Source organism: Elusimicrobiota bacterium (assembly GCA_028718185.1).
GTDB lineage: Bacteria > Elusimicrobiota > UBA8919 > UBA8919 > UBA8919 > JAQUMH01.
Window position 1 is genome coordinate 115,343 of record JAQUMH010000001.1, and the last position, 57,671, is coordinate 173,013.

General features: G+C 35.6%; 59 protein-coding genes and 1 tRNA gene (1 of these 60 cut by a window edge). 5 read left to right on the top strand and 55 right to left on the bottom strand.

Annotated features, from left to right (window positions below):
• Positions 1-52: 52 nt before the first annotated feature.
• The 18 genes from ispD to PHE88_00675 all read right to left on the bottom strand — a co-directional run bounded on the left by ispD (position 53) and on the right by PHE88_00675 (position 14,431).
• Positions 53-697, bottom strand: coding sequence for a 2-C-methyl-D-erythritol 4-phosphate cytidylyltransferase (gene ispD / locus PHE88_00590; GenBank protein MDD5686317.1), 645 nt, complete (start codon positions 695-697; stop codon positions 53-55).
• Positions 698-705: 8 nt separating this feature from the next.
• Positions 706-1,695 carry a PIN domain nuclease gene (locus PHE88_00595; GenBank protein ID MDD5686318.1) on the bottom strand — a complete coding sequence of 330 codons (990 nt, stop codon included), beginning with the start codon at positions 1,693-1,695 and terminating at the stop codon, positions 706-708.
• A 107-nt stretch (positions 1,696-1,802) separates the two neighbouring features.
• Positions 1,803-3,167, bottom strand: coding sequence for a DNA repair protein RadA (radA, locus tag PHE88_00600; protein MDD5686319.1), 1,365 nt, complete (start codon positions 3,165-3,167; stop codon positions 1,803-1,805).
• Positions 3,168-3,169: 2 nt separating this feature from the next.
• The gene (locus PHE88_00605) at positions 3,170-3,985 is read right to left on the bottom strand and encodes an MlaD family protein (GenBank protein ID MDD5686320.1); all 816 of its coding nucleotides are present in this window, start codon (positions 3,983-3,985) and stop codon (positions 3,170-3,172) included.
• Positions 3,986-3,988: 3 nt separating this feature from the next.
• Complete coding sequence (locus PHE88_00610; GenBank protein MDD5686321.1) at positions 3,989-4,747, bottom strand: ABC transporter ATP-binding protein; 759 nt, start codon at positions 4,745-4,747, stop codon at positions 3,989-3,991.
• Positions 4,748-4,802: 55 nt separating this feature from the next.
• Positions 4,803-5,600 (bottom strand): ABC transporter permease, encoded by a 798-nt coding sequence (locus PHE88_00615; GenBank protein MDD5686322.1) that lies wholly within the window; start codon positions 5,598-5,600, stop codon positions 4,803-4,805.
• Complete coding sequence (gene alr / locus PHE88_00620; protein MDD5686323.1) at positions 5,597-6,700, bottom strand: alanine racemase; 1,104 nt, start codon at positions 6,698-6,700, stop codon at positions 5,597-5,599. The genes PHE88_00615 and alr overlap by 4 nt, the downstream gene beginning before the upstream one ends.
• Before the next feature lie 61 nt (positions 6,701-6,761).
• Entirely contained in the window at positions 6,762-8,120 is a 1,359-nt protein-coding gene (dnaB, locus tag PHE88_00625) for a replicative DNA helicase (protein MDD5686324.1), read from the bottom strand.
• A complete protein-coding gene (gene rplI, locus PHE88_00630) occupies positions 8,120-8,569 on the bottom strand; it encodes a 50S ribosomal protein L9 (protein ID MDD5686325.1) in 450 nt (149 codons plus the stop codon). Before rplI ends, dnaB begins: the two co-directional genes overlap by 1 nt.
• Entirely contained in the window at positions 8,541-9,434 is an 894-nt protein-coding gene (locus PHE88_00635; protein ID MDD5686326.1) for a DUF2232 domain-containing protein, read from the bottom strand. Before PHE88_00635 ends, rplI begins: the two co-directional genes overlap by 29 nt.
• A gap of 39 nt (positions 9,435-9,473) precedes the next feature.
• Positions 9,474-9,749, bottom strand: coding sequence for a 30S ribosomal protein S18 (rpsR, locus tag PHE88_00640; GenBank protein MDD5686327.1), 276 nt, complete (start codon positions 9,747-9,749; stop codon positions 9,474-9,476).
• Between the two features lie 43 nt (positions 9,750-9,792).
• Entirely contained in the window at positions 9,793-10,260 is a 468-nt protein-coding gene (ssb, locus tag PHE88_00645) for a single-stranded DNA-binding protein (GenBank protein ID MDD5686328.1), read from the bottom strand.
• Positions 10,261-10,352: 92 nt separating this feature from the next.
• Complete coding sequence (gene rpsF, locus PHE88_00650) at positions 10,353-10,754, bottom strand: 30S ribosomal protein S6 (GenBank protein MDD5686329.1); 402 nt, start codon at positions 10,752-10,754, stop codon at positions 10,353-10,355.
• A gap of 158 nt (positions 10,755-10,912) precedes the next feature.
• The gene (locus PHE88_00655) at positions 10,913-11,197 is read right to left on the bottom strand and encodes a septum formation initiator family protein (GenBank protein ID MDD5686330.1); all 285 of its coding nucleotides are present in this window, start codon (positions 11,195-11,197) and stop codon (positions 10,913-10,915) included.
• On the bottom strand, positions 11,178-12,458 hold the full coding sequence (eno, locus tag PHE88_00660) for a phosphopyruvate hydratase (protein ID MDD5686331.1): 1,281 nt from the start codon (positions 12,456-12,458) through the stop codon (positions 11,178-11,180). Before eno ends, PHE88_00655 begins: the two co-directional genes overlap by 20 nt.
• Before the next feature lie 13 nt (positions 12,459-12,471).
• Entirely contained in the window at positions 12,472-13,092 is a 621-nt protein-coding gene (locus PHE88_00665; protein ID MDD5686332.1) for a DJ-1/PfpI family protein, read from the bottom strand.
• A 386-nt stretch (positions 13,093-13,478) separates the two neighbouring features.
• Positions 13,479-13,877: a PEGA domain-containing protein gene (locus tag PHE88_00670; protein ID MDD5686333.1), complete on the bottom strand. Its 399-nt coding sequence runs from the start codon at positions 13,875-13,877 to the stop codon at positions 13,479-13,481.
• A gap of 35 nt (positions 13,878-13,912) precedes the next feature.
• Positions 13,913-14,431: a hypothetical protein gene (locus PHE88_00675; GenBank protein ID MDD5686334.1), complete on the bottom strand. Its 519-nt coding sequence runs from the start codon at positions 14,429-14,431 to the stop codon at positions 13,913-13,915.
• Positions 14,432-15,000: 569 nt separating this feature from the next.
• On the opposite strand from PHE88_00675, the gene PHE88_00680 reads away from it, so the two are divergent.
• The 4 genes from PHE88_00680 (at position 15,001) to PHE88_00695 (ending at position 17,569) form a co-directional block, all read left to right on the top strand.
• On the top strand, positions 15,001-15,285 hold the full coding sequence (locus PHE88_00680; protein ID MDD5686335.1) for a helix-turn-helix domain-containing protein: 285 nt from the start codon (positions 15,001-15,003) through the stop codon (positions 15,283-15,285).
• 217 nt (positions 15,286-15,502) lie between these two features.
• Positions 15,503-15,658: a hypothetical protein gene (locus PHE88_00685; GenBank protein MDD5686336.1), complete on the top strand. Its 156-nt coding sequence runs from the start codon at positions 15,503-15,505 to the stop codon at positions 15,656-15,658.
• A 92-nt stretch (positions 15,659-15,750) separates the two neighbouring features.
• Positions 15,751-15,915 (top strand): hypothetical protein, encoded by a 165-nt coding sequence (locus PHE88_00690; GenBank protein MDD5686337.1) that lies wholly within the window; start codon positions 15,751-15,753, stop codon positions 15,913-15,915.
• A 64-nt stretch (positions 15,916-15,979) separates the two neighbouring features.
• Positions 15,980-17,569: a recombinase family protein gene (locus PHE88_00695; protein MDD5686338.1), complete on the top strand. Its 1,590-nt coding sequence runs from the start codon at positions 15,980-15,982 to the stop codon at positions 17,567-17,569.
• On the opposite strand, the gene PHE88_00700 is transcribed toward PHE88_00695, so the two are convergent.
• The 34 genes from PHE88_00700 to PHE88_00865 form a co-directional block, all read right to left on the bottom strand.
• Positions 17,558-17,628 (bottom strand) — tRNA-Gln (locus PHE88_00700). The genes PHE88_00695 and PHE88_00700 overlap by 12 nt on opposite strands.
• Before the next feature lie 108 nt (positions 17,629-17,736).
• Positions 17,737-18,027: a DUF1844 domain-containing protein gene (locus PHE88_00705; protein ID MDD5686339.1), complete on the bottom strand. Its 291-nt coding sequence runs from the start codon at positions 18,025-18,027 to the stop codon at positions 17,737-17,739.
• On the bottom strand, positions 18,020-19,438 hold the full coding sequence (gene gltX, locus PHE88_00710; protein ID MDD5686340.1) for a glutamate--tRNA ligase: 1,419 nt from the start codon (positions 19,436-19,438) through the stop codon (positions 18,020-18,022). The genes PHE88_00705 and gltX overlap by 8 nt, the downstream gene beginning before the upstream one ends.
• Positions 19,439-19,613: 175 nt before the next feature.
• The gene (gene hisG / locus PHE88_00715; GenBank protein MDD5686341.1) at positions 19,614-20,486 is read right to left on the bottom strand and encodes an ATP phosphoribosyltransferase; all 873 of its coding nucleotides are present in this window, start codon (positions 20,484-20,486) and stop codon (positions 19,614-19,616) included.
• 94 nt (positions 20,487-20,580) lie between these two features.
• Positions 20,581-20,910: a hypothetical protein gene (locus PHE88_00720; protein MDD5686342.1), complete on the bottom strand. Its 330-nt coding sequence runs from the start codon at positions 20,908-20,910 to the stop codon at positions 20,581-20,583.
• A 52-nt stretch (positions 20,911-20,962) separates the two neighbouring features.
• On the bottom strand, positions 20,963-22,012 hold the full coding sequence (locus PHE88_00725; protein ID MDD5686343.1) for an MraY family glycosyltransferase: 1,050 nt from the start codon (positions 22,010-22,012) through the stop codon (positions 20,963-20,965).
• Between the two features lie 2 nt (positions 22,013-22,014).
• The gene (locus PHE88_00730; GenBank protein ID MDD5686344.1) at positions 22,015-23,262 is read right to left on the bottom strand and encodes a serine hydroxymethyltransferase; all 1,248 of its coding nucleotides are present in this window, start codon (positions 23,260-23,262) and stop codon (positions 22,015-22,017) included.
• Between the two features lie 131 nt (positions 23,263-23,393).
• Positions 23,394-24,017: an L-threonylcarbamoyladenylate synthase gene (locus PHE88_00735; protein ID MDD5686345.1), complete on the bottom strand. Its 624-nt coding sequence runs from the start codon at positions 24,015-24,017 to the stop codon at positions 23,394-23,396.
• Positions 24,018-24,170: 153 nt separating this feature from the next.
• Positions 24,171-25,352 (bottom strand): bifunctional glutamate N-acetyltransferase/amino-acid acetyltransferase ArgJ, encoded by a 1,182-nt coding sequence (argJ, locus tag PHE88_00740; GenBank protein MDD5686346.1) that lies wholly within the window; start codon positions 25,350-25,352, stop codon positions 24,171-24,173.
• Positions 25,349-26,362 carry an N-acetyl-gamma-glutamyl-phosphate reductase gene (argC, locus tag PHE88_00745; GenBank protein MDD5686347.1) on the bottom strand — a complete coding sequence of 338 codons (1,014 nt, stop codon included), beginning with the start codon at positions 26,360-26,362 and terminating at the stop codon, positions 25,349-25,351. The genes argJ and argC overlap by 4 nt, the downstream gene beginning before the upstream one ends.
• Positions 26,359-27,051 (bottom strand): 16S rRNA (cytidine(1402)-2'-O)-methyltransferase, encoded by a 693-nt coding sequence (gene rsmI, locus PHE88_00750; protein MDD5686348.1) that lies wholly within the window; start codon positions 27,049-27,051, stop codon positions 26,359-26,361. The genes argC and rsmI overlap by 4 nt, the downstream gene beginning before the upstream one ends.
• A gap of 21 nt (positions 27,052-27,072) precedes the next feature.
• On the bottom strand, positions 27,073-28,326 hold the full coding sequence (locus tag PHE88_00755) for a GAF domain-containing protein (protein MDD5686349.1): 1,254 nt from the start codon (positions 28,324-28,326) through the stop codon (positions 27,073-27,075).
• A 20-nt stretch (positions 28,327-28,346) separates the two neighbouring features.
• Positions 28,347-28,928 (bottom strand): HAMP domain-containing protein, encoded by a 582-nt coding sequence (locus tag PHE88_00760; protein MDD5686350.1) that lies wholly within the window; start codon positions 28,926-28,928, stop codon positions 28,347-28,349.
• 333 nt (positions 28,929-29,261) lie between these two features.
• The gene (locus PHE88_00765; protein ID MDD5686351.1) at positions 29,262-29,636 is read right to left on the bottom strand and encodes a hypothetical protein; all 375 of its coding nucleotides are present in this window, start codon (positions 29,634-29,636) and stop codon (positions 29,262-29,264) included.
• Between the two features lie 57 nt (positions 29,637-29,693).
• On the bottom strand, positions 29,694-30,161 hold the full coding sequence (locus tag PHE88_00770) for a pilus assembly protein (GenBank protein MDD5686352.1): 468 nt from the start codon (positions 30,159-30,161) through the stop codon (positions 29,694-29,696).
• A 259-nt stretch (positions 30,162-30,420) separates the two neighbouring features.
• Positions 30,421-31,356 (bottom strand): pilus assembly protein TadG-related protein, encoded by a 936-nt coding sequence (locus PHE88_00775; GenBank protein MDD5686353.1) that lies wholly within the window; start codon positions 31,354-31,356, stop codon positions 30,421-30,423.
• A gap of 78 nt (positions 31,357-31,434) precedes the next feature.
• Positions 31,435-31,869: a pilus assembly protein gene (locus PHE88_00780; protein ID MDD5686354.1), complete on the bottom strand. Its 435-nt coding sequence runs from the start codon at positions 31,867-31,869 to the stop codon at positions 31,435-31,437.
• Positions 31,866-32,003 (bottom strand): hypothetical protein, encoded by a 138-nt coding sequence (locus PHE88_00785; protein MDD5686355.1) that lies wholly within the window; start codon positions 32,001-32,003, stop codon positions 31,866-31,868. Before PHE88_00785 ends, PHE88_00780 begins: the two co-directional genes overlap by 4 nt.
• Before the next feature lie 187 nt (positions 32,004-32,190).
• The gene (locus tag PHE88_00790) at positions 32,191-32,394 is read right to left on the bottom strand and encodes a hypothetical protein (protein ID MDD5686356.1); all 204 of its coding nucleotides are present in this window, start codon (positions 32,392-32,394) and stop codon (positions 32,191-32,193) included.
• A 45-nt stretch (positions 32,395-32,439) separates the two neighbouring features.
• On the bottom strand, positions 32,440-32,901 hold the full coding sequence (locus PHE88_00795; GenBank protein ID MDD5686357.1) for a transposase: 462 nt from the start codon (positions 32,899-32,901) through the stop codon (positions 32,440-32,442).
• Positions 32,902-33,123: 222 nt separating this feature from the next.
• Entirely contained in the window at positions 33,124-34,950 is a 1,827-nt protein-coding gene (locus tag PHE88_00800; GenBank protein MDD5686358.1) for a PorV/PorQ family protein, read from the bottom strand.
• Between the two features lie 71 nt (positions 34,951-35,021).
• Entirely contained in the window at positions 35,022-35,420 is a 399-nt protein-coding gene (locus PHE88_00805) for an endonuclease domain-containing protein (protein ID MDD5686359.1), read from the bottom strand.
• A 224-nt stretch (positions 35,421-35,644) separates the two neighbouring features.
• A complete protein-coding gene (locus PHE88_00810; protein MDD5686360.1) occupies positions 35,645-39,736 on the bottom strand; it encodes a fibronectin type III domain-containing protein in 4,092 nt (1,363 codons plus the stop codon).
• 344 nt (positions 39,737-40,080) lie between these two features.
• Positions 40,081-40,578 (bottom strand): ORF6N domain-containing protein, encoded by a 498-nt coding sequence (locus PHE88_00815; GenBank protein ID MDD5686361.1) that lies wholly within the window; start codon positions 40,576-40,578, stop codon positions 40,081-40,083.
• A 724-nt stretch (positions 40,579-41,302) separates the two neighbouring features.
• Positions 41,303-41,488, bottom strand: coding sequence for a hypothetical protein (locus PHE88_00820; protein MDD5686362.1), 186 nt, complete (start codon positions 41,486-41,488; stop codon positions 41,303-41,305).
• Positions 41,489-41,693: 205 nt separating this feature from the next.
• On the bottom strand, positions 41,694-41,837 hold the full coding sequence (locus PHE88_00825; GenBank protein MDD5686363.1) for a hypothetical protein: 144 nt from the start codon (positions 41,835-41,837) through the stop codon (positions 41,694-41,696).
• Positions 41,838-41,891: 54 nt separating this feature from the next.
• A complete protein-coding gene (locus PHE88_00830; GenBank protein ID MDD5686364.1) occupies positions 41,892-42,146 on the bottom strand; it encodes a hypothetical protein in 255 nt (84 codons plus the stop codon).
• A 411-nt stretch (positions 42,147-42,557) separates the two neighbouring features.
• Positions 42,558-44,003, bottom strand: a complete 1,446-nt coding sequence (locus PHE88_00835; GenBank protein ID MDD5686365.1) for a class I SAM-dependent DNA methyltransferase — start codon at positions 44,001-44,003, stop codon at positions 42,558-42,560.
• Positions 44,003-45,292, bottom strand: a complete 1,290-nt coding sequence (locus PHE88_00840) for a restriction endonuclease subunit S (GenBank protein MDD5686366.1) — start codon at positions 45,290-45,292, stop codon at positions 44,003-44,005. Before PHE88_00840 ends, PHE88_00835 begins: the two co-directional genes overlap by 1 nt.
• A gap of 2 nt (positions 45,293-45,294) precedes the next feature.
• Positions 45,295-47,571: a P-loop NTPase fold protein gene (locus PHE88_00845; protein MDD5686367.1), complete on the bottom strand. Its 2,277-nt coding sequence runs from the start codon at positions 47,569-47,571 to the stop codon at positions 45,295-45,297.
• A gap of 33 nt (positions 47,572-47,604) precedes the next feature.
• Positions 47,605-50,364, bottom strand: coding sequence for a type I restriction-modification enzyme R subunit C-terminal domain-containing protein (locus PHE88_00850; GenBank protein MDD5686368.1), 2,760 nt, complete (start codon positions 50,362-50,364; stop codon positions 47,605-47,607).
• A 295-nt stretch (positions 50,365-50,659) separates the two neighbouring features.
• Complete coding sequence (locus tag PHE88_00855; GenBank protein MDD5686369.1) at positions 50,660-51,511, bottom strand: BRO family protein; 852 nt, start codon at positions 51,509-51,511, stop codon at positions 50,660-50,662.
• Positions 51,512-51,694: 183 nt separating this feature from the next.
• Positions 51,695-53,524, bottom strand: coding sequence for a glutamine--fructose-6-phosphate transaminase (isomerizing) (glmS, locus tag PHE88_00860; GenBank protein MDD5686370.1), 1,830 nt, complete (start codon positions 53,522-53,524; stop codon positions 51,695-51,697).
• 92 nt (positions 53,525-53,616) lie between these two features.
• Positions 53,617-55,221 (bottom strand): FlgO family outer membrane protein, encoded by a 1,605-nt coding sequence (locus tag PHE88_00865; GenBank protein ID MDD5686371.1) that lies wholly within the window; start codon positions 55,219-55,221, stop codon positions 53,617-53,619.
• A gap of 45 nt (positions 55,222-55,266) precedes the next feature.
• Between PHE88_00865 and PHE88_00870 the strand changes: the two genes are divergently transcribed.
• Complete coding sequence (locus tag PHE88_00870) at positions 55,267-55,437, top strand: hypothetical protein (protein ID MDD5686372.1); 171 nt, start codon at positions 55,267-55,269, stop codon at positions 55,435-55,437.
• Positions 55,438-55,472: 35 nt separating this feature from the next.
• Here the strand turns inward: PHE88_00870 and PHE88_00875 are convergent, their stop codons facing one another.
• The 3 genes from PHE88_00875 to glmM all read right to left on the bottom strand — a co-directional run.
• Positions 55,473-56,195 (bottom strand): pyridoxine 5'-phosphate synthase, encoded by a 723-nt coding sequence (locus PHE88_00875; GenBank protein ID MDD5686373.1) that lies wholly within the window; start codon positions 56,193-56,195, stop codon positions 55,473-55,475.
• A 181-nt stretch (positions 56,196-56,376) separates the two neighbouring features.
• Positions 56,377-57,459, bottom strand: coding sequence for a uroporphyrinogen decarboxylase family protein (locus tag PHE88_00880; GenBank protein ID MDD5686374.1), 1,083 nt, complete (start codon positions 57,457-57,459; stop codon positions 56,377-56,379).
• A gap of 106 nt (positions 57,460-57,565) precedes the next feature.
• Positions 57,566-57,671, bottom strand: partial view of a phosphoglucosamine mutase gene (glmM, locus tag PHE88_00885; GenBank protein MDD5686375.1) — the 3' end only. It continues 1,226 nt past the right edge of the window; only the last 106 of its 1,332 coding nucleotides appear in the window; the start codon falls outside the window, past its right edge; it ends in the stop codon at positions 57,566-57,568.

A 57,671-nucleotide genomic window follows, 5' to 3' on the forward strand; every position in this document is an offset into this window, starting at 1 on the left:
TCTTTCAAGAGCAAATCTCAGAGCGAGTTGGTGCCGAGCGACTCAAGAAAATTTACTTGCGAGCGATATCTTGTTTGGTTGTTATCTTTATATTTTTATAGTCACCTGTTATAACTTTTACTTTTTTACCTAACTTTTCAACAAGTGCTGAATCATCAGTCGAAAAATATTTAGCTTCAAACGCCTTTTTATATGCTTTCATTATAAGCGAATATTTAAATGTTTGCGGTGTTTGGGCAAGAAAAATATTTTTTCTTTCAGGAGTAGAAATTACATATCCATTTTTGACAATTTTTACCGTATCTTTAACCGGAACAACCGCAACACAAGCACTGCTTTTTCTTGCTGTTGAAATACTGTCTTTAATGATTTTATCTGATATGAACGGACGGACCCCGTCATGAATAACAACAATATCCGTATCTGCCGAAAGTGCTGATAACCCGTTATACACAGAGTGCTGCCTTGTTGCTCCCCCTGCAATAATTTTAACACGGGTTGAAAAATTAAATTTTCGCTTTAAATCTTCTTTTGGCAAGACAACAACTATTTCTTTTATCTGTTGAATTTTTAAAAATATGGAGAGCGTTATTTCCAATACTTGTTTTTTGCCGTCTATCTGAAGCAGAACAAACTGTTTTTTTGAACCGAACCTCTTACCTCTTCCGGCTGCAACTATAACTGCGGCTATTCTCATAAAAATACTTATCTTTCCGCCTCTTCCTTGAAATTGGCAAAAATCATTCTCCCGGTTGATGTCTGCAAAACATTTGACACAACAACGTCAACTTTTTTACCAAGAAATCCCCGACCATTTTCAACAACAATCATAGTCCCGTCATCCAAATATGCAATTGCCTGTTTTTTTTCTTTTCCTTCCTTCATAAGGTAAATATTAAGTGTTTCACCCGGAAGCAGTACAGGCTTCACAACTCCCGCCAATTCATTAATATTCAACACCGCAACACCATGTACAGAAGCAACCTTATTAAGATTAAAATCGGTTGTGATAATTTTTGCTTTCAGGTCCTCGGCTAGTTTCAGCACTTTTGCATCTGTTTGTTTTATCTCAGGATAATCTTTTTCAAAAATCTTTACAACTACTTTTTGATTTTGCCGGATTTTACCAAGCAACTCAAGTCCCCGCCGCCCGCGCTGCCTCTTTATTGAATCTGCTGAATCCGCTAATGTTTGCAACTCTGAAACTATAAATTCAGGAACTACAATTATCCCTGAAATAAAATTTGTCTCTACAACATCTAAAATTCTCCCGTCAATAATTGCCGATGTGTCTAATATTTTTAAATCATCCTGCCTTTTTTTAGATGATAGATGTATATCCTTATCTAACAAAGAAAGCTCTTCTTTTTTTCTTATTGCAATTATAAAACCTAAATATGCAAGAATTATTTTTATAAAAATAGAATATGTTTTCATAAATGCATCTAATTTTACATCTTCCATCAAATAAACTGAATAATCTAGAAGTTTTGCAGTAATCAATCCAAGAATTGCACCGAGACAGCCCGCGACAATTGAGTCAAGCGGTATCATTTCAATAATAATTTCCACAAAAATAACAACTAATGCCGTACCAACTCCTATTAAAATTCCTTTTGCATCTTTTGAAATCTGGAACCAGCCGACAATAGGTCCTGCGATAATAATAAACGATCTAATTAACCAAATAAACATAAAACCCCCAAAAGCGTCATAGCGTCCTTAACATCATAGAGTCTGTTAAGTCAAATCTCCAATCCCACAATCCCACGACCCCACGACCCTCTGACTCTACGACGCTTTCAACTTTTAATTTTTTCTATTGCTTCAAATACTGTTTCAACAGGAATGATTTTCATTCCTGATTTTCCATCAATTCCTTTTGAGTTTACTTTCGGAATTATACACTTTTCAAACCCGAGCTTTTCAAATTCACTTAACCTCTGAGATATATGTGTTACAGCCCTTACTTCGCCTGTCAATCCCACTTCACCGACAATTCCTATCTTGACCGGTACGGTAAAATTTCCTGCCGCGGAAGCAATCGCACAAGCAACCGCTAAATCTGAAGACGGTTCTTTTGTCTTAATACCACCGACCACATTTACAAAAATATCCTGATTTGAAAGCCGAAGTCCTATACGTTTTTCTAAAACCGCAATAATAATTGTTACCCTGTTATAGTCAGGTCCGGAAAATTGCCTTCTTGGAACAGGAAGCGGAGTAGATGATACTAACGCCTGGACTTCTAATAAAATGGGGCGAACACCTTCAATAATGCAGGTTATTACGCTACCTGAAACATTTTTTGGTTTGTCACCGATGAATATTTCAGACGGATTTTTAACTTCTTTTAACCCATCTTCCTGCATTTCAAAAATTCCTATCTCATTTGTAGAACCGAACCTGTTTTTAAAACATCTCAAAATACGATATGTATGGTGTTGTTCAGAACTGAAATAAAGGACAGTATCAACAATATGCTCCAAAACCCTGGGACCTGCAAGTGTACCTTCCTTTGTAACATGCCCGCATATAAACGTTGTAATGGAAAGTGATTTACTTATATTTAAAAGCTCTGCTGTTGTCTCCCTTACCTGTGAAACACTGCCGGGAGCTGATTCAATATCATCACGATACATTGTCTGTATTGAATCAATAAAAACAAATTTTGGTTTGTTTTCTTTAATTTTTAAAACTATTTCAGAAAGCAATGTTTCTGACACTAAGAACAGATTACCATCTTTAATTTTTAGCCGGTTAGCCCGCAGCTTCAATTGTTCAATTGATTCCTCACCGGAAACATACAAGCAATTAAACTGCCTGGAAAGATGACCTGCTACCTGCAAAAGTAACGTTGATTTTCCTATACCGGGTTCCCCACCGACTAAAATCATTTGCCCGTCTACAACCCCGCCGCCAAGCAAATTATCAAACTCATTTATTGTCGTCTGATATCTATTCTTCAGACACAACGTATCTGATATTTCATCAATCTTTTTTACTTGCGATGAAAAACTTGTTATAGGTGTTCTGCCTCTGTTTGTCGGTACTTTATGTTCTTCAACAAAAGAATTCCATTTCTCGCAGTCTGGACATTTACCCAGCCACTTTGTGGATTGATACCCGCATTCCTGGCATATAAATTGAGTTGTTTCTTTTGCCATTTTCATTGTTCTTTTTTAGTTTCTTTTTCCAGATTCTTTTTAATTTCTTTTGCTTTTTTATCATCCACAATCCAACTGGAAGGAGCATCCTCCATTACTTTACTAAAAACCCGCATACTGGAAATAGTCTCCCTGAAATCTTTTTCAAGCTTCTTATCAGAAAAAAGTTTACCAAGCAGCCCGTCGCCGTTTTCTGCTGACTTCGAAAGACTTTCCAAAGAAGTAAGCGTATTGTCTAATTTTTTTGAAATACGGTCAAACCTGCCGTCTGAAACTGATTTTCTCACTTCTCTCGATATAACAGTTAAATCACTAGAAAACTTATTCAGGTTATCAATTGTCATTTTTATACTTGTATCTCCGGTTAAACCCTTTAATGAATCAAGAAGCGAATTTACCGCAGTTTGTGTTTTCTCAAACATTTTATCAATTGAGATAGGATCAACACCTGTAATAACATCCTCATCTTTCAAAAGTTCATAAAACGTAGTTCCGGAAGTCAGCTGAATGAACTTTACACCTATAATCCCGGAAGAGAATATATAAGCTGCTGAATCCTTATGAATTTTAACGTCACTATTAAGCCACACGTTAACTCGTGCTCTATCACCTTCCAGTATGATATCTTTTACATAACCGACATTGACACCGGCGACTTGCACTTTTGCCTGTTTTAGCAAACCCTGGATATCGTTAAATAAAATATTAATTTTGTATCCTCTTTCAAAAACCCGTACACCCGATAAAATCATAATAGCAATGGCAAAAACTAACAAACCGACAATAATCACCATGCCCACTTTTGTTTCTTGTTTCATAATTTACCTCTCTCTCACTTTCATTTTTATTGGTCCTATTGAAGAACCGGTAGTAAACTGTTTCATATATTGATTATCCGTCATTTTTATTTCATCCGGACTACCGGAACCGATAATTTTTCCTTCATAAAGCATAGCGACTTGATTGGAAATCTTATAAGCACTCTTCATATCGTGAGTAACAACAATTGAGGTTATATTTAAAGTCTTCTGAAGATGAATAATTAAATCGTTAATTACATCTGCCATAATAGGATCTATTCCTGTTGTTGGTTCATCGTAAAAAATATATTTCGGGTCAGTAGCAATCGCCCGTGCTAAAGCAACTCTTTTTTTCATTCCACCGGAAAGCTCCGACGGCTTCATTCTTTCAATACCTTCAAGACCAACCATAGAAAGACATTCTTTTACTTTTAATGATATTTTGTCCTCAGGTAAATTCTTAAGATTTCTTAAACCAAAAGCAACATTATCGCCTACGGTCAACGAATCAAAAAGCGCAGCTCCCTGGAAAAGAAAACCAAATTTTTTTTGGACTTCTGAAAGCGACTCTTCATCAAGTTTCGTTATTTCCATATCATCAACATATATTTCACCGCTATCGGGTTTTAAAAGTCCGACAATATGTTTTATCAAAACAGATTTCCCGCAACCGCTACCGCCGATAATTGTAATCGTTTCACCGTCTTTTATTTCAAGATTAACACCATTAAGAACCGTATTCCTGCCGAACGATTTATAAAGATTGACAATTTTTATCATACTATAAATACTTTGCGCGTGAATTCGCGTTTGATTCGCGTATTTTCGCGTTCTCCTATCCTACTCCTAGTAGAACTAACAGTGCTGTTAAAAAATAATCCGACACAAGAATCATAACCATTGAAATCACAACTGTTTGTGTGGTTGCACGACCGACACCTTCAGCACCACCTTCACAATTAAAACCTTTATGACAGGCAACAGTAACAATAATCAATGCAAAAAATACAACTTTTATAAGCCCGTGCATTAAATCTTCAATGCGCATATAATCAAGTATATCATTTTTATATACTGCAGGAGCTATACCCAATTTATAAATACTTACAAAAAATCCGCCTAATATACCTATTATATCGGCAAAAACCGTAAGTATCGGCAGCATTATCATTATCGAAATAAACCTTGGAACAGCAAGGTATTTTACAGGATTTGTACCCAGGAGATGAAGTGCATCAATCTGCTCAGTAACTTTCATTGTCCCAAGTTCTGCAGCAATAGCTGCTCCGACCCGACCGGCAATAACCATTGCAGTTAAAACAGGACCTAATTCCTTAACTATTGAAAATCCGACAACACTACCTATATAAATTGGTTCGTTGAAAATATTCTTTGTTGAATATGCCGTTTGCAAAGCTAAAACCATTCCCGTAAAAGCAGATGTTAAAACTATAACTGGTATGGACATTACACCTATTGCTATCATTTGATTTGTAATGTTCTTCCTGTCATATTTTTTAACAATTAGATTTTGAAATACATCCAAAAACATCTTAAAGGCACTACCTACCTCTTCAGATATTTCCATGAATTCCCGTCCGATTAAGTAAATAATTTTATAAATAATTCTCATCTATAAATCCTTGGAACTCTTTTTGAAATGGATGTGACAATTTCATAATTTATTGTACCGCATCTATTAGCGACTTCTTCTGCAGTGATTTTTTCTTTTCCCTGAGAACCAATAACCACTACCACATCCCCCAACGATACATTTTTAATATCAGTAACATCTATCATTGTCATATCCATACAAACGTTACCGACAACAGGTGCTCTTTTACCTCTTACCAGAACTTCTGCATTATTTGAATTATATCTGAAAAAACCATCAGCATAACCAATAGGTATTGTAGCTATTTTTGACTGCTTTTTAGTAAAAAATGTCCTGCAGTAACTTATTGACGTTTTTCCGACGACTGTTTTTAAGAAAGTTATTTTTGTTTTAAGAGATAATACAGGTTTTGTGGGTATAACTTTGTCTGAATTATTAAACGGTAAAAGCCCGTAAACTAAAAGTCCGGGTCTAACCATATTAAAATGTGAACTTTCATATTTTGCAATAGAAGCACTTGCCGCTGTATGCATATAGTTTGCTGAAATATGTTCTGTTGTTTTCCTGAATTCCGAAATCTGCTTTTTAGTAAAATCTTTTGATTCAGAAGCACAGGCAAGGTGTGTATAAATCCCGTCCATTCTGATATTTTTTAATCCTTCTGCTTTTTTTACTGCTAATACTGCATCATCCTTAGTCAACCCTATCCTGCCCATTCCGGTATCAATTTTTAGATGAAACCGTACTTTTCCATTAAATCGTTTAGCACAATTATCAAGTGCTTTCATACCAGAAATATTTGACACGGTCGGTATAAGATTATATTTTATTACTTCAGAAAAACCTTCAAACGGATAGATACTCCCAAATACCAAAATATCTTTTTTTATCCCGGCGTTCCGCAACTCTATACCTTCTTCAATTGTTGCTACACCGAAAATCCTTACAACTGATTTTTCTAATATCCTCGCAATTTCAACAGCACCGTGACCATATCCATCGGCTTTAATCACTGCAAGAATATTAACATTTTTGCCGATAAACCTTTTTATAACTTCAATATTATGTCTTATATTTTCTAGATTAATTTCTACATATGTAGGTCTTAAAATTTTCATCTGGTTTTACAAAAAGATATTTTTTCAATGTAGATTGCACCAGTAATCTCTGTGTTATCTATCATTTACTGGCGTTTTCAAATCTTGTGTATTCTTTGAAAAATCTTAGTTTTACAGTGTCGGTCTTGCCATTTCTGTTTTTGGCAATAATTATGTCAGCATCACTCACAGGACTTGCTGCTTCAATACCGTCAAGTTTATATAAGCTCGGCTGATAAATCATTAAAACCAAATCAGCATCCTGTTCAATAGCACCGGATTCCCTTAAATCTGCAAGACGTGGACGGCCTGCCTGGTTTCCGGTTCTCTTTTCAGGTTCTCTTGATAATTGTGATAAAGCAATTATAGGAACACTTATATCTTTGGCCATGATTTTTAATGAACGGGAAATTTCTGCGATATCCTGCTGCCTATATTCGGAACGTCCGGTCTTACCTGACATAAGCTGCAGATAATCAATAATAATAAGATCAAGTCCTTTAATTTCGGAATCAAGCCGCCGCGCACGGGCTTTCATTTCCAAAACAGAAACTGCCGCTGAGTCATCTATAAATATTTTTGCTTCTTTTAATTTACCTGCTGCTGTCGTTATCCGAGGCCAGTCGTCCTTTGCCATATACCCGTTCCTGACTCTCTCACTGGCTACCCGTGCCTGAGAACACAAAAATCTTGTAAATAATTCATCATTTGACATTTCAAGCGAGAAAATTAAAACAGATTTTTTATGGAAGAGTGCCGCGTTTTCAGCAATATTCATACAAAGAGAGGTTTTACCTGTACTGGGACGACCTGCAATAATGATTAAATTTGATTTTCTGAACCCGCCTGTTATATTATCTAAATCAACAAATCCGCTTGGAATACCGGGAACTTTTTCTTTGTTTTCGTAAATCGCTTCTATATTATCAAGCGACTGGTTTATCAAATCAGCTACTCTAACAGGTCCTTTTATTACCCGTTTTTCAGAAATATTAAAAATCATTTGTGCAACACTATCAACTATCTCACCGACATCATCTACCTGACCTGTTGCACCTCCGACTATTTTTCTTCCTGCTGATATCAATTCCCTTAGAACAGATTTATCTTTTACAATTTTCGCATAATTCTCAACATTGGCTGCCGTAACAACAGTATCTACAAGAGACGTAAGATATGCATTTCCGCCTAATTGTAAAATCATCTGTTCTGATTTAAGAGATTCTGAAATTAAAAGTATATCAACATCGCCTCTGTTCTTATCATATAAATCAATTATTTCTTTAAAGATAAGCTTGTGTGCAGTAGAATAAAAATCGTTCTCGCTTAAAATATCAAAAACGATTTCTATTGCTTCTTTTTCAATAAGCATTGAGCCAAGAACTGCTCTTTCCGCCTCTAAACTATGCGGCGGAACTATTTCAGTTAAATTACCGTTCATTACTTATCCTTTTTCACAACCCATACTTTAATCTTAGCAATAACTTCAGGATGTACTTTTACTGACACTTCAAAAGCACCAAGTTCTTTTATATTATCTTCGTAGATTATAGATTTTTTATCAATTTCAAATCCCTCAACCTTTAATGCGTCGGATATATCGGATGGGGTTACTGAACCGAAAACCTTATTATCCTCCCCAACTTCAACCGGTATTGTAACCGACACTGCAGATAATTTTTTAGCATATTCCTGGGCTTCGTCAATTTTCTTTTTTACAATAGATAATATTTTGTTCTTTTCTTTTTCAACAATTTTTAAGTTATTTTCGTTCGCAGCAAGCGCTAACCCCTTTGGAAAAAGAAAATTCCTCGCATAACCGTCTTTTACATTTTTCACATCACCCGTTTTCCCTAACCCTTCAACTTCCTGTTTTAAGATAATCTTCATTACCACTACCCCCTTTTTTCTTTCTAAAATTAAACCAAACATCAGAAATCCCTAAAAACATAGCCAATGGCGGATATAACAAGAAAATCAAATAAATAATAACAACCATCAGACGATTTTTGTTAAAAAAATATTTTCCTATTGTTAACCCTCCTATAAAATACAGAAAAAATACCAGATATAGCATATTTTCAAAAACCTGAGGAAATACGTTATATTTAAAATGTGCGGTAATCATATAAAACAAAATGGAAAATATTAAAAAAAATATCATTTGTTCGGGCATCCGCCATTCTTCATAAGACTGAAATCTTTCAATTGTGATATTAAACTTTGGAGCTGCATAAGACAAAAATATATACGAAAAGAAAACATTTATTATTGCAAAAATTACCATAATTGCATAAATATTTCTGCTGATTATTTCCACTATCATGCCTACTTTATCTTTTGGCAGACCAACCATAACCTTATCAAATACCCATGAAATCTGAAATCCCTTCATAAACATAAATATGATTCCAGCGACTAAAATTATCGAAGTTATTATGCAGGAATCAAGAACTGTTTGCAATGGTTTGTTTTTCCTTGTGATTCCATGATACAAAACAAGGGAGTTTAATGAAACAAATAATATAAATAAAATCAGAAAAAGATACCCAGCCGGAATTATTTTATATATTGCCAATGCCGATAAAATCATACCACATACACCGGCAAGAACACCATTTTTCATAAACAATAAAACTATTGACACTGATGAAAGAGGCAAAATAAATAAACCTATAGCAGGCAGGTAAAATCCGGATATGAAGAACAAAAAAGTTGCAATCGAAAAAAACAAAAATTGTTTTATTGTAGACATTTTTATATTTTATATTAGTTTTCGTTTTACTAACAATTATTATAAATTGGCGAAAGGAATTATCGCTATATTTCTTGCACGTTTCACCGCTCTGGTTAAAATTCTTTGGTGCTTTATACACACACCGGTAAACCTTGATGAAAATATTTTGCCACCCTCGCTAATATAGTTTTTCAGCAATCCCACATTTTTGTAATCAATCTCAATTTTATCTGCACAAAATTTACAAAACCTCTTTTTGAGCATTTTCCTCTTATTGAATTTTCCGGTTTTCTTAAACCCGCCTTTTGTGCTTTTCTTCTTAAACTCTACCATATATCCTCCCTCCATTTTTCAATCTTAAGCAATAACTAATTCATTAAAACGGCACTTCGCTATCACTTTTCCGTTTTACTTGTTTTACTTCTGCTGCCTGGTAATCATCATTTGTATCGCCTACTGTTTCAATACCTTCTCCTATCACATCACTTCCGGTATCTGCGGTTTTACCACCCGTTTTCTTCGGCATTAAATAAAGTCTTTCACCCACTACTACGAGTTTACTCCTTTTTTGGCCATCCTTACCTTCCCAGTTATCTTGTTTAAGCCGACCTTCTACTAAAAGACTGTCACCTTTTTTAACATATTTTTGACAGATTTCTGCAGATTTACCAAAAAAAGTAACATCAACAAAAGACGTCTCTTCTTTAGTTGAACCATCCACTGCTTTGTATCTTCTATTGATACCTATACTAAAACCCGCAATTGCAGAACCGCTTGGTCCAAATCTAACTTCCGGATCTTTTGTAATATTCCCCATCATAATAACTTTACTAAAACTTGCCATTATATACCCCCACTTTACCACAAGCGGTTTACACGCTTGTGGTTTACAAGCTTGTGACTTACACACCGCTTTTGATTTACCCTATCAAAGTATTATGATTTAGCAACAGGACCTTCTATATTTCCGCTCTCAGTCTTTACCTGGTCCGGTTTCTTTTCTTTTTTAGCTTCTGCGTTTTTCTTAAAAGATTTTTCAATTTTGATGGTAATATATTTAATTACATTATCGGTTGTTCTAAAGTAATTTTCCAGTTCACCGACAACTTTACCTTCAGATGAAAAATGAAAAAGATAGTAGCTTCCTTCTTTATGTTTTTTTACCGGGTAGGCAAGTCGTCTTTTACCCCAACTATCAGATAAAGTAACTGACCCTTTGTTAGAAGTTATAACCCCTTTAATCTTTTCCAGTACTTCCTCAACCTTTTCTGCGGATAATGTTGGTTTTAGAATAAAAACCGTTTCGTAATCAGGCATGATTCCCCCCTTTTTGGCCATTAGGCCCTCCCGATTAATCGGAAGAGCAAAGTGCAGGCATTTTTAAAGATATGATATGTCGCTGTTAATTATACAACAAATATACTGCTTTTACAACAATAAAAACATTTTTTGTTTTTTTCCCTCCCAAAATACCCTGTAAATCCATACGTGAAGATTCACTCTTTTTCTATGAACTTATACTTTATTTCACCGGGCTGAATAAGTCCAAGCCTGTTTCTGGCTTCTCGTTCAATATTAGCGGGATTATTCTCTAAGCCATAAAGTTGTTTTCTTAAATCCCTATTTTCATTCTCAATTTCAATAAATTCCTTGTTTAATCTTGTAAGTTCTATCCTCTGTTTAATAACATTATACATTCCTTTGTTACCAAACATAACAAGAATTAGTAAAAATATTCCTATAAACAAATACATCTTTTTTTTATTTACCGAATTTAGCATCTTTTCCTAATTCCTCTTCGATACGCATAAGCTGGTTATACTTACAGATTCTGTCTGTACGTGATGCAGAACCGGTTTTTATTTGTCCTGCATTTACAGCAACAGATAAATCTGCTATAAACGTATCTTCTGTTTCACCGGAACGATGCGAAATTACAGTTGTATAACCGGCTTTATGTGCCATGTTAATTGTGTCAATTGTTTCAGTAAGTGTCCCTATCTGGTTAAGTTTAATCAAAATTGAATTTGCCGTTTTTTTATTAATGCCCATAGCAAGACGCTCAATGTTGGTAACGAAAAGGTCATCTCCGACAATCTGAATTTTATTCCCGATTTTATCGGTCATTAACTTCCAACCATCCCAATCATCTTCAGCAAGACCGTCTTCAATTGAAACAATCGGATATTTCCCTACTAAATCTTCATAAAATTCAACCATCTGCAAAGAAGTTTTTTCTTTATCTTTCTTTTCGCCTTCTAAAACATATTTGCCGTCTTTATAAAACGAGGATGCTGCCGGATCAAGAGCAATTGATATATCTTTACCTACACTATACCCTGCCTTTTTTATTGCTTCAACTATACTCTGAAGCGCTTCTTCATTTGATGAAAGATTTGGAGCAAATCCTCCCTCGTCACCAACTGAAGTATTATACCCCTTATCTTTCAAAACTTTCTTCAGATTATGGAATACTTCTGCACCATACCTTAGTGCTTCTTTGAAATTTTTTGCTCCAATCGGAAATACCATAAACTCCTGTAAGTCTACATTATTATCCGCATGTTTTCCACCATTAAGAATATTCATCATAGGTACCGGCAGTTTGTAACTGTCAAGTGATAAGTGATAAGCGGAGCGGATGTATTTATAAAGTGGTATTTTTGTATCTGTTGCAGTTGCCCGGCAAACAGCAAGAGATACACCCAGGATAGCATTGGCTCCTAATTTACCTTTATTTTTTGTGCCGTCTATTGAAATCATTTTCTTATCAATTTCAACCTGATTAGGCGATTCCATACCTGTAATTTGAGGCGCTATGATTTTATTGACATTTTCAACAGCATTTAAGACACCCTTACCAAGATATCTTTTTTTGTCGCCGTCACGCAGCTCAACTGCTTCATGTTCGCCTGTAGATGCACCTGACGGTACAGCTGCACGACCTAAAACCCCGCTTTCTAAAATAACATCTACTTCAACAGTAGGGTTTCCTCTGGAATCCAAAATCTCCCGTCCAACAATCTTTTTAATCCTTGACATTCTTCCTCCTATTTCAATTTTCCACTTCAACTAATCCCAGCACTTTTTGACCGAATTCTTTTGCCGCCTGAGGACCTGAAGCAGTAACAATTTTTCCGTCTACTTCCACATTTTTGCCTGTATAATTCACTCCATATTTTTTCAACTCACCTTCCTCTGAAGAAAAAACAGTTGCTTTTTTACCCTTTAACACACCTGCTCTTGCCAGTGTCACTGGTGCTATACAAATTGCAGCTAATATTTTATCTTTATATTTAACTGTTTCACGGGCAATTTTATGTGCCTGCTTGTTATCCCAATATTCTTCTGAACCACTGCCTCCTACAAAAATCACTGCAACATAATCCTTTATATTAATTTCGTCAATTGTAACATCAACACTTACTGTTGCACCTAACATACCTTTCGCAATGCCTTTTGACGATGATGCTGTTACAATTTCAATCTTTGCTTTTGTTAATATATCTTTCGGTTGCAGGTATTCCTCATCCCTAAATCCGTTTTTAGCGATTATCATTACAACCTTTTTCACAACCGGTTTCTTTTCCTTAATTATGGACTTCTTTTTACTATTCGCCCCTAAAAAGCATAGCGACAAAAAAATCAAAAATACTATAAAATAATTTCTTTTCATCACTTTAAATAATATCTGAATTTAGACTTACTTAAAAATCATTTTTTTATGATATAGATGTTTTTAGCTTATAAAATCGTTAAAAATTGCTATGTCTGACGAGCAAAGCGAGGAGTTTAGCAATTTTAGATTTTTTAAGCGTTAAAAAACATCGTTAAATAAAAAAACTGATTTTTAAGTAAATATTCTGCCCTATTCAGACACTTACCAAGATTTTCCCACCGTCGTAGATGAATTTAAGTTTATTATCAAACTAATTAAAAAAGGTAAGAAAACACTTATTTTTACTTGAAATGTGATTATAACAAATTTTTATATTTATTTCAACAAAAAAAGCAACCTCTTTTCAGAAGTTGCTTTTTTAAGTAAAGTATTATTATTTATGGTTATTTTTTTGTTGCTTCCAGAGATGTATTTATTGTTGTTGGTTCTAAATCATTCCAAGCACCTGTTAAGCCATCTACTATTAAGCCAAAACCACCCCATAACAAAATATCCCATACCAAATAACTTGTTCCCATTCCATTGTTAATACTGACCATTGAAGGTTCATAACCATCTTTGGCTATTTTAATAGAATGGTCTTTCTTGGATGTCAATTTTAAGGAAGTTGGTGTTTTACCAAGCATAGCACCACTACTTGCATCAAAAATTTTAGCCCCTGATGGTTCTGAATTGAATGTTATCTGTCGTTGTGAACCTTTAGTAATAGTTGCACAACCAGAAAACATTATACTTGAAATAATACTCATACATACAAAGATACTAAACACTTTTTTTAACATATCTAATCACCCCCTTTTTTTGAGACCTTTCTCCATCAAAAAATATTTTTTTTTGAACGCTTTAAATATTGATGAAGAATGCATATTTCATTACCATATTCTTTTCCGTAATGAACTTTAATTAACTTCTTTTTTAACATTTTTGCTTTATATGGGTCAAGAAGTGGGTCATAACCTGATACACTAACTTTTATAAAACCATATCTTTTAATAATTTTTTCTAAAAATTTTAATCCACATTGTTGGTTCTGATTAGGAAACCTATCTATCTCATTTGAGATTTGTAAAAGTATTTGTTCAAGTATTTTTGCCTTGAATTTATATTCTTTTTTAGAATTATCTCCTATAATTGCTAATAATCCACTTATAGGTTTTGCACACTTATCACTATTTTTCATATGGTCTGATAATCTTCTCATTATCAATCCTTCTCCAATATAAGTGGGTTTAACCCAAGCCCTACCTGACCATATAACATATACTCCAACTGCATTAAAAAGTTTATCAACAGGTATATCTACCAATCTTAGAAACTCTGCATCTATTTTTAACATAATTACTCCTTGCCCCAAATAAAAAAGGGCACATATCAGTATCGGCAACTTGTAAGTAAAACCGATATTGACTGCCACCCTTTCCGTCCGAAGACGGAGTATGACAGCAAAACCCTTACTTACAAGTTAGGTGGACTCTCTCCACCTTTAAGGATATGCTAAAAAACTACTTAATAACAAAGAACTATAAGATTATTATAATAAATCAAATATAAAAGTCAACACATTTTTTTATAATAAGATAACTATAAATCCCATAAAAAATACCGCAATATTTACCGCAGATAATACCATTCAAAATACCACAGTAAATCAACACTACTGATAACTAAAAACTACAACAAGTAAATTATAAAAAATATGTTATCCCAAGAAATATATATTTTTCTATTTATTGTTTTTTATTGCAATTATATTTTACTTTTATCTTAATTGCACTTTTGCGAATTCCAACTATTGCCCACCTCAAAATAAAAATATTATAAAAAATAAAAAAGTGCTTGACAAAAATATTTTTATATGATACACTATGATACATAAGGATACAATACAGCATATTATAGGTTTTTATGAAGAAAGATTATATTGATAAAGGATTTTTAACAACCCAGCAAGTAGCAGAGGTTTTTGGAAGGGCAAATGTTACTATCCGTAAATGGATTGGAAAGAAAAAAATAAAACCTGCTTTAAAAGCAGGAATGCTTAATCTTTTTAATGTTAAAGATATTCTTGAATTGGCAAGGAAAGAAAATCTGTATTTAATAAGCCCTCCCCCAGCATTTCTGACTAAAGCCGTGAATTCAATTAAAACGAATTCAAAACAAAAGGGAAAGGAAGCGTGGCTTATAGGTTAATAAAAATATGAAAGAATATTCATAAATTATATAGGAGGAAACTTAAATACAATTAAAAAATATAATTATTTTAAATAAAATATAAGATAAAATCTTGACATAAGTCAGAGTAATTAAATACACTTTCATAAAAGAAAGTTAGCCAACTGAACTTTATTATAGAGTTACAGTTGGTTTTTTTTTACAAGTAACAGGGAACGAAAAGGAGGTGATTATTATGTCAAATAGAATAGTAGTTTACGATAAAAAAGAAATTGTAGACTTGCTAAAAACAACTCTTGCAAAATTTGAATTAAACCCTGACGAAACAACTGTCAGTGAGTTAATTGCAGAGTTACAAGGAGACGATGATGATGGCGACGATGATGAATAATCATCATAAGCCATCGGACTGTAGGGCGGGCAAAGGTAGTACTTCAACCGCCCTACAGTTATAAAAAAATAATCAAGTTAACGTGTGAAAATATGTTTTATATTGACCCAGAGGACTTAACACCTGAAGAACGATTAAATAAAATTGTTGAAATTTTAACAACGGGTGTATTGCGTTTATGTGAAGAACAAAATATTAAAACTACCAACCTACCTGAAAATTCCAAAATAGAAAATAAAAAAGATAAAATATTTTGATGATTTATATTGATATATCATAATAAATATTATATAATAATACCATATTAAAGGGGGCTGATATATGGAGCAAAATAATATTGTTAAACGTTGTGCTGTATATACAAGAGTATCTACAGAAGAGCAGGGTAGAGGTTCAGATTTCACTTCAATAGATAATCAAAGAGAATGTAGTAAAGATTTCATTAAAAGTCAAAAAACAGTAGGTTGGCAAGTTTATCCTGAAAGTTACGATGATATTGGTTTTTCTGCAAAAAACATTGAACGACCTGCACTAAAAAGATTATTGACTGATATTCGCCAAAAAAAGTTTGATATTGTTGTAGCATATAAATTTGACCGACTTTCACGCAATATAAAAGATTTTGTTAAGATATTAGACATATTTGAACAATATGGTGTATCTTTCGTAGCAGTAACACAACGGTTTGATACTTCCACTTCTACAGGTAGAATGATGATGACTATGTTAATGGGATTTGCCCAGTTTGAACGAGATATAATTAGCGAACGAACACACGATAAATTAAAAGCAATGGCAGAGAAAGGTAAATGGCGAGGTGGAGTACCTATTATTGGTTATGATATTAAAGACAAGAAACTTGTTGTAAATGAAAATGAATCAGAACAAGCAATTGACCAGTTTTCATTTTATCTTAAAGAAAAATCTTTAAGCAAAGCCGCTAAATTATTAAATGCAAAAAACTACAGGTTAAAAGAATGGATTACAAAAGCAGGTAATAAAATTGGCGGTAGAAAATATAATAAATGCAATCTTGCTTTTATTTTAAGAAATCCTCTACATATAGGAAAAATACGCTATAAAGATACTTTATACAATGGCGAACATAAATCAATAATCCCAGATAAGCTATGGAATGTAGTTCAAAAACTTTTAGATAAAAACGGGATAACACATAAATCTGAAAATCAAGATAAACATAATTTTTTATTGAAAGGGTTAATAAGATGTAATTACTGTAGTTCAATGATGTCGCCAAATTTTGCTTATTCTCCCAATAATCATAAATATTTTTATTACAAATGTGTAAAGGTTTACAAAATGGATAAAACTGCTTGTAAAATTGGAAGTGTTCCAGCAAGAGAAATTGAAAAAATTGTTATTCAGAGATTAGCATTTCTTGGGAATAACAAAACTATTATAGAAAAAATAACAAAAAAAGCATTGGAGTCAAGTTATAACGAATTACCAACTTTAGAAAAAGAAAAAGTAAAATTAAATAGAGAATATACCAAGATTGAGCAAGAAGGTAAAAATTTAGTAGATATTCTTGCAAAAGATGAACAAAAGAAAAATAATGATTTTGTATTAACAAAATTAGATGAAATGCAAAAAAGTAAAAATGCTTTATCCGAAAAGAAAGAACAAATTGCCCTTGAAATAAACAAACTACAAAACAGAGTTATTGATGCTGAAATTATAAGAAAAAATCTACAGACTTTTGAGAAAATTTTTGATAAACTTACACCTGTTGAACAGAAAGAGTTATTACAACTCCTGATTAAAGAAGTTATTTATGATGAGGACAATTCTAAAATAAAAATAAGCCTACGCCAGTTACCTGACATAAACTTATTTATTCAAGATAAAAATGTATGTTTTGACGAGAGTATGGTTAGTCTGCCAGGCTAGGACTCGAACCTAGAACAAGGCGTCCAGAGCGCCCCGTGTTACCATTACACCACCCGGCAACTTTTATATTATAGAGTTTTAGAGTTATAGGGTTTTAGGGTTTAGTCTATAACTCTACGAACTCTATAACCCTATAACCCTATAACCCTATAACTCTATAACTCTTTTCAGTTACTACGATGCTCGATTTTTGTATCTTTTTGCAGTTCGTCAACAAAATTCAACTGCAAATCCGATAAAGTTGATTCCAAAAATTTATTCTCATCTTCACTTAAATTACCTTTTGTTTTTACTTTAAGCATTTCAATCATATCAATTGAAATTTTCGCTTGTTCTAAATTTTTTTCAACCTTACTTGTTAACGGATTGGAAATCTTCCCCATTTGCTGCATAGCAGCAGATGATAGTGAAAACAACAAACTTAAAAAATATTCATCAATTTTTCCCTGTTCAGTCATTGCAACCTCCGATTACATTTTTTATTCTTAGTAAAGCCCTATCCCTGCCTAAAAGTTCTATCATATGAAAAAGTGACGGACCTTCAGCTCGCCCTGAAACTGATATTCTTACCGGGTGAAATATTTGTGAAGTCTTTAATGATTTTGCTTCTGCATATTTTCTTGTTTCGTTTTCTATTTCCGCAGCCGTAAAGTCTTTTGTATTTTTGTATATTTCATAAATATCAATTAGTATTTTTTTTACTCCGTCTTTTTCAATAACTTTCTGAACCGCTTTTTCATCGTAAACAATATCTTCCTTTAAGAAAAAACTAATAAGGTCAGGTATGTCAGATAAAAGTTTTATTTTATCCTGCTCCAATAAAATACATTTTTTCAAAAATTCGAAATTATTTGTTTCAAACCCTGCTTTTTGAATAAAAGGTATTGCCCTGTTTGTAAGTTCATCTATTGTCATTTTTCTTATATACTCACCGTTCATCCAAAGCAATTTTTGTGTATCAAATATCGCACCTGATTTACCACATCTTTCAAGTGTAAATTTTTCAATTAATTCTTCTTTAGTAAAAATCTGCTGGCTATCTTCGGTTGACCACCCAAGCAACGCTATGTAATTTAAAATCGCTTCTTGTAAATATCCTTTATCCCTGTAATCTTCTACAGCAACATCACCTTGACGTTTACTCAACTTGGATTTATCAGGGTTTAAGAGTAGTGGAAGATGTGCAAACATTGGCGGTGCCCAGCCAAAATATCTATATAGTATTATATGTTTCGGCGTAGAAGAAAGCCATTCCTCACCGCGTATTACATGTGTAATTTCCATTTCGTGGTCATCTATAACATTTGCCAAATGATATGTCGGATAACCGTCAGATTTTAATATTACCTGGTCATCAATCAAAGAACCGTGAAATTTTACTTTACCCCTGATAACGTCTTCAAATGCAATCTCTTCGGACGGCATCTTCATTCTAACAGTAAAAGGTTTTTCTTTTGATAATTTTTCCGACTCTTCCTTAGAGATATTTTTACAACATCCATCATACTTTGGCGGCTGTTTCTTAGCTATTTGATTTTTCCTCATTTCATCCAGCCGCTCAGATGAACAAAAACATCTATATGCAAAATCTTTTTCCAAAAGTTGCTGAACGTGTTTTTTATAAATATCTAAACGTTTTGACTGAACAACCAGTTCATCATCATATTCTAATCCGCACCACTTTAATATGTCTAAAAGTTTTTCAACTGCTCCTTCAATATATCTGGTCCTATCAGTATCTTCAATACGCAGTAAAAACTTCCCCTTATTATGTCTTGCAAAAATATAGTTATAAAGCGCAGTCCTAAGACCGCCTATATGCAAAAACCCCGTAGGCGAAGGCGCAAACCGCACACGAATAGTGTTAATAGAGTTCATAGAGTTTTAGAGTTCATAGAGTTCATAGAGTTTTAGAGTTCATAGAGTTCATAGAGTTTTAGAGTTTATAGAGTTCATAGAGTTCATAGAGTTTTAAAGTTTAAACCCTATAACCCTATAACCCCATAACCCTATAACTCAATAACTCCATAACCCTATAACCCTTTTAATATATAACTTTGTTAAGCGGATATTCTATAATTCCTTCAGCACCTAATCTTTTCAGTTCCGGAATTATTTTTTTCAAGGTCTTTTCTTCCATAATTACTTCTAACGCAACCCAACCGGGGATTGTAAGCCTTGAAACTGTCGGCCTTTTAAGAGCCGGAAGAATATTCATAATTTTGGCAATATCATTTTCTTTAAGATTCATCTTCAATCCAACCATTCCGAACGCTTCAAGCGCACCTTTCAGGAGTATCGAAAGATTTTCTATCTTTCTCTTTTTCCATGGATTTTTTATTGAATTTTTATTAGCGATTAATCGCGTGGTAGATGTTAAAACTTCGTCTATAATCTCTAAGTTATTAGCCCTTAACGATGAACCTGTTTCTGTTAACTCTACAATAGCATCTACGAGCGTAGGTGTCTTTGCTTCAGTGGCGCCCCACGAAAACTCAACTTCTGCTTTTACTTTATTTTTTGCAAGATATTTTTTTACAACATTTACCAATTCCGTTGCAATCCTCTTACCTCTGAGATTCTTTACTGATTTAATTTTGGAATTTTTAGGCACCGCAAGAACCCACCTGACAGGCCGGAAACTACTCTTAGCATAACGCAACTCAGATATCTCTTTTACATCAGTACCTGATTCACAAATCCAATCATACCCGGTAATTCCTGCATCAAAAACACCGTCTTCAACATATTTTGCAATCTCTTGAGAACGAACCAGCATGATTTCCAATTCTTCATCATCAGAGCTTGGAAAATACGAACGTTCAGACGCAAATATTTTTATTCCCGCTTTTTTAAAAAGCTCAAAAGTCGCTTCCTGTAAACTCCCCTTTGGCAACCCAATCTTAATTTTATTCATTTTATCCTCCACTACAACTACAGTTATTGGGTTATAGCGTTATAGGGTTATAGGGTTTAAACTCTAAAACTCTAAAAACTCTAAAACCCTATAACTACTTCTTACAATACGGTCCGCTTTTATTACGCCATGCTTCGGCAAAACCGGACTTTATCCAATCAAGTGCTGCTTGTTGTAAACCGACATCATAACCTAACTTTTGAGATAGAAACCATTTATGCTTTTCCATCTCTTTCTTTTGCGCTTCAAAATCAGCTTTCATTTTTTCTGCACGCCATTTTTTCGAGTGATTATTAAACCAGTCTTGTAATGCAAAATCAATACCAACATCGCGGCACGCTTTCTCCGACAAATACCACTTGTTGGTAAGAACAGCATTAATTTCATCTAAAGACAATACATCAAGTTTAGGATTCCCTTCCATAAAATAATCTCCGTTTTAAGTTACTTTTTGTTGAAAAAGGCACAAAAACTATTTAAACTTTACCGTTAAAAACAGTAATTAAAATTGCACACATCGACAAAACAAAAGTAATAACATATACCAAAAGCACAATTTCCCTGTGGGTCCAACCGATATTTAATAACCTGTGATGAAAATGTCCTTTATCTGCTTCCATTATCGGTTTCTTGTTATGAAATCTTCTTACTATTGAAAATGCAACATCTAAAACCGGTAAAGCAACGACCGTTATTGGGATAAAAAGCGCAACGACTGCTGTTGTTTTAAGTGTTCCTATTACACTAATTGCTCCAAGCATAAATCCCAAAAATTGACTGCCGCTATCACCCATGAATATTTTTGCAGGATGAAAATTATGATACAAGAAACCTATACAGGTACCGGTAAGAGCAGCACAAAGAATAGCTGCAAGTTTTAACTGCTTTGAAAAAAGAATTACTTTTGTATCACTTTGCAGTATTGCAACAATTAAAAATGCAGAAGAAGCAATCGCAACAATACCTGCCGCAAGCCCGTCAAGGCCGTCAATAAGATTTATGGTATTCATAAAACCAATAAGCCAAAAAACAGTAATTATCTGACTCACCAGCAAAGGAAAATTCATATAATTACTGATAAAAGGCAAATTCAATCCTGATATATTTACACCATAACTTATAACTGCTAACGCGGCAATGATTTGTATTAAAAATTTCGGAAATGGTAACACACTTTTTTTATCATCCCATAAACCTAAAATAAATACAATTGTTCCGCCGACTAATATTCCCATTAGTTGTTTGTCAATTGACAAAACATCTACTAAAACATTTTTTACAATAACTTTATGCCGGAAAGCAAGCAAGGCACTAAACCGTGGAAAGGAATACAAACAAACAATTCCTGCTATAAAACCCAGATATATAGCAATCCCTCCCCAACGCGGCATATTCCTAGAATGAATTTTCCGCCCGTCAGGACTATCGATTACATTATATTTTTTTGCTAACCATTTAGCAATAGGAGTTATTGTGAACGATACAAATAAAGCGATAACAAACGCAGATAAATACAAATAATTCATAGTTAACGTTCTAACCTATTTTTATAGATTGGAAATTTACTGCAAAGCAACCTGACCTTTGCTTTGATTTTTTTAAGACCATTCTCATTATCTTTTTGTGTTATTGCTTCTTTTATAAAACTTGCAATAATATGCATTTCTTTTTCTTTCATTCCTCTGGTAGTAACAGCAGGCGTTCCAATTCTTATTCCTGACGTGATAAAAGGTTTCTGAGTATCAAACGGGACAGAATTTTTATTAACGGTAATACCTGCTTTATCCAATGCTTTTTCAATTTTTAATCCGGTAAGTTTCTTATTACTTAAATCAACAAGCAAAAGATGTGAATCTGTACCACCGGAAACAATTTCGAAACCATCTTCATGGAGTGCAGCAGCTAACTCCCTGGCATTTTTCAATATTTGTAACTGATATTTTCTAAACTCGGGTTTTAATGCTTCCCCGAAGGCAACAGCTTTTGCTGCAATTACATGCATAAGAGGCCCGCCCTGTGTTCCCGGAAAAACTGTTTTATCAATCACAGAAGCATATTTTTCTTTACACATAATCATTCCACCGCGAGGACCCCTTAATGTTTTATGAGTCGTAGTCGTAACAAAATCAGCGTATGGAATCGGGGATGGATAAATATCAGCAGCGATTAAACCGGCATAATGAGCTATATCAGCCATTAAATATGCGCCGACTTCATCACATATATTTCTGAACTTTTTCCAGTCAATAACCCTTGAATATGCAGAAGTCCCTGCGACGATAAGTTTTGGCATGTGTTTTATAGCAAGCCGTTTGGCTTCCACGTAATCTATGAGACCGGTTTTTTTAGACACACCTATCGGCACCGTCTTAAAATATTTTCCGGAAAAATTTACAGGATGTCCATGTGAAAGATGTCCGCCGTGAGATAAGTGCATTCCCATGATTGTATCGCCGAGATTTAACACGGCAAAATATACCGCCATATTTGCCTGGGTTCCCGAATGAGGCTGGACATTTACATGCTCACAATTAAAAAGCTTTGTTGCCCTTTCGATTGCAATTTTTTCGGCAATATCAACAAACTGGCAACCTCCGTAATACCTCTTATCAGGATAACCTTCTGCATATTTATTTGTTAAAATAGACCCCTGGGCTTCCAAGACAGATTCAGATACAAAATTTTCAGAAGCGATCAACTCAAGATTTTCCGATTGCCTTTTCGTTTCGCTTTGAATCGCATCCCATATTTCATAATCCGTTTTTTTCAAATTCATTTTTTACTCCGTTTTTGAGATTGTAAAAAATAAACAATCACTGATTACACCGATTAAACACAAGATTACACAGATTAAAACATAGTTATAGTATCTGTGTAATCGCTTTTTAAAATCCGTGTAATCGTTTCTTACAATTTCATAAATTTTTCAATTTTCGCTTTGGTTATAGAACCCTCTCTTAAAATACTATACGGAAATCTGCTTACATCTACAATAGTAGATACTATACCTATTTTTGTGGTCCCGCCATCAATTAATATATCAACATTTTTTAACAATTTCTTATTCAAATCCGGGATACAAACACAATTATTTTTCCCGGAAACATTTGCACTTGTACCAACAAGAGGACAACCCATTTCCTTTATTACGGAAAGCAGCAATTTGTTATCGGGAATCCTTACTGCAATTGTTTTTTTGCCACCGGTCAAAATCGTTCCAAGCTCGTTAGTCTCAAATATAAGAGTAAGCGGTCCGGGCCAAAACTGCCGCACCAATTTATTTGCGCCGGAAGGTAATTTTTTTACAATTTTTTTAATCTGTCCGATATTTTCAAAAAGAATCGGCAATGGTTTTTTATAATCCCTGCCCTTAATCTTACATATTTTTTTTACTCCATGCCGGTGAAAAGCGTTCGTTCCAATACCATAAATAGTATCTGTAGGAAAAACTGCAATTTTACCTTCTTTTAATTCTCCGGCAATTTCTTTAATTACTTTTTTGTCTATTTTTTTTAATTTATAAGATTTCATTATTTATATTTCCAAACAAACAGAGATTAAATGACATAGAAATTTACTTCGTGATATTTATTGAAACTTATTTAAATTTATTGTTAATTCCTTTATTTCTATCAATTTCCATAAATTTCAATTTTAATTTCAAATTCTCTGAAGTACAATTTTTCAACTTCTATACGAGGCGTTAACTTTTATATAACCTTCAGTAAAATCACAAGTATAAACAGTTGCAGATTCCCTGTCTATATTTAAATTAATGTTAATAGAAACTTCCTTTTGGGATATAACATCTTTTGCTCTTTTCTCTGAGAAATTTACCGGACTTCCTGTTTTAAAAACATAAACGTTACCAAAGGAAATATCAACTTTTCTTGAATCTATTTCTACACCGCTTCTGCCGATTGCAGCTACAATTCTTCCCCAATTTGCATCATTTCCATAGATTGCTGTCTTAACAAGCGGGGAATTAGCTACTATTTTTGCTACCTTCCTGGCATCTGAAAAACTTTTAGCACCTTTTACATTTACATTTATAAGTTTTGTTGCACCTTCACCGTCTTTTGCAAGCATCTTTGTAAGACCCATACAAACGTCAGTTAGTTTGTCACAAAACAATTGAAAATTTTTACCATTAGAAATAACTCTGTTGCCCGCCTCACCATTGGCTAAAACAAGAACAGTATCATTAGTTGACGTATCGCTATCAACCGTCAAACAATTAAAACTTCTTTCAACTGCAATTTTCAAGGCACGCTCTAATGCTCTTTTAGTAATTGCAACATCAGTTAATACAAAAGAAAGCATTGTAGCCATATTCGGCTCAATCATACCCGAACCCTTCGCACAAGCCCAGATATTAACTTCAGAATTAAGAATTAAGAATTCAGAATTAAGAACTTTCGGAAAAGTATCAGTAGTCATAATTCCTTCAACTGCATTCATTTCATTAACACGTGAATTCTTGAGCTCGTGAACAATATTCTTTATGCCTTTTTCTATTTTACTGATTGGTAAAAATTGACCTATTACTCCTGTCGATGCGACTAATACATTTTTTGGGTTTATATTAAGTTCCTTTGCTGTTAATTCACATATCTTTTCAGCATCTTTAATACCCCTTTTACCGGTACACGCATTAGCACAACCCGAATTAGCTATAATCCCGTAAATTTTATTTCTTATGTTTTTTTGTGAAACTATCACAGGCGCCGCTTTAAAAATGTTTTTTGTAAACATTCCTGCAGCAACACAAGGTTTTCCCGAATAGAAAAGAGACAAATCTTTTTTCCCATTTTTCTTTATACCGCAATGTAACCCGTTAACAAAAAACCCTTTCGGAAAACTCATATCAGCCCTTCTTTTTCGTCAAAACCATACATTAAATTCATATTCTGAATCGCCTGTTGTGATGCCCCGCTTCCAAGATTATCAATTACAGACGTTACTATTAAAACATTTGTCCTATTGTCCTTATTCACAGCCACTTCACAATAGTTGGTATTTTCAACATTTTTAGTTTGAGCACTTTCAACAACCCGTGTAAATACTTCATTTTCATAGTATTTCCTGTAAACCTTTACAATCTCATCCTGTGAAATATCTTTCTTTAAATTCAGGTAAATTGTTGACAAAAGACCCCTTTCCTGCGGAATTATATGCGGAGTGAAACATATTTTTATTGCTGCTTTTGTTGAGGCAATTTGTGAAAGTTCCTGCTCAATTTCCGGGATATGCCTGTGATGCCCTCCTATTTTATAAGCATATGTATTTGGGGATTTATATTCCTTGACGAATTTTCTGCCGCCACCGGAAATTCCGCTCTTAGAGTCAACAATTATTTTTTCAATATCAGCAATTTTTTCTTTTATAGCAGGATAACAACCCAGAATCGTACTTATCGGGTAGCAGCCGGGATTCGCTATTAAATCTGCTTTTTTTATTTTCTCCCTATAAAGCTCAGGTAATCCGTAAACTGCTTTATTTAAAAGCTCAGGATTAGTGTGTTTTTTACCATACCACTTTTCATATACATCCGGATCTTTTATCCGATAGTCCGCACTCAGGTCAATCACTTTCTTTCCTAAAGAAATAAATTTTGCCACATATTCCATGGATACATTGTGCGGAAGCGCCGTGAAAATGATATCGGAACCGCCTGCAATTTTTTCAACATCAATATCTTCACATAAAATGTCGAGTTTGTCTTTTAGATAAGGATATATTTCACTTATATGTTTTGGTTTACCTTCCATCCTTCCGGTTAAAAATGAAATTTTTGCCTTAGGATGCTTTATAAGATTTTTAATAAGTTCTTCACCTGCATAACCTTTCACACCGATAACAGCAGCTCTAATCATTCTTCCCTCTCAATAGATTCTTTAGTGGAAATCAACACTGTGATTTCGCCTAATATTTTCTCGGGTAATTTTCCTATTACCTCCGGTAATTTGCCTCTTATAAATTCTTCAAACTTTTTTGTAATCTCGCGGGCAACCACCACGTCCGCATCTTCCGGTAATACTTCTGAAATTATTTCTAACGTCTTTTTTAAACGGTACGGCGATTCATAAAATATTACGGTTTTATCGAGCTTAGCGAACTTTTCAAATGTTTTTCTGATTTTTCCTTTTTTTCTCGGTAAAAATCCTAAAAAAATAAAACCGTCAGAAGGCAATCCGCTTCCTGAAAGTGCCGTGATTACTGCTGAAGCGCCGGGTATAGAAACAACTAAAATGTTCTCCTTAATCGCTTCTTTTACAAGATAGAAACCGGGATCAGAAACAGACGGAGTCCCCGCATCAGTTACAACCGCTATATTGCTGCCCTTTTTTAACTGTTCAATTATAAAAGGTATTTTTTTAAATCGGTTCTGCTCGTAAAAACTTGTAAGCGGTTTTGATATGTTATAGTTCGACAGCAAAGTTTTACTATGGCGGGTATCTTCACAAGCAATTAAATCAACTGACTTCAGGATTTCTAATGCTCTTATAGTAATATCTTTAAGATTTCCAATCGGTGTTGCAACAACATAAAGTACTCCGGACATAATCTTGAAAACCACATATTGCTAAATCTTATCAATTAGCAATTCTTTCCCCTTTTTTTTATTTTCTTTTTCAATAATTCTCAGAAATGCGCTCACAATCTTAGGGTCAAATTGACTGCCCGCACCCTTCTTTAATTCTGCAATAGCAATTTCCTGGGGCAATGCTTTTCTATAAGGCCTGTCAGAAGTCATAGCATCGTAAGCGTCGATAACAGCAACTATCCTGGCGCCTATCGGTATTTCCTCACCAACCAATCCCTCAGCGTAACCTGAACCATTGAACCATTCGTGATGATAAAGAATTAAAGGTGCAATAGGTGCTAAAAATTCTATTGGTGCTATTATTCTCTCACCAATCAAAGGATGTTTTTTTATTTCTTCTCTTTCAGAATCAGTAAGTTTCGATGTTTTTAACAAGATTTCTTCCTTTACTCCTATTTTTCCGATATCATGCATCATAGCAGCATATTCAATATGCTTAATCATTGATTCCGGAAGATGAATCTCTTTAGCAACCAACTTTGCAAAATAACCTGACCTATCAACGTGTTCTCTTGTATAAGAATCTTTTGCATCAATTGCTTTTGCAAGAGTCTGCATTGTTTCAAAATAAAGCCGCTGAAGGCTCTGATACAATTCTATGTTTTCTATTGTAGTCGCTGCTTGTCCTGCTAAAAGTTGTAATAAACGCAAATCATTTTCATTAAATTTTTCCCCTTCTTTTTCCCTATTAACATTAAGAACACCTATAACCTTATTTTTAATTTTAAGAGGAACCGAAATAAATGACCTTGATGGGTATCTTACGTTTTCTGCTTTAAAAAACCTCGGGTCTGTTTTAACATCTTCAACTAAAATAGGATCGCCGTCACGGGCAACAAGTCCTGCAATTCCTTCACCAATTTTCAGATGCGTTGTTTCCATTATATCTTTAGGAATTCCCCTGGCAGCGACAATTACAAGTTCATTAGCTGTTTCGTCAATTAACATAAGCGAACCAATAGTTGTTTTTAACATTTTTATTGCATAATCAATTATCATCTTGGAAAGTATTTGTTTGCTGTGACTTGCAGAAAACTCTAACCCGAAATCCCTAAGGTCAAACAGCATATTTACAAGATTATTAGCAGAGCTGACACTGTTTGTATATTTTACTTTCACCTCATCTAATTCTTTTTTGAGACTACTTAAATGGAATGATTGCGACTTATATCTAAAATAAAGATATATACTGATAAAAACCAAAGCGAATATCAAAAATAAATAAATATACATAAAATATCTCAAAAACTATCTTAAACCTTAAAATTTGAAGAAATTTTACTCAAATCAGAGGCAACTTTGGTAAGCTGTCTGGATATTTCCGAAAGATCAGCCGAAGAAATATTTTGCTGTGAAAACTGCGAAGAAATTGCAGCAAGTTTTTCTGCAGTAACTTTTGAAAGTTCCTTATTATCAGAAACACCCTTTTGAATACTTTCTACCATATTGTTAAATCTTTCCTGAAGTTCCATAAGTTCGTCACCGGCACGCAAATGCACGCGATGGGTTAAATCGCCTTCAGCAATAGTATCACAAGATTTTTCAAACCTGAATATCGGACCGGCAAATTTATGTGAAACAAAAATAGAAATAATAAACACAACCACGATTAAAACCACAAGTTTCCCAAGCATCAAATTATTTATCTTAACCATCAGCGGAAACAACTCGGGATGATTTAAATCAATAATAGCTCTACCGACTGTATAATAAACATCCCAACCTACAGTAAAAGCAACCAGCAGCATTGCAACAATAACAATAGTAATGTATTTGAACTGCAAAGCTCTCTTTACAATAACAATTCTTCTTTTGTATTTTGGTTTTTGTTCCATTCTTCCCCTCCATTAAAAGTTATGATAAAAATTGAATAAAACGTTAAATTCTATTTATATAAATATAACACAAAACCCGAAAAAAGTCAAGTAAATTATGCACTACTGCCTGTGACTTGTGATTTTACTACAATTTACCGTACCAATTTGTGCATTTTTTGCAAATTTTCCAAACAACGCATACCTAATTGTTTTCTTTTTGCCACAATTATAAATTATTATTTTACGGTAATTTTACATATATTTCACAAGAATTCAAGAAATATTTAATAGAGATTAACAAACCGGAGAATTCTTTAATTAAACGAGGGAATTGAAATGTTTTTACTTAATTTATTTTCTGTATTTATTGTATTCTTTTTGTTTATTATCTATCATTTTTTTAAGTTCTTTTTCCTGCTGCTTTTCCGGAAGGTTGAATACTTTTCCATATTCTTTGTTATAAGCTGCCTCTGATTTTTCTATTTGCGGTTTTACTCCATCTATCATTTTCTGCATCTTTTTAAGTTCCCTTTCATTCCTGGCATCCATTTGCTCGTTTTGCTCCCGATACTCTTGTGCTTTTATTATCATTCCACCCCCCTGTGATTTAAAAACTTCTTTTTTTACCTCAGCCGGTGATAAAACCACTCTATTAACAAAAAGATAAACACCGGAAAGTATTATTAATACTAAAACAATAAAAACAATTTCATTAAATTTAATCATGTGATTGTTGAAAAACTTAACAATCCTCAAGACCATTGAGACTTTTTCAATGGTCTTTTAAAAGGACGCCCTGCCACAAACAACCGATTCTGAAAATATTTTATCTTCCCGGGGTGTATCCGTCCAAAAAGAAAGTTTACCCAAATTAAAAATCTTCAGATTATATTCAACAGTAACCTTATCTCCTTTTACAAGCCCGACTCTTACTGATTCCCATTTTACTTTTATTTTTGATGTATCAAATTTTGGCCACCCTTCCACAAAATATTGCCTGACTTCGTTTTCCATAATATTTTTTTCTACCCTATCTGTCGCCATCAAAAACGCACCATGCCTCGCTGCCTGATGTAACCGCTGCTTAACAATAAATATCTTCGCAATAGTAATCGTCCCGCTAATAAACAAAGGAAGAACAATCAAAGCAATAATAAATTCTATAAATGCCTGCCCGCCAAAGCCTAGTGGCGTGGCCTGCCCGCTATGACACAATGTCGCGGCATTACCTTTAATATTAAATAATTTCATATTAAATTACGGGAAAATTCCTTTATAATGTCATGTTTGCATAGGGAAAACAAGCACATAAAGACAAATCCTTTTTTGTAGTCGCACCGCAAGGCGGTGCTGCTACATTTTTAATGAACACTTACCAACCAAGATAGACTACTATAATTACTGAGTTATCTATTACTCTAAGCTTTTCGTTTCCTGTTTCTCATTTCTTATTTCCTAATTTCCAATTTCTTTCCCACTTCCTACTCCCTACTTCCTACTTCCTGTCTATTTAATGCTGATACCCCCCTTGAACCGGAACTAACCGGGCATCAAACTGTGGCCAGAAACAAATAGGTTCTACTCCCCAACCCCAACCTCCCTCATCTCTATCTCTCGGAAAACCGCCATTATGTAAAGATGAACCTTTCTTAACGTTTAACCAAACTTTCGCCTGAGCTATCGCCATTGCCTGGGCAGGTTTTTGTAAACCAATTAACGAGGAAGCATATGTTTCATTGTTTTTACATGCCACCCATTCCATTTCCTGGTCCGGCTGGGCGTTTCTATAACTATTTTCCCAAATCCTGCAATAATACGCAGTATCATACGTTTTTCTAAACGGCGGCCATGGAACAGGTATATGACCTATCATCTTTAATATTGTAAATCTCATTTTCCTGCTTTTCATCCCCGTCCCGGAACCGCCTTTAACAAATTTCCCGATACTGCTATCTGCCCCGTTCATTTTCGCTGCCTGATAACCTGTCAGATAAGGTCCTCCACCCGCACCCTGATTCATTGCTTTCAATGCTGTAAGATGTGCTTGAAAAGGACCCATCATACCTTTAAACATTCCGCCTTCTTTGATATTATGGAACATATAAATAGAATACAAATGAGTTCCTGCATTCAATTCAGATGTCTTATTAAGGAAAGCAGCTCTACATCTTACGGCTGAAAGTGCAGCAGCATCAGCAGCCGTTTGCATTTTTTGCCGGTTCAACTCAAGCATACCAAGATTCCAAACAAGAATTGAAAACATTGAAAGCACAACCACCACCAAAGCCACAAGCGGCAAAACCTGCCCTTTATTTGAATGTAAAAATACCAAATCAGATTGCTTCGTCGTCACAAACACATTATGACCCCTCGCAATGACCACACTTTCCTTGTCATTGCGAACCAAAGGTGAAGCAATCTCATCTTTTTTTAAATTTCCGGACATTAAGATACTCCTCACTTATCACAAATATTCGTGAACTATTCGTGATTTTTTGCTTATTCGTGTTTATTCGTGAATATTTTACGGTAGAGGATTTGGAATTTCTGTTTGCATCCTGGATGTAACTTTTATCGGAACACCTGCTTTCCAACTTCCATATTTAAAAATAGGGTCATAATAAAATAATATTGTAGCGTTTATTGAATAAATTTTTAAATCATCCTTACTCAAAGGATATATAGCAAAATTACTCTTTGTTGCTATATTTGTTTTATTAATTGTAACAGAACAGGGCAAACCGAGTGTCCGCATAGTTACATAATTAGCTGCAATCGCCGGACTTTTATTTACGGAGACAGCCCGGACAGCAGCAAAAGCAGCACCGTTTAAGTGAAACATAGTCCACGATAACCGCGCAATATCCATTATCCCAAAAATAAGTGCAATTAATAATACGGAAATAATAGCAAACTCAACAATAGTCTGACCTTTGTTTGCATGAACGTTTATTTTCATGGCACCATCCCGGCTGCACCTGCTCTCGCAGATGATGCCTTGCCGTATACATTAACAAGCCGTGCTTGAAAACCACTGATTCCGACCCAAGCCAAAATAACACATAGCAAAAGAACCAGCACATATTCCGTCATCGCCTGCCCGCCATGATTTAGTGGTGTGGCCTGCCCGCCATGACTTAGTGGCGAGGCTTGCCCTTTAAAACTAAATAATCTCATATTAAATTACGTGAAAATTCCTGCATATTGTTATGTTTGCCAAGGGCAAACGACTACATAAAGACAAATCCTTTTTTGTAGTCGCACGCCCTTGGCGTGCTAATTATTTACCGGACTGTGTTGCTGTACCTATCTTTTTTGCTCCCGTTTCAAACGCTGTTTTTATTTTTCCACCGAACAACTCAACAGCAGCATATGCAAGAATAGCAATAAGAAATACTATTAGAACATATTCCGTCATTCCCTGCCCGCCATGGTTTAGTGGCGCGGCCTGACCTTTTTTGTTATTCAAAAACCGTTTAATCAATTTACATCACCCCCTTTTTGTAAAGAATTATTTAGCCGAGCAAGCTCAGCAACTACAACTTTCATAAAATTGCTCAAATTTAATATTATCTGCAAGCGGATTGTTTCGAATATATTCTCTAATCTTTGCTAATGCCTTTTCATTTCTTATAATATGTTCATAATAATTGGGTTGCCACAGCCGTTTTTGTAGTTGCCAACCTTGGTTGGCATATTTTTTCACAAAAACAGTAGTTTTTGATTTAAACTTTCTCATAACTTCACCAAGTGTGTATTTACAGTCTTGAAGTATTACAATTAAATGTATATGGTTTGGCATTAATGTGTAATAATCTAATTTTACTCCTCTCAAATTATTCAGCCGAGCAAGCTCGACAACTACAACTTTTTTAATTTGAGAATTCTCTAAATATGGTTTATTATAATTTGTACATAATGTTATAAAATAACATCCTTCAGTTTTATAATCATAATCTTTTAATCTGATATTTTTTCGTTTGTTTAACATATTTTCTTTATTTCACATTATATTTATTTTTAATTTCTATCAATTTCTACAAATTTCTTAATTTCTATCTTATTTTTTACTCATTTCATATTAACTGTTATATTATCTATTGCTTGCAAAAAGGCTAAGTCTAAAGCTTTACCGAATAACTGGACGGCGCCTAATGATATAATTACAATTAAAAAAATAATCAGTATATACTCAACCATGGATTGACCATTTTTATTTATATTGAGTCCGGCTTTTTTCCAATATTTCATTTGCTTTTTTTAACGCCTTTTTTGCATACTCATGCCCGGGATCTAACCTTAACACCTGCTCCCATTTCATTACCGCTTCTGTCAGGTGACCTTCGGCATATTTTCTTAAACCCTCGTTATAAAGTTTATCGGCGAGATTTTTATAATCTTTCTTGGGAACACTTGAATCCGTATTTTCTTTTTCCGGTTTTCCCATTTTCTGATACTCTTTTTCCTTTTTCTTTTCAGCATCATTTTCTTTAGCACGAATCGCTGCTTTTGCTTTTTTAATATATTCGTCCGCTTCCTTGTCTTCGGGATTCAACTTTAATATCTCTTTGAAATATTCTATCGCAGTATCGTATTTCTCAGCGTTAAAATCATCCAGTCCTTTTTTTCTAAGCTCTTCTATTTTCCGGTTAGTCAGCTCCCTGTTCTTCTCTTCAATTTTGTTTAAATATTCCGCCACTTCCAGATTATTCGGATTAATGCTGATTATCCTCCTGAACGATTTTTCCGCTTCTTCATAATTTCCGTCTTTCTTGTAAATATACCCTCTGGTATATTCCAGTTTTTCCAGGTTAATATCTGTTGTCAATAATGCAAACTCTTTCATTTCCTTATCCATATTATTTATAAACTCAATTGCATCTTCATAAACCGGTGTTTCAGAAAACCTGTAATTTTTAAGTAATTCGTTTTCAGAATAGCGTTTTTCACCCTCACTAACCAGCCATTCAAACTTATCTCTTGCTTTAAGGTACCATTTTTTCCTGTAAAAACTTTTTGCTTCTTTGTAAGCAGATTTCAACTCATCACATATAACCTTTATCTGCTCGACAATTTTATTTTTATCTTTTTTGTCTTCATCCCTTATTTTAATATTTTTAACATTAACCATCCGCTCAGCAAATAAATATTTCAACCCTATTCTATGGGTATTACCTAAATCACCGAAAGGAACATAAGCATAATCCAAGACATATGAACCAACTTTAAAACCAATCCCGGCAGTTAAACCGGCTGAATTGCCCAGCTCCTTCCTGCCCGTAATGTAACCCAACCTTAAAGCAATCAACATATCGCTCACAATTCCGGCAGAATATTCACCTCCGATATTCATCCTGGCATCACTGTCGATTGACTTGTTTATATCAAGAGCCCCGGTAAATTGATTATCAGATGAAAAAACCATTAAATACGAAATTCCTGCTTTAAAATTTAACGGAAGCGGGTCACCTTTTATTTTTGTACCGATATTCTGTATTGATGTTTCTATCTGGCATTTTCCGATTATTAACTGACTTCCCAAATCTATTGCAGAAGCCGATGCCGAATTATTATCTATCCTATCAATAATATATTTCAAGTTACTGCCGATTCTTAATTTATTCAGACTCCTGGCAAAAGAAAAAACAACAAGCGTATCCGAAGCGTTATAACTGCCAACCTTATCCATAACATTGTTATACTTATCTACCGACCCCATAGTAAAATACGCAGAAGAAAACGCAAACGCACCATGCGCGGTAGGCTGAGCATAAGAAATATTCCCAAATCCCATTGTTTCAATCCATTTCGTATACATAAAAGACGCTTGCTTTACAGATAAATTAGCCAATCCCGCCGGATTCCAATATATGCTATCAATATCGTTATTAACCGTATCCGTCTCACCCATCCCCACATTTTTAGCACTCATCCCAATCTTTAAAAATGAAGCAGTAGCTGTCCCCTCACCACCCGCAAATAGGTAAGAAGTATTAAATAAAACAATAAAACTCAAAAAATTATATAAATATCGTTTCATTTGTATTGTTATTTAGTCCCCCCTCACCTTTAATCCTCTCCCCAATGGGTAGAGGAAATCATCAACTTTGATCATCTTTCATCCTCTCCCCTGTGGGGAGAGGAAAGAGGTGAGGGGTAGTTCTTTTTATTCTCTATCGTATTTTTAATTACTTCATAAACTGCCTCAATATCACACAATATATCACGGTCACTAAATCTTAATATCTCTACTCCAAACTTCGATAATTCTTTAGTTCTCAATTCATCTCGTTTTTTACCTTCATCCTCATAATGTTGTCCACCATCGGCTTCAATACCGAGTTTATATACAGGAGAATAAAAATCTAATATATACCTGCCAATAGAAAATTGTCTTCTGAATTTTACTCCAGATAAACTGCGATTGCGTAAAATAAACCAAAGTTTACGTTCAGCATCAGTCTGATTTTTTCTAAGATTTCTACATTTACCTATATTATTTCGCTTCATCCCCCCTCACCTTTCATCCTCTCCCCTGCGGGGAGAGGAAATCTTTTTAAGAACATTAGACATCAGACCATTAGAACACGCGAACATCAGAACTTAAGAACGCCTTTTCCCCTTCTAATCGTAAAGCTAGCAAAAAATTTTCGCAGAGCCTAGATTTGCGACTACGCTTTCGAGAGCAAATCTCAGAGCGAGTTGGTGCCGAGCGACTCAAGAAAATTTGTTTGCTAGCGTATTATTCCCAACCTTCCCCTAACCTTCTTTCCATTCTCTGGATTTGTAACCAGATAGATGTACATTCCCCTGGCAACCTTTTCACCGCCGTTATTGACCGTTTCCCATTTGTATTCATCTTCAATTACACTGTCTTTATTTCCTTCAAAAACCAGCTCACCGGCTATATTAAATATCTTTATGTTTGCTTTTGCAGTTAATCTTTTGAACACAATATTTTTACCTTCAACACCGCCATACCTCGAATCACCTTCTTTATACGGGTTCGGATATACAAAAACTTCCGACAGGTCTTTGGCAGATGATTTCGCAAATATCCGGTAAACACTAAACGAACTTACAGTTGCAGTTACAGTTTTGGCAATTTTATCCAATTGCTGGGCTCCCCCGACAATTTCCCATCTTGCTCTAACTTCATTAAGATGAAATATCCTTAACGCATCCTCTAAATCCGACCTTACATCAACACCTTTATACGATAGTACAATTTGTACCGGGGATAATAATGCACTACCATCCGATATCTTAAATTCACACGCAGTGTCATTTAAATTATCAAATATTGTATTATTAATAACATACTCCCTCTTCGCATAAATATCTGCTGTATCTACTACTGTTTTTTTTGCAGGGTCAACCTTAATAATATTTATCATTTTATCAACATTAGTATTCGGCGTTACTTTCACTTTTACCTCACTGTTAAATCCCGCCTCGATAGTCCAGTCGCCATTACTACCTACTTTATTATTAGCAGCCCAGACAGGACCCGTAGATATTAAATTCTCATATAACATATTTCCCGTATTATCCTTTGCAATCACGCAAACATAATATTTGGTATCTGCACTAAGACCTGTCAATTCATAAGTTTTTGTCCCTTTCGGTATGTCCTTTACAACACCAATCGCAGATTTAGTATCTGAAAATATATTAAACGCATAGTATATCAGGTAGGATGAAACATTAGCCGGCTCGGTATATACCCAACTGACAACAACACAACCTCCGGCATCGCTTGGCTTATCAATCGCAGTAAGATTTCCTATTATAGCCGGCGGAATAGAAGTAGATGTTACTGTTTCAAAAACATTTACTATCGTATCAATATTATCCCAGTTCCTTGCCAATATCCTGCCATAATAAGTCGTGTTATCCGGCAGCCCGGAAACTGTTACCCCGTCACTATCGCTACGTATGCTTGATGAAGAATATAATGCAGTTGTAAAACCGGCTGTCGTTGATAACTGAACCGTATAATTTGTGTCAGACGGATTATCAGGTACCGATTCTTTCCACCTCACTGTTATACTGGTTGTAAATACATCACTCCAGTACGGGTTTGGTGCCGAACATAAAGTCGATTTCCAACCCGGGCTTAATGTGGTTGTTGAATATACATTTCCATACTTTTGGACAATAACTCTCGCAAAATAAGTCGTATTAGGTATTAGAGAAGTAATTGTTGACGTATAAACACCGGATACAGTCGTGCTTGAATATATATTTGCCCCTTCCACAAAATTAGCGCTGGATAACTCTACTTTACATTCCATATCCGGCTGTTCTGAATGTGTAAATTTTTCCCAACTTATACTTACACCGGAAATCCCTATACTTGACCACACCGGCTGAATTGCATTAGATAAAGTAGTTTTACAACCGCTTACAGAAACTGTTGAACCTGCACCTTCCCAGTTCCTTACCGAGACCCTTGCATAATAAGTTGTATCTTCCGATAACCCCGAAACTATTACCCCGTCACTATCGCTTCGGATGCTTGACGAAGAATATATTGTAGCCGTAAAATCATTTGCCGTTGATAACTGAACCGTATAATTTGAATTAAACGGATTATCAGGTGAAGACTCGTTCCACCGGACAGTTATGCTTGATGTAAACACATCGCCAAAATATGGATTTGGTACCGAGCATAAAGTTGAATTCCAACTATTAAGATTAATAACAGCAAGATTACCGGTTATATTTCCCGCTATCAACCTTGCGTAATATGTCGTATTAGGTAAAAGTGTATTTATAATTGCAGAATTATTCCCTTTTATTGTTTCTGATGAATAAATTGAACCTGTCCAATCGCCTCCGGTAGATAATTGAACAGTATATTTAGTCCCCGTCGGATTATTAGTAGTATCATTCCAAATAACCGTCACCGAAGAAACAAATAATCCTCCCCAACTAACCCCGTCCGGTTTTTGATAATATTTTATAGTTACATCCTCAATAACCGGTGTCAGTGACGAATTTAAAGTTGTAAACGTTGCAAAATACTGGACATACCTGCCTGATAAATTAACGTCTGCATTGTTTGAAACTTCAACCCAGACAGGAACCTCATCATTAATTCCAAACAAAGTATTAGACGCCCTGAATAAAACAAAAATACTTGTTTCAGCAATTTGTGAAACAGGCGACCAGCTTACAGTAGATATTCTCGTATCGGCTGAGCCGGTATCAATGACATTGGATTTATAACTGCACGGGTAAGTCTGAAACCCTGAAGGAAATTTTCCTGAAAAATAAGCCGGATTTGTTGAACCTGAAAGTGAAGAACAATCCAGACGAATCCTTCCAACCCCGCCGCCACCGCCTCCACCCGCAAATAAAGAAGAAGGAGAAACCGGACCGCCGACTGAATTTATTGAACCTGCTGTTATTGTTCCGGCAATTAAATATATTGAACCGCCTGAACCGCTTCCTCCACCCGCATTTAGAAGCAAAGAAGAAGAACCGTTATCACCGTTAGATAATATACTCCCGATATTTGAAATTGAATTAGAATAAATTAAAATAATCCCGCCGCCACTCCCACCTTCTGAATAGTTGTCTCCACTACCGCCTGTGCTACCGGCACCGCCCCCACTCCCAAAAAATAACTTAGTAACATCCGGCGACCCATATAAACCCCCACCACCGCCTCCACCTCCTCCTCCAATGCCACCGCTATTACCTCCACCACCGCCACCGGTAAGAGCGCCATTCCCAGCTAAACCACCATTTGAGCCAATACCTTTAGAGCCAGCATTACCACCACTTCCATTATTAGCACCACCACCGCCCCCTGCAGAAACTAATGTCGAACCACCTGTCCCGCCAACTCCTCCGTCAGTTCCATTATCATCACCGGCTCCGGCTCCACCGCCACCACCCGCATACCCACCGCCACCACCACCACCGCCACCATCGTCAACTCCTGAATCAGCATACCCGCCGCCGCCACCACCACCACGACTTCCGCCTAATGTTGCAGAACCATTCCCCGCCCCTGTCCCACCACCTGAAGACCCAAGCTGAGTCCTCTCTCCGCCTTTCCCTGAATAACCGTCAAAACTTTCCCCGTTTTGCCCGCCGAACAAACCCGGAACTGAACTCCCTCCGCCCCTATAACCTTTCCAGCTGACATCAATACTTCCGCTTCCCCCGATGGTTACTGTGCCTGCCGCCCTGAAAACAACCAAACCGCTTTTTTCACCATCCCACTCGGAACAAAAAAAGTCATTGTTAACATTCACATTATTCCAGTTAGGCACTCTTTGAATTGATATTTTCTGGTTAGATAAATCGCTTCTTAAATCTGTATGTGTCGAACCATACACCCTCTGTATATCTGAAATAAGAATAAGATTTTTCCCATCCACTTCCTTTACTCTTAAAAACTCGTAATTACCGACATTCCCGTAATCAGTCGTACACCCCTGCAAATTAATCAGGATTATCTCATCCGACGCCACTATCCCGAACGGAACAGACGAACAAGTAACCGATGAAACATAGACACCTGTAACAGAATAGTTTACCCCATCCGGAAAAGTTCTCCCGCCTGACAGTACATCCGTATTTATATTTTCCGGCACACCAACAACAACAGAACCATCCTTCCCTGTCCCGCGCCAGTCCAAAGAAAGATTTGCCAACACCCCCGTCCCGGAAGACCTCACCAAATTAAACCCCCCATCCCCCCAGTCCGCATCCGATGTTTCTGTAAAAGTTTGCACAGAATACAGCACACTATTACTTAACGATAAAAGAAACCCAACAACCAAAACCAAAAATATTTTTTTATTCATTGTTTTATATAAAACCTGTAGCCGCACCGCCTTGCGGTGCCCAATACTCCCCACCTTGCCAATGTAACCACACCGCCTCGCGCTGCCCAATATTCCCCACCTTATCAATGCAGTCGCACCGCCTTGCGGTGCCCTAACACATTCCCCAATTAAGCTTGCCAAGCAGACTGTGTCGTAAACTACAATTTGTCATTGCGAGAGCCAATTTATTGGCTCGTGGCAATCTCGTCTCCGACGGACTACATTTTATGAGATTGCTTCGCTATCGCTCGCAATGACATCATGACACAATCTCAAGGGCAAGCTACTACATTATTTATATATTAAAATATATTTTTTTCTCATCATAAAAATCCTATCTTTTTTCGCTTTGGTTCTGTCGGTGTCAATAATGCCTTTATTGCGTCAAATACCCCCCTGAATTGCCGGTCGTATTTCTTTTCCATTTCATCTATTTTCATTTGTAAGTCCTTATGGGAAGAAATTAATGCTCTTAATTTAGTAAATGTCCTCATAATTTGTATATTGACATGAATTGCCCTTTTACTTCTCAGAACACTTGATAACATTGCAACACCCTGTTCACTAAAAACACGAGAGAACTTTCGAGTTCCACCCCAACTTGATGTTCCAAAATGGAATATCAAGTTTTTAAACTCTTCTTTAGTTAATTGAAACATAAAATCATCCGGGAAACGGTCTAAATTTCTATCTACTGCTTTATTTAAATTTCCTGTCGTAACCCCATAAAGTTCTGCTAAATCTTTATCCATCATAACTTTTTGTCCTCTGATAAAATAAATCTTATTTTCTATGCTTTGTTCAATTACCACATCTTTCACTTTTCCCTCCAGCAATCAATTTTTTTCTTTTCCCTGCCCAATATTTACACAAATAACTATGCATATTTTTTTGGCGATAAAAAAAGCCATACAGCTAAAAATAAAAAACATTTCTTATTCATTATTTACCAATGTAGTTGCACGCCCTCGACGTGCCCTATATTTTTAGTTCTTTGGTGTCACCCTCGAGCCGAAGGCGAAGGGTCTATTTTCACAATGACAATTATTACAATTTTCCCAGAAATGCTTCTTTGGAATGAGCCGGTTTACCCCAGCTATTTACGACGGGTTTGTTCGAAGGGTGAATTTTGTCCCAAGTTACGCAGGAACATTATTTAGGTTTAGATTAATTTTAACTAAAACCTTTAAATTCGTAGAAAAAGTACTTCCCGATGTACTAACGAGAAGCAAATTCACTTCATTATTATAAACGAAGTGAGCCCGCTTGAAAATTTCCTAACTTCATCATACCTATATATAATTAAATAGCAATCTATTTTTTATTCACGGAGGTCGGACCCACCGGACCGACTGAGTCTATGCGCGGAAGTCGGAGCAACTGCACCGACTGAGCACATGATCCCTAACCTGCGGTTAGGGACACAACAAAAAAAAACCTTCCGGCTTTTTTATGTTTAATTAAAACAATAGAGTCTGTCTCATTTTTATGTTAACCAAGTTAACGCCGTCCCTGTGGAACTATTTGAGGTCACAATTTGTGACCTCAAGTTTTTAAAAACCTAAAAACAATCTTATAATAATCAAAATCACCGGTTATTCCGGGTTCTATCTTATAAAAATATTTCCAATCGTTTATCATCTTATCAAAACCAGAACCAATATTTTTGATGGTTCGGGTCAACCCGCCAACAGACAGAAATATAGTTTCATAAATATTCCGCTGCTTCATTTTTCACTTGACATATTTTATGCTTTTGTTATACTAATAGTGGAATTGCTTGAGTCTTGATTAGTCGCCTTCATGGTGTGCGTTCTCAAAAGAGATAGGGACTCAAGACAAAAACAGAAAATCTTAAATATATTTTTAATACAACATAGAATTTGGATCGGGGTGTCCCCGGTCGGTAAAAGGCCTCTCAAAGGGGCTTTTTATTTTATGGGAACAACTTCAATCCCCAACCGTCATATTTACCCTTTTTATCACAATATATCTTTTCTTCTATAATATTAAACGGAATATAAGGTTCTTTAGGATTTATCAAGTCACCAGTTTCATCTAAAAAGAAATGATATTTCATTATTTTCAAACCTTATTTTTACACACTTTAAAAAAAGCCTGTTCCCTTTTCCAATCAGCCTTCATTACCAGCAGAACCCCTGAATAGGATTTTTCCTGTCTTTTTAGAAATGATAATTACAGTGCTACTTCTAATCATATAAGAAGAGTTTCTCGGCTTATTATACACGATATACCAGCAAGGGTCATTTTTATCACGAAATTTATAACAATGAAATGTTTTAGGTTTCTTGCTATAAACAGTGAAATTATCTTTATTTGGCTTAAAACACCCAATCGCAATTTTAACAGCTTTAATTTTCGTTATCATTTTTGTTTAATATAAAATATCATCTACTAGCACATCTTTTGTAAGTCAAACATTCAAACACCGTTCCGTTGCCCTTTTCGGCTATACAGCAAAACAATTAGTATTGTGTCCCCCGATTCAGTGTCCGATTCGAGGTTGTGTTCCAAAAAAAATACGGGGCTAAGAGGAATCGAACCTCTCACGCTCAACCCCATATGTAAAGGGTATTCTATTTGAAAAGACATATCTTCTCTTTTGATTTTGGAAACTGTCACCAGACAGCCCCGCGAGCGTTGTCCCCGCCATCAAAAACATAAAAAATGTAAAGTTAATCATGATCTTAACCTCCAAAGAGGCATTGACCAAAACCAACAATAAAAAAATATAAATCCTTTCGCTTACAATACCCACGTATGGGCATTATTTCATTTTTTATATATCTTTTGCAATTTTGCTAAATTTCTTTAATGCAATATTTAAATTCTTTGCGATGTCTTTGGCGATGATGTCGGGAGCGGGTAGATTTTCCAAATCCATAATACTGTCGTCTTTAAGCCAGATTATATCAAGATTGGTCTTGTCCCGCCTTATCAATTCGTTATATTTAAAACTTTTAAATCTTTTTGCTTCTTTCCTGTTATGCCTATTATTTGCATTATAACATTTTACAAAATCCTCAAGATGTTCGTATTTTAAAGTGTTTTCTTTAAGCGTAAAATGCATATTGGTTCTTAAATCATAAATCCAAAGTTTATCTGTCCATGGTTTTTCACTTGCTTTTCTTTTGTCAAAAAAAAGCACATTCGCCTTAACTCCCTGTGCGTAAAATATTCCGGTCGGTAACCGCAGTAAAGTATGAACATCACAAGTATCAAGCAGTTTCTTTCTTATTGTTTCCCCTGCCCCACCTTCAAAAAGAACATTGTCAGGAATGACTATTGCTACTTTACCATTTTCTTTCAATATGGTTTTCACATGCTGTAAAAAGTTAAGTTGTTTATTTGAAGTAGTTGCCCAAAAATCCTGTCTTCCGTAAACAAGCGATTCCTTATCTGCTTTGCCGTCTCCGTTTACAATAGTGATACTGCTTTTTTTACCAAAAGGCGGATTGGTAAGCACCATTTCAAATCTGTCACCGGAATCGGATGCTAAAGCATCGCTAACAATAATTGGGCTTTCATCTCCACCTATACCATGTAAAAACAGGTTCATTACACAAAGCCGGGCAACTCCATCTACTATATCCCAACCCTTAAAAGTTTTTGACTTTAATATTTTCTTTTGGTCTTTATCCAGATTCTTTTTTGATAAATATTCATAGGCAGCAAGTAGAAAACCACCGGTGCCACAAGCAGGGTCGCATATTTTCATTCCCAATTCGGGTTTCATTACATCTACCATCGCCCTAATCAATGGGCGAGGTGTAAAATATTGCCCGGCGCCGCTTTTAGTATCTTCGGCATTTTTCTGCAAGAGACCTTCGTAAATATCGCCTTTTACATCAATATCCATTCCTATCCACGTCTCGGAATTAATAAGTTCCACCAACCGCTTTAATTTTGCAGGGTCTTGTATTCTATTTTGTGACTTACGGAAGATTACACCCAATAATCCCTTTTCTTTGCCAAGTTCCTGTAATATACGTCTATAATGGTTCTCAAGAGCAGTTCCATCCTTTGTTACCAAACTTTGCCAGTCAAGTCCTTTTGGTATTTCTGAAGATTTTTTTATTTTTTCTTTAACCATCTCATCTTCCATTTTTAGAAACAACAGATAAGTCAACTGCTCCACATAGTCGCCATAACTTACACCGTCATCTCTTAACACATTGCAGTAATTCCACAACCGCTGGACAATCGTAACCGATTCTTTAGTCATTAGTTTTTCTTATCCTTTTGTTTCTTTATTCTTTCAAGTAATATTTCTGCCGGTTCATCTTTTGAATTTTGTGGAACAAGTTTACCTTCAAAAGCATTTTTTAGAATACTTTGTCGTAATGTCTCCGCTTGCGTTAGCGACCACTCAACAGTTTTTTCTAATTCGTCTGCTAAGGCAAACCGGCTTTCAATTTCCCTTACGATTTGATGTTGTTCTTTAATTGAACAAATAGGAATTATTTGATTAAAAACATCGCTATCTCGAACCGCAGGATAAGATGATCCTGTCTGCAAATCATTCAATGGTTGTATGAGCTTATCCGATAAGACATATTGAAATAAATATTCTGGCAATAATATATCTTGTCTTGTCCTTATAACTGTGAATCCAGTAGAGCCAATTTGATCATTAAATTTAGTATCTGCAACTTGAGCAATATTTTTTAAATAAGTTCTTACTGTAGAGAATAAAATATCTCTGTATTTCAATATTTGTTGAGCACGAGAAGGAGCATTTTTCCATTTATATTCTTTATAACTTATAATTTTATTGGTTGAATTATCTATACTCCCAATATCTAAATATTTAAACACATACTCATCGTCAATTTTTCGTCTATTTATTTTTTCTACTTTTTTAACTGTATCACCTAATTTTACTAAAATCCAATGCTTTGGCAATTTTCTATTTTTAATATTTTTATTTGTCAATCTTCCTTCAAAGGCTTGTTTTAATACTGATTGTCGGTATTGTTTTATCTGCCCCTGCATTTTTTCAAGTATTTCCACCCCTTCGTCCAATTCCTTGAACAACTCCTCAATTTTCCTCACAATCCGTTTCTGCTCCGGCAACGGTGAAATAGGAATTGGTATATTTTTAAGCTTTGTAGCGTTTACATTTGCAAGAGCAATACCAATACTTTTTTCTAAAATATGATTCCAATAAAATGGACTTTTTAGAAAATATGCAAAATATTTATTATTTATTCGCGGGATAAATCTAATAAGATATGATGCAAATACTGCCTTTTCAGGATTTTCAATTAAAAAACTATACCCTACAGAACCAGCTCTCGAAATTACCACATCACCATTTTTAAGCAGGTATTTATTTAGTTCGGCAGGAACATCTTTACAAAAAGGAACAGTATCCCAATCTATTTTACCGGATGTTATATCGGTGGTTCTTAACAAGTGTATTTCTCCCATGTCAGATGCACTTGTTGTATATCCATATTGAGTATCTTCGCACACATCAGCAATTGTTGCTGTTTCCCAATTCTTAGGCATTCTCATATTTTAAAGAATTCGTTTTTTAATTGCTCAAAATAATATTTACTTGAAGAAACTAGAATATCTGGTGTACTGCAATTGCTCACATACATCCCTTTAATCCGTATCTTTTCTTCTACATTTCCTATAACAAATATTTTATGCGTTGCAGCATTATCTTCTATTACTTTTGATATTTGCTTTAAACTATTAATAATTGCTTGAGTAAAAGGAATAAAAATAATCTGCCGAGAGTATTGTTGATTGAACAACACAACATGAGCATAATTAAGAATTACTTTTCTTACCTGGTCAGCAGATCCAACAAATAAATTTCCATTTTGGGAAAGCTGTTGATTTTTAAGGTTTAAATTACTATAGAGGTCACGAGTTATACGATCAAAAACTATATATAAATTTGCAAACATACTATTCGTATGACTTATAATTTGCTCTGTTCTTTGTTCAATATCTTCTCTCTTATAAGGATAAGGAGGTATTCTTGATATAAGGTTTTGGTAGATAGTGAAATGTGAATTAAACTGGGATGACGCATCAAAACCTAAATCACTTATAGTATGAACATAGCCACTTGAATTTTTCCAAAATATTTCATTATTTATTTCCTGTTTTCCCTGTTGCAATAATAAAATATTATTTATTGAAATGATATAGTCGCAATATTTTTTAAATTCATCGATAAATCTTTTTTCTATTTCACTTGGCACAGTAAGATTTATTGGTGGGTCATTTTCTACATTTCCGATGTATTGATAAGCTCTAATCGGAACCAATAGCCCTCTTATACTTTCTTGCGATTCAGTAATTATAGTTAAGGCACCCAATCTATAGATAAGCGCATTGAAATCTCTTATCGCAGAGGCAATTGGCGTATCGTTATTAATATCATTGAATTTCTGTCCGGAATACTTGGAAGAGATATTATCTCTTACATGTGAATATAATGTCCTAAGAATATTTTCATTTTCATGCCATTTTGATGGTTCGTGGGCAAGATATTTTTCTTCAAATATTAAAGTAATTGATTTATGTAATCTCGCTTTTAACATTACATCTTGTTCAAGTTTATCTATCTTAATAATGCTATATCCATTTTCGTCAAAACCTGTAATGTTATCTTTTATGACTCTAATTAAATCAAAAAAATCATTTATAGAATCAAATACAAATGAGTGCTTTAATATTTCGTATTCAATATTACCTAGTTCTTTACTTTCGACGATATCATCTAAATATTTGCTCAAGTCATTCCAAAGAGGACGTGCAAAAAAGTATTTTGAAGTAAAATACGTATATTCTTTGGATCTATAAAACTCTGGTCTTTCTGGTTTAGTTGCTATTATGTAAGAAAAAAATTCTTCTCCGCTAACAAAAATGAATATTGCTTTTGAAAGTGTAAAAAGATTTTTGAAATACTTCAAAACATCTTTTAATTTTTCAGTATCAAGCTTGTCTAATTCATCGATTACATAAACCAATTTAATACCATTTCCATATAATTCTTTATGAATATTCTCCAAATCAAATTCAAGATTACTAATACTATTATCATACTCGTAAAGTGCTCCTGCTTCTTCCTTTGTGCAATCAATATTTCTTTTTGTTCTCCTTTTTTTATACCATAGATTAAATGTAAACGGGATAGGCAATGCAAATAAAAGAGGAAGTAATTTATCTAACCAAACTATTTTTGTGGATAAATATACCTGAAATACAACTGCTAAAGTCCATGAAAAAACAAGTATTATGTGTTTAATATTATTTTCGGAAAATAAAATATCTCTATTTTCTTCTTTTATTTGTTCATCTGATTTTTCCGATAAGTGTTGGTAATTTTCCCTCAACTTAAATTCGCTTGCCACAGCTTTTCTATACAGATTTTCAATTTTTTTATTTAAATCACCTTTTTTTAGTTTTTCATCTTGCATAGAAGAATAAAGTCTACGAATTAAATTTTGTATTATTTTTTCAGGTAATATATTATCATCTTCATTATCTTCCTTAGTAGATTCGGCCTCCAACTGTGCTGCGTTCATTAACACTATGCGAATATCTTTTTGCTTTTTCTTAGCTTCTAAAAGAGCTTTATATACAGCAGAAGTTTTTCCAACACCCCTATAACCACTTACTAGAATAGAACCTTGATTTTTGTGCAAAATTTCATTTATTAGTAATTCTACTTCCCTTTCACGCCCGGCAAAATAACCATGTCCTTTCGATTCGTAAATAGGCGGTTGGATAGGGACATCCCAATCTTTTTTTAATTTAATGATCATTTTGCACCTCTCTTATAATATATCTTCACATATCTACTCTGTTAATACTATGTTCATATTCTGAATTATATTTTTCAGTTCTTTCCCAAACACCTTCTGTGCCTTTATTCTTCCACCTTTTTCAAAGAAGGGAGTGTTGTCAAAATCGCTTTCTTCAATTAAGAATGAAGTCGCTATGTAATTTTTTATCATTATAAGCCAGTCCATCTGTTCCGGTGTGAACTTCCTGCCTGTTTTTTCCTGTTCCGTAAGCCAGTTGTTGAAGTTTTCTGCAACAGTATATTCAAACGGTTCAAGGATTTTCTTTTCGCCTATTGTGAAACGGACTAAGGAAATTATGTCTGTAAGTAATTTATGTGGTCCCACTTTCTTTACTTTGGACTTTTCCAATTTTTCATAAGCAGACCAAAGTTGTTCCGATGTTAAATTATATGGAGGTTTTTGTATCGCTTCTGCAAGTTGCTTTATTTGTTCATAAGTTATATGCCTGCTTGTGTAGGGTTTGTTGTAAATCATCTGCAATGCCGTGATTTCACTTTTGTTGTCCTGTATAAATTTCTTGAATGTATCAATTATGCTTTTTGCTTTTTCTTTTGCCTGTTCATCATAGCCGGTAAAAGTTACTTTATCTATACTGACTGTATCTATTACTTGTTCGCTTCTCTTTTTTATATCAATAAGTATATTTCTGAATTTCGGGTTATCAAATATTGTACACGCTTCTTTTGTTAGTTCTTCGGTTGCTTTTTTTATCTGTTCTTTTGTAGGTTCGGCTATTTTATGTTTTTGTTTTGCTTTTTCTGTTTGTTTGTCCGGGTCAATGGCATCCAAGATGGTATTTATTATCTGTTTAAGTGTTTTGCCTTGTGCTGTTTTTTCTATTTCTGTCCTGTCTTTTTCTGAGATTTCTCTGTCTAAACCTGCCAGTCGTCCGGCAAGTGTTGTGAGGGTGTCTGTGTCACGATTACCTAAGGCGACATCCATTAAGAGTTTATCAAACGGTATGCTTTTTTTTCTTTCCATTGGGCGGGAATCGGTTTTGTCGGTTTCGCAGACACCTATTGCGTCTACGATAACAAAATGCGTTTTATTGAATGCATCCGGTGTAACAGCTCGGAAGTCCGTTGATTCTATTACTCTTGTGCCCCTGCCTTTCATCTGCTCAAAATATACTCTTGATTTTACATCCCGCATAAATAAAAGACATTCAAGGGGTTTTATGTCCGTTCCGGTGGATATCATATCTACGGTTACTGCTATACGCGGATTGTATGAGTTTCGGAATTCTGCTATTAGGTCTTCGGGCTTTTCGCCGGTTGTCCGATAGGTTATTTTTTTGCAAAAGTCGTTGCCTTTGCCGAATTCTTCCCTTATTATGTGAACGATGTCTTCGGCGTGAGAGTCATCTTTGGCAAATATCAGGGTTTTAGGAACAACTGTTCTTCCCGGAAATATTTCCGTAAAGAGGTTTTCTTTAAAGGCACGGATTATGGTTCTTATTTGGTCTTGGGCGACTACATCCCTGTCCAACTGACCGGCATCGTAGACCATATCTTCGTCAAGTTTTTCCCAACGGGTTTTTCTTGTCTGCTTGTTTCTTTTGTCCACATAGTATCCGGCTTCTACTTTGCTGCCGCTTTCGGTTATATCCGTTTTTATTCGGTAGACCTCATAGCCGACGTTTACACCGTCTGCCACTGCTCTATCGTGTGTGTATTCCGTTACAAGATTTTGATTAAAAAAACCGAGTGTCTGTTTAGAAGGTGTTGCGGTAAGTCCGATTATATAAGCGTCAAAGTATTCCAATACCTGTCTCCAGAGGTTGTATATTGAGCGGTGACATTCATCGGTAATTATGAAGTCGAAAGTTTCTATCGGGATTTCGGAATTATATACTACATCTTTAGAAATTTCATTGCTTGTGGTCATATTGTAAAGAGATTGCTCTTCTAATTCCGGATCAAAATTCTGTTCACCCCGGAGCATTGAGTAAAGCCTTTGTATTGTGGTAATACAGACGCGGCTGACTTTGTCTATTTTGTTTGTGCTTAAGTGTTGAACATTATAAAGTTCGGTGAATTTTCTGCCGTCATCGGGGGTTATGTACTGCTGAAACTCTTTTAGTGTTTGGCGTCCTAAGTTGTTTCTGTCAACAAGGAAAAGTACTCTTTTTGCGTCTGCGTGTTTTATTAAGCGGTAAACAGAACTGACTGCCATGTATGTTTTTCCGCTTCCGGTTGCCATTTGTATAAGAGCACGAGGACGGTCGTCTGCAAAAGATTCTTCAAGTGTTTTTATTGCTACTATTTGACAGTTTCTTAATCCTTGGGTGATTAGCGGCGGTATTTTTTTTAGTTTTGTTCTTAGGGTTTCTGATTGTTCGTAGATTTCTTTTAATATTTCGGGTCTGTGAAAACTATAAACCCGTCTTGAACGCGGGTCGGGGTCTCTGTTGTCCCTAAAATATGTTTCTACGCCGGTGCTTTCATATGCAAAAGGCAAAGGTTCTTTTACATGAGGTAGATTGTCGGGCAAATCAGTTGTATATTTTGCAGATTGTTCTGCAACACCGCTTAATGTTGTGCCTTCTTTTTTTGCTTCTACTACTCCGATAGCGATTCCGGCTACAAAAAGAAGGTAGTCAGCTGTCCCTACCTTGAGTGGAAATTCACGGATGGCAACACCCAATGATGAATGAATATTCAGTTCTTTTATGTCCTGAATTTCCCATCCGGACTGTTTTAAAAGTTCATCTATTTTCTCTCTTGCTTTGTCTTCCGGTTTATTTCCCATTTAAAATCCTATTTGTCTTTATATTTTTATTTATTTTGAATCCGGGGACACAACACTTGATTTTTAACCAAGTAAGCGTGCCTAACGGCAGTCAGGCTCGGCAAATACAACAACGACCTTTTACTTTAGACCCTTCGCCTTTAGCTCAAGGGTGACATCAAGCCCTATATTAAAGAGGACAGTGACTTTTTATTAGGACAATTAGCAGGGTAAGACCCTGCAGCTACGAAGGGCATGACAAGAGTCTGACAGTTGCGGGGTCAAGTCTTGATTCTTGAATTATATGCCCCTCTTATTATTTTTTATTTTTATGTCCCTCTATCGCTTTATCCTTTTTTAAAGGTAAATAGTTTTCTTTAGATATTACTTTTTTGCCGGTTTTTTCTTCCAATTCTAATCTTGCTTTCTTGGCAATGCCACCGCCTTTTTTACCGGCTATTTTGTTTTCTGTCATGCCTTTGGCAATCATTGTTTCGGCTATTTGTCTGGTAGATAATTCTGCTAAAGCGGTAAAAATAAGTTCTGCTTCGGTCATATGGTCCCTTAAGTTTTGCGTCTTTAAACCTTTGACTTTTTTGTGTTCATTTACTGTAACATCTGACCATTCCTGATGTATTATGTTAGTAAGTATCGCGTACTCTTCTTCTTTGGTTACTTCGTGCTTGCTCCAGTAGTCAGTTAATTTATTTCGTGTTTCCTGCCCCATCATTCGTTGTTGTATCCACTTCCCGCTTCTTCCGTGTTTCTGCCAGTTTTCTCTGGCTCTGTTTAACGACTTTTCAGGGTCTGCCATTTCCTGCATTCTTTCATAGCCAACTTTAGCTAACCACATTTTTATTGGTTCTGCTTTTGGACTTGGAACGGACTGGATAAGACGTAAAAGTGTTTCAGGATTGGCAACATCAGTAATATATTTCTTCCCGTCAGACGCTTCCATTTTCAGTTGGTCACATTTTGTGACGACCTCACTTCCTTCTTCTTTTAATCGGTTTTTCAATGTCGTCCAATAACTTTGAGCTTTCTTATGTTCATGCTGTTCCGTTAAAACAGCAATAATGTCCACAACAGAGAAATACCATGTTTCAGTTTTTTCATCATAAAGCCGACGGATTTTGAAATTTTCAAAGATTGCTAAATTACTCAACATCTTGATTCTCCTATATTTTACTCATAATTTTAATTTTGGGGATACAATACTTAATTATTAGCCGAGCAAGCTCGGCAAGTACAACTTTTGAGACTAAATAGAAACTCGGTATTCCTCAACAAAAACTATTAGCAGGGTAAGACCCTGCTGCTACAAAAAGCAGACGCTTAAGACAGCGACCATCTACTCAACTGTGACGGATTTGGCTAGGTTTCGGGGTTGGTCTACGTCACAGCCGCGTAGAATACCTATATAATATGCTAAGAGCTGGAGCGGGATAACGGTTAGGATGGGATATAACAATTCGTCGGTTTTGGGGACGTAGAAAACGTGGTCGGATTTTCCTTTTATCAGCTCGTCGCCTTCTGTGGCGATTGCTATGACTATTCCTTCACGGGCTTTGACTTCTTCAATGTTTGAAAGGATTTTTTCGTATACTTTACCATGTGTTGCAATGCAGACGACAGGCATGTTTTCATCAATTAAAGCGATTGGTCCGTGTTTCATTTCGCCGGCAGGGTAACCTTCGGCGTGGATGTATGAAATTTCTTTAAGTTTAAGGGCACCCTCAAGGGCGATAGGGTAGTTAAGTCCCCTGCCCAGGTAAAGAAAATGCGATTTTTTAAAGAATTTTTTTGCGATTGTTTTTATTTCCTGTTCCCTGTTTAATATATTGGTTATATCTCGCGGGATTTTAATCAGTGAATCGATAAACTTTACTGCATAATCTTTTGTTATTTTTCCCCTGACTATACCAAAATATAACGCCAAAAGATAAATTGCTGTGAGTTGTCCTGTAAACGCTTTTGTGGATGCAACTCCGATTTCGGGACCGCATCTTGTGTAAATAGTAGCTTGTGAATCGCGGGTGATTGTTGAACCCATTACGTTACATATTGCGAGCGTTTTTGAATGGAATTTTTTACTTTCCCTTAAGGGAGCGATTGTATCTGCTGTCTCCCCGGACTGGCTTATTGCCAGGACGAGTGTTTTATCATCTATGATTAAATCGCGATACCTGTATTCGGAACCGATTTCTGTTTCTGTTGATACTCCTGCAATTGTTTCAAATAAGAATTTACCGATTAAGCCGGCGTGGTATGATGTTCCGCAGGCAACTATGGAAACACGATTTATATTACGTATCAGTTCCGGGTTTAGTTTCAGCTCGTTAAAAAACTCGCTTACATCTTCAACAGCTATCCTGCCGCGAAATGTATCTTCTATTGTCTGGGGCTGCTCGTTAATCTCTTTGAGCATAAAATGCTTGTAGCCGGCTTTTTCAGCCATTAAGGAGTCCCATTCGATTGTATTTATTTTCCGCTCGCAAACTCCGCCTGTTTTATCATAAATCTTATAACCGTCTTTCTTTAATTCTGCAATATCGCCATCTTCAAGAAATATAAACTTTTTGGTATTTAAAAGCAGTGCAGGGATATCTGATGCGATAAAATATTCATTATCACATAGACCGACGACTAATGGTGCGTCAAAACGGACGCCAATCAGAACATCGGGATTATCCTGTGAAATTACGCCAAGTGCATATGCACCTTTAAGATGGGTAACTGCTGTTTTTACTGCTGACAAGAGGTCGCCTTTGTAATGTTTTTCTATTAAATGGACAATTACTTCTGTGTCTGTTTCGGACAGGAATTTGTGACCTTCGGAAATAAGTCCCTGTTTCAGCTGCCTGTAATTTTCAATAATACCGTTATGGACAACTACTATTTTACCGGAACAGTCAGTATGGGGATGTGCGTTTTCTTCGGAAGGTCTGCCGTGGGTCGCCCAGCGGATATGACCGATGCCTACTGTGCCTGAAAACTTTTCTTGTTTGATAACTGTTTCAAGGTTTTTTATTTTGCCGACTGCGCGGGTGGTTTTTATTTTTCCGTTTTCGATTGTAGCAATGCCGGATGAATCGTAACCGCGGTATTCAAGACGTTTTAATCCGCTGAAGATTACGTCTGAGGCAATTTTATCACCGATATATCCGACTATTCCGCACATTTTTAAAAACCCCTAACAGATGCACCGCAAGGCGGTGCGACTACATTAACATCACTTCGGGTGGGCAAGCCCACCCCTACGCGTTCAACTAGTTAATCTTTGAACTTGAAATCTTTTTTAGCGGCTTGGGTGTGGATTGCTTTTAGCATTGCTTGGTCTAGAGTTTGGGTATTATTACCCTTTACTGTCTCTTTTTCTTTTTGGGTTATATATTTTCTGCGGGCTTCGCTTAATTCAGTGATTTTCTTTTGGATTTCTTTTTTCTCGATGATTTTTTTCTGGATGTAATCGCTTAGTTCCTTCCGGGTCATTGATTGTAGCTCTTTAGGAAGGTCTTCTTTTTTTATATCTTCTACTTTCAATCTCTTGCTTTCAACTTCGCTGACTACGTCCCATGAGGCATTGCTGTATTGTGAACTTGCTTTGAATAAAGCACGCTGGGTCGGTGCGCCCGCGCCGGCATACGATTCCGCCATTCTATCCTGTGTAACTTGCATCTCTTTTGCTTTTTGTCCTTCAGTTCCGTATGGGATATTTGTTTTATTTATTTCTTTGCCTAATTTCTGTATTTCGTCATCCTGCGGGGCTTTTATGGAAACTATCTGTGCTTCCTGGTCAATGTTCATATATTCACCATTGCCGGTTTCAGCACCTGCTTTCCATTGTGTTGCGATACCTTCCTGGTATCTGCCGCAAAAAATAGTATTTACAATAATTCCCTTTCCGGCTGCTGATGTAACAGATTCTCTGAAATCAACAGTACCCTGAGTAAAAGGTTCATTGCCGGCGATAAAAATTGATTTATAAACGTCCGAGTGATTGTCCCATTTAAGCCCGTTAACTGCATCCCTTATAACAGCCCCGCAATATTCCTGTCCGCCGTTGGTTTTTAAAGCAAAAAGGCTTTCGGAAATTTTATCTAAATCGGTAGTAAAAGGAAGTACCTGGCGGATATATCCTTCTCCGGCACTTAAACCGGCGTTACCGTATTCATAAAGAGCTACTTGAAGTATCGGGTTGTCCCCACCTTTTTCAGCTGAAGATAATTCGTTGACTATTTTCCAGAGTTGGCTTTTTGTCTGGTTAATAAGCCCGTCCATACTATTACTTGTATCTAAAAGAATAGCAATTTGAACCAGCGGTTTTCCAAGAAAATTATTTGGTGTTGTGGTTGTTGATGTAGTAGGAACAGTTGTTGTACCCGATGGCTTGACAGGTGCATCGGTCCATGTTTTTTTTATAACTGCCTGACCTGCTGCAAGGATTTTACCGGTTTCGGTCTGGATAACTCGCGCATTGACTTCTGTTTTACTGCTGCTGATATCGTTCAATGTTCCTGTTATAATCGCATTAACGCCGAGCAGTTTACCTATTTCCTGAGTTGTCTTGATATCTGTTATTCCGCTCATTTCCAGCTTCATCTCTTCTAAAACTTTCTTAAGCAGGTTTCTTTCAATAACTTCAACTTTTTTACTTTCAACAAGAAACGTGGTTAGACGTTCCTGGACAATAGTTGAGCCGCTGCTTAAAGCACCGTCCGGATAAGGGAGGCTTAAGACTGCTACTTTTTTGTTGGGTTGGTCAGAAAAGCTTTTTTCAAGTTTTCGAGATAAATCTTTAAGGGGGTCAGCGTTAATGGTGTTGAAAAAGAATAAAAAAGTAAAAATAATTAAAAAAAATATTTTAAAAAGTCGCATGGATACTCCTTTTGATTAAGTAGTTGCACGCCCTTGGCGTGCTTTATGGAACAGCATGTGCTTGCCGAGGGCAAGCTACTACAACTAACAACAAGCCGAGTAAACTTGGCAACTACAAACAAGAACAAGCAGAGCTTTGCTCTGCGGCTACAAATTAAAAAAAATTCAAATTTACAAAAACTAAGGGCTGCACCGCAAGGCGGTGCTGCTACATAAACATTGTTGCTCTGCTTACTTAAAAAACAAAAGATTTATGATACTGAGTCTATTAAAGATTTCATTTCTTTTACTGCGTTGGATAAGCCTACAAAAACTGAACGGCATATTATGGAATAACCTATGTTTAACTCGTTCATTCCTTTTATTTTGGCTATATCTTTAACATTTTCATAATCAAGTCCGTGACCGGCGTTGAGACCTAATCCAAGCTGTAAAACATATTTTGATGCGTTTTGGATTTTCTTTAGTTCTTTTCTTCTTTTAACTTCGTTCGGCGCATTAGCGTAGGAACCGGTGTGAAGCTCGACAAAATCAGCATCAATATCTTTTGCTGCGTCAATCTGGCGGAAATCAGGGTCGATAAAAATACTGACGCATATTTTTTTGTTTTTTAATTCTTCCACTACTCTTCCTATCATTTTTTTATTTGAAACAACATCCAAACCGCCTTCTGTCGTTAATTCCTGTCTTTTTTCAGGGACAAGACATACATCATCAGGTCCTATCTTCTTCGCAAACTTTACAATATCGGGAGCAATTGACATTTCGAGGTTCAGTTTTGTTTTTATTTCTTTTCTTAATCTTTTAACATCTTCATCAGTTATATGTCTCCTGTCTTCCCGCAGGTGAAAGGTTATGCCGTCGGCACCCGCTTTACCTACGATTTTTGCAGCATAAACCGGGTCAGGAAAGCAGCCTTTCCTTAAATTTCTTATTGAAGCGATGTGGTCGATGTTTACTCCGAGTTTTACCATATAATTAAAAAGATATCTCCTAAGCACGCCAAGGGCGTGCGACTACAACTTAAGGCAAATTCAAAACAACAACAACAACTAACAACAAGCCGAGCAAGCTCGGCAACTACAAATTAAGAACAAAAAATAATCTTTAATTTGAGGGTGAGCAGGCTCACCCCTACGCGATATTTGTTAAAACTTAATATTCTCCCAGTTTTTTTGCTAAATCTACAATTTGCTTGAAATTTTCAAGACTTACGCTTGAAGGGACTGAATGGTCCGAAGAAAAGATATATCCTCCTAATTCTTTCATCACCGGCACCACTTTATTCATTTCGGATTTTATCGCCTCTGTATTATCCCAAAGAACAGCATTTATACCGCCATGCAGGACCAAATCATTACCATATTTTTTCTTAATTTGAACAGGGTCCATCCCGGCTTTTACTTCAAGCGGATTTAATGCATCCAAACCGATTTCAACGAGTTCCGGAATTAAAGGATTAATGTCGCCGCAAGAGTGCAGGTGTGCTTTAATTCCTTTTGAATGCGCCCAATCAATAGCCCGTTTGTGGACCGGTTTTGAAAGTTCGCGATAAGTTTTAAGAGAAAAAAATTGGTGGTTTTTATATCCCATATCATCCCACCAAAATATACTGTCAAGTTTATACCCGGCATCCAAAATCATTTCCAAAAGTGCTAAATTATCATCCAGAAATGTGTTGTACATATCAGAGCACCATTCAGGGTCTTCAACCAGAGCCATAAGCAGTCTCTCTGTCCCGATAACCCAGGAATGTGTTATATCAAAACCGAACCATAAACGCGCTTGTATCCAATAACCTTCTTCACGCCATTTCTTATAATCTTTCTTAAGTTTATTCCAGTTGATTCTATCTGAAGTTGGCGCCATCCGGCTTTTTGCTTTGAGCCATTCGTCTTTACTGTTAATTTTAAAATCTAAAAATTGCGGAGTAGAACCGGCGTGTTTCCACTGTTTCAGGGTAACACCCCATTCTGTAGTATGTATCTTATACTCTTCTGTTTCTTCTATGATTTTTGTCTTGTATCTTGGACTAATGTCAATATCAATATTTGCAACACGGTCAAGTCCGAAATAATCTACATAATTTACATTTTCAGGCATTCCTTCTTTATGCCATCTTTCTATTGTAGAACTCCAGGGGTCATCTATTACGGGTATACGGTCTGCTTCTTTGTGTTCGAACATTCTTTTAAAACGTTCAAATGATGTCATTTCACCCATATTTTTATTTTTCAATCTATACAAAGTCACAAGTCAGGCTTGCCAAGGGCAAGCCACTACAAATAACAACATGCCGAGCAAGCTCGGCAACTACACTACAATAAACGCTAAATATCTCTTATTAAAAATCTACTACACTGGCGATTTCTTTTGCGTATTGGTTTATTGTATTGTCATCAGGTCCTTCTACCATTATTCTTAGAAGGGGTTCGGTGCCGGAATACCTG

Coding starts and splice junctions, on each gene's coding strand:
- PHE88_00870 (MDD5686372.1), top strand. CDS start 55,267: ATGGAACAGCATGTGCTTGCCGAGGGCAAGCTACTACAACTAACAACA.
- PHE88_00730 (MDD5686344.1), bottom strand. CDS start 23,262: ATGAATTTGAAAAAAACGGATTATGAAATATGGGATGCGATTCAAAGC.
- radA (MDD5686319.1), bottom strand. CDS start 3,167: ATGGCAAAAGAAACAACTCAATTTATATGCCAGGAATGCGGGTATCAA.
- glmS (MDD5686370.1), bottom strand. CDS start 53,524: ATGTGCGGAATAGTCGGATATATCGGTGATAAAATTGCCTCAGACGTA.
- PHE88_00680 (MDD5686335.1), top strand. CDS start 15,001: ATGAAGAAAGATTATATTGATAAAGGATTTTTAACAACCCAGCAAGTA.
- rpsF (MDD5686329.1), bottom strand. CDS start 10,754: ATGGCCAAAAAGGGGGGAATCATGCCTGATTACGAAACGGTTTTTATT.
- PHE88_00705 (MDD5686339.1), bottom strand. CDS start 18,027: ATGACTGAACAGGGAAAAATTGATGAATATTTTTTAAGTTTGTTGTTT.
- PHE88_00760 (MDD5686350.1), bottom strand. CDS start 28,928: ATGGAACAAAAACCAAAATACAAAAGAAGAATTGTTATTGTAAAGAGA.
- rpsR (MDD5686327.1), bottom strand. CDS start 9,749: ATGGTAGAGTTTAAGAAGAAAAGCACAAAAGGCGGGTTTAAGAAAACC.
- hisG (MDD5686341.1), bottom strand. CDS start 20,486: ATGAATAAAATTAAGATTGGGTTGCCAAAGGGGAGTTTACAGGAAGCG.
- PHE88_00845 (MDD5686367.1), bottom strand. CDS start 47,571: ATGATCATTAAATTAAAAAAAGATTGGGATGTCCCTATCCAACCGCCT.
- PHE88_00725 (MDD5686343.1), bottom strand. CDS start 22,012: ATGAATTATTTGTATTTATCTGCGTTTGTTATCGCTTTATTTGTATCG.
- PHE88_00655 (MDD5686330.1), bottom strand. CDS start 11,197: ATGCTAAATTCGGTAAATAAAAAAAAGATGTATTTGTTTATAGGAATA.
- PHE88_00595 (MDD5686318.1), bottom strand. CDS start 1,695: ATGTTTATTTGGTTAATTAGATCGTTTATTATTATCGCAGGACCTATT.
- PHE88_00765 (MDD5686351.1), bottom strand. CDS start 29,636: ATGATTAAATTTAATGAAATTGTTTTTATTGTTTTAGTATTAATAATA.
- PHE88_00820 (MDD5686362.1), bottom strand. CDS start 41,488: ATGAAGCAGCGGAATATTTATGAAACTATATTTCTGTCTGTTGGCGGG.
- PHE88_00685 (MDD5686336.1), top strand. CDS start 15,503: ATGTCAAATAGAATAGTAGTTTACGATAAAAAAGAAATTGTAGACTTG.
- PHE88_00615 (MDD5686322.1), bottom strand. CDS start 5,600: ATGAGAATTATTTATAAAATTATTTACTTAATCGGACGGGAATTCATG.
- PHE88_00855 (MDD5686369.1), bottom strand. CDS start 51,511: ATGTTGAGTAATTTAGCAATCTTTGAAAATTTCAAAATCCGTCGGCTT.
- PHE88_00800 (MDD5686358.1), bottom strand. CDS start 34,950: ATGAAACGATATTTATATAATTTTTTGAGTTTTATTGTTTTATTTAAT.
- PHE88_00610 (MDD5686321.1), bottom strand. CDS start 4,747: ATGATAAAAATTGTCAATCTTTATAAATCGTTCGGCAGGAATACGGTT.
- PHE88_00830 (MDD5686364.1), bottom strand. CDS start 42,146: ATGATAACGAAAATTAAAGCTGTTAAAATTGCGATTGGGTGTTTTAAG.
- PHE88_00865 (MDD5686371.1), bottom strand. CDS start 55,221: ATGCGACTTTTTAAAATATTTTTTTTAATTATTTTTACTTTTTTATTC.
- PHE88_00795 (MDD5686357.1), bottom strand. CDS start 32,901: ATGTTAAACAAACGAAAAAATATCAGATTAAAAGATTATGATTATAAA.
- PHE88_00875 (MDD5686373.1), bottom strand. CDS start 56,195: ATGGTAAAACTCGGAGTAAACATCGACCACATCGCTTCAATAAGAAAT.
- PHE88_00805 (MDD5686359.1), bottom strand. CDS start 35,420: ATGAAGCGAAATAATATAGGTAAATGTAGAAATCTTAGAAAAAATCAG.
- PHE88_00665 (MDD5686332.1), bottom strand. CDS start 13,092: ATGAAAAGAAATTATTTTATAGTATTTTTGATTTTTTTGTCGCTATGC.
- PHE88_00825 (MDD5686363.1), bottom strand. CDS start 41,837: ATGAAATATCATTTCTTTTTAGATGAAACTGGTGACTTGATAAATCCT.
- PHE88_00735 (MDD5686345.1), bottom strand. CDS start 24,017: ATGAAATCTTATAAATTAAAAAAAATAGACAAAAAAGTAATTAAAGAA.
- PHE88_00810 (MDD5686360.1), bottom strand. CDS start 39,736: ATGAATAAAAAAATATTTTTGGTTTTGGTTGTTGGGTTTCTTTTATCG.
- eno (MDD5686331.1), bottom strand. CDS start 12,458: ATGTCAAGGATTAAAAAGATTGTTGGACGGGAGATTTTGGATTCCAGA.
- PHE88_00835 (MDD5686365.1), bottom strand. CDS start 44,003: ATGACTAAAGAATCGGTTACGATTGTCCAGCGGTTGTGGAATTACTGC.
- ssb (MDD5686328.1), bottom strand. CDS start 10,260: ATGGCAAGTTTTAGTAAAGTTATTATGATGGGGAATATTACAAAAGAT.
- alr (MDD5686323.1), bottom strand. CDS start 6,700: ATGAAAATTTTAAGACCTACATATGTAGAAATTAATCTAGAAAATATA.
- PHE88_00770 (MDD5686352.1), bottom strand. CDS start 30,161: ATGAAATTATTTAATATTAAAGGTAATGCCGCGACATTGTGTCATAGC.
- dnaB (MDD5686324.1), bottom strand. CDS start 8,120: ATGAACGGTAATTTAACTGAAATAGTTCCGCCGCATAGTTTAGAGGCG.
- argJ (MDD5686346.1), bottom strand. CDS start 25,352: ATGAGTTTTCCGAAAGGGTTTTTTGTTAACGGGTTACATTGCGGTATA.
- PHE88_00850 (MDD5686368.1), bottom strand. CDS start 50,364: ATGGGAAATAAACCGGAAGACAAAGCAAGAGAGAAAATAGATGAACTT.
- PHE88_00605 (MDD5686320.1), bottom strand. CDS start 3,985: ATGAAACAAGAAACAAAAGTGGGCATGGTGATTATTGTCGGTTTGTTA.
- PHE88_00775 (MDD5686353.1), bottom strand. CDS start 31,356: ATGTCCGGAAATTTAAAAAAAGATGAGATTGCTTCACCTTTGGTTCGC.
- PHE88_00780 (MDD5686354.1), bottom strand. CDS start 31,869: ATGAAAATAAACGTTCATGCAAACAAAGGTCAGACTATTGTTGAGTTT.
- argC (MDD5686347.1), bottom strand. CDS start 26,362: ATGATTAGAGCTGCTGTTATCGGTGTGAAAGGTTATGCAGGTGAAGAA.
- rplI (MDD5686325.1), bottom strand. CDS start 8,569: ATGAAGATTATCTTAAAACAGGAAGTTGAAGGGTTAGGGAAAACGGGT.
- PHE88_00695 (MDD5686338.1), top strand. CDS start 15,980: ATGGAGCAAAATAATATTGTTAAACGTTGTGCTGTATATACAAGAGTA.
- PHE88_00635 (MDD5686326.1), bottom strand. CDS start 9,434: ATGTCTACAATAAAACAATTTTTGTTTTTTTCGATTGCAACTTTTTTG.
- PHE88_00840 (MDD5686366.1), bottom strand. CDS start 45,292: ATGCCTAAGAATTGGGAAACAGCAACAATTGCTGATGTGTGCGAAGAT.
- ispD (MDD5686317.1), bottom strand. CDS start 697: ATGAGAATAGCCGCAGTTATAGTTGCAGCCGGAAGAGGTAAGAGGTTC.
- PHE88_00785 (MDD5686355.1), bottom strand. CDS start 32,003: ATGACGGAATATGTGCTGGTTCTTTTGCTATGTGTTATTTTGGCTTGG.
- rsmI (MDD5686348.1), bottom strand. CDS start 27,051: ATGTCCGGAGTACTTTATGTTGTTGCAACACCGATTGGAAATCTTAAA.
- PHE88_00675 (MDD5686334.1), bottom strand. CDS start 14,431: ATGTTAAAAATAGATGCAGAGTTTCTAAGATTGGTAGATATACCTGTT.
- PHE88_00720 (MDD5686342.1), bottom strand. CDS start 20,910: ATGGAAGGGAATCCTAAACTTGATGTATTGTCTTTAGATGAAATTAAT.
- PHE88_00690 (MDD5686337.1), top strand. CDS start 15,751: ATGTTTTATATTGACCCAGAGGACTTAACACCTGAAGAACGATTAAAT.
- PHE88_00670 (MDD5686333.1), bottom strand. CDS start 13,877: ATGTTAAAAAAAGTGTTTAGTATCTTTGTATGTATGAGTATTATTTCA.
- PHE88_00755 (MDD5686349.1), bottom strand. CDS start 28,326: ATGTATATTTATTTATTTTTGATATTCGCTTTGGTTTTTATCAGTATA.